Raw genomic sequence first — 57,486 nt, forward strand, 5'->3', positions numbered from 1 at the left:
TTTTCTGGTGGTGAATCCGTGTATTCCGGACTCGTGGCCGGGCTTCGAAGCGACCGTCCATATGCATTCGACCCGCTACGAAATCCACGTGAAATCTGCCTTGGGGCATCCTGCCATGCGCATTGTGCTCGACGGTCAGGCTGTCGATTACAGCGGCGCAGGCGTGTACGTGCCGCTTGATGCCGGCTCACATAGGTTGTCGATTACATTGTGCCAGGATCAGGCCGAGAGAATCGACTCGCCACAGCCAACCGCGTAAAGTGCGCCAGGCCGTGCGCAGGATGGACAATACCGGCCGTTTCTCGCCCGCACAGCAACCGATGGCTGATCGCCGCCGGCCCATGCCTACGTTCACCCTTTGTACTGCATGTCGAGTGTCGCAACGCCCGCTCTTCACTCGTGAAGTAATCAAGCGAATGGAACTCGTAGCGGCCCTTGCGCACCGGCCACGGCCCAGACTGCTTCGGGCCAGCGGAAAGGCCGCAGGATGACGCCGGCAGTGGCGGCGAGCGCAATGCTCCATGAGAGAAAAGTCGGATTCATGTTGCCAGAGGAGCATCGTGAGTGACGTCGCGGCGAAGGCCGCACGCTCTTTTGAGGGCGGTGCCGAAAAGCAGCCAGAGCGCCAGCGACCCGGTCGACACCGCGCCCAGCACGAGAAAGGCGCTCGCGTAACCGAAACGCTGAGCGAGCACGCCGCCCAGCGCAGGACTCAGCGCGGCGCCCGCGCCTTGCACGGTCATGAGGACGCCCTGCCCCACATTTACCCGTCCCGTGCCTTGCAGCAGTCGCACCACCAACGCGGGCACTGCGACGCTCTGCAGCCCCGCGCCGATGCCGTCGAGCGCCTGAACCGGCCATACGCCCCACGCGGTCATGAACATTGCGGCGACCATTCCGCGCAGCGGCAGCGCGAGGAAAGTGATCAGGATCACGCCCCAGTAGCCGATTCGCTGAATCAGGCGATTCGCAAAACATGCCGTGATGACCATCACGAGTTGCGCGACCACGATGGTCTGTGCGGTAAAAGCGCTCGGATCGCCCTGATGCGCCGCGACGATCGCGAGGCCGTAGAGCGGAAGCATCGCCGCATTGCCCAGGTGAAACATCGCGAGCGACGCGGCGAGCAGCAGCAATGGCCGGCAGGTCAGCAAAACGCGAGATCCGCTCGCATGCTCACGCTCGGGGTTCGACTCACCCGACGTCGATCCGTCGAAACCGCGCGCGCTGTTGTGATCGATCGCATCGCGCGGGATCAGCAGGGTCGAGACGACCGTCAGGATGCCGAATACGCCGGCCAGCGCGAACACGGCGCCGAATCCGTATCGCCATCCGAGCCAGCCCGAGAGCGCCGCGCCGACCATGTTGCCCGCGTGACTGGCCACCTGATTACGGCCGAACTGCCGATCGAAGCCCTCTTCGCGCACGATGCCAAGCGTCACGCCAGCCACGGCCGGACCCAGCGCAGCCCCCGTCACGGCAGTAAGAATCTGCGACGCGGCCACCATCCAGTAACGATGCGACACCCACAGCGCGAGCGACGCGAGCGTCGTCATCACCCCGGCGATCACAATGATGCCGCGCTTGTGATGGGTGGCGTCGACCAGAGCGCCCGCAGGAGAAGTCACGAGCATGCCCGCGATACCGCCCAGCGTCATGACCGTGCCGATTGCCTCGGGATGCCAGCCATGCGCCTGGAGAAAGACGCCAAGGAACGGTCCAATGCCCGCCTGCACATCGGCCATGAAGAAGTTCAGTCCTTCGAGCGCGTACTGAGGATTCATGGTTCACCCCCATGCTCCATCGGCGAGATGCCGCTTCGTCAGGCCGCCTGAGGTTCATCGACGAGTCCGGCTATTTCATCGACCTCGATCGTGCGACCGTGCCGGTTCCTGACGCCGCGGCCCCACGCCTGAACGTGCGCGCCCGGACTCAGATAGGCGGCCAGTTCGGCGGCCGCGTGAGGCGGCATACGCAGTGACGTGCCATCGTTCAGCAGCGCCCCGCGCAATTCGCCATGCGGGCCATGAAGCGAAAGCACTACCTCGCCGGATACGTCCATCGGTTTGCGTTCGACATGCGGCTTGTGATGCTTCTCACCGTGGTGATGCGGGCCTTCGTCGAGAATCTGCACACCGCCTTGGACCGTCAGGGAAACGGCGGCGATCATGTCTGCATCGCGAGGCTTGACGCCGCGAACGCGAACGACATCGCCCAGCGCAACGTGACGCGCGAGTTGTTTCGACAGATGCGGCGGAAAGTGAACCTGACGCGAGCCGATGACGAGACCGTCGATCTGACCGTGCGGGTTCAATAGAAAGCGCGTGACCTTGCCGCGCGTTTCCGGAAGGCTTGTGGGGTCGATCCAGTGCATTCTGATGGTCCTGAGTGAGAGGTGTCAGAGGTATGGCCTCAAGGCATCGGCGCATTGCGGTCATAGAGCGGAGTCAGGTTGCCCGGCGAGCCGAACGCAGTCGCCTGCAGCGCGGTGCCGTATTGATTCCGCGTGCCATAGCCTTGTGCCGAGACGGTTGCGCCCGCGCGTACCAGTGTCGCGAACTGTTGCGCGACGGGCGGCGTGAGTTTGATGACCGTGCCGTCAGAGAGAATCACGCCATCGGGTTCGCCGCGTGGCGCAGTCGTGATGTGCGCCACCTGTCCTTGCGCGCTCAGGCGCGCAAGACCTGCTCCGCGCGCGGCACGCGGCAACGGGGATGGGCCGCGCATCGGCGGCTCGTCGATGACCTGGCGGCCGGTCCGCGTGTCGGTGATGCGTTGGGCCGCGAAGTCGCCACCTTCCTCGCGTCTGCCGCTCGCCTGCACCAGGTCGCCGCGACGAACAGTCGAAGTCAGCTGCATGCTCATATGCGGAGGAAAGCGCACGAGGGTGCCGTCGTCGGTCATGAAGCCGTCGACATCGCCATCGGGATTGATCAGGAAGCGCGCGACGGTGCCCTGCATGGTCGCGATCGAGGCCGCATCGGCAAGCGGACCCGGCCCGGCGTCCGGAGGCGGCGGAGCCGGAGGCATCGGCGATCCGGCGACGGGTGGCGGCGCAGCATCCGCCGCGACGGGCGGTGCTGACGGCGTTGCAGCGGGTTGCGCCGCGCAACCGGCGCTTGCCGCGAGCAAGGCCGCGAACAACGCGATTCGCAAGCTGGGGGACCGAGTCGATTGCATGATGGGCTCCTTTCGTGTGGCGAAGAGTCTCGTGCAAAGCCCATGCCATCCGCGGCACGCTGACGGCTCAACGCGTTACGCGACAAAGCCGGGGGGAGGTGTCAAGAAACCCGACAGCGCATGTCCGGTTTCCCGACGGTGGGACGTTCACGCGGAAGCCTCGGACATTCCCAGCGCCGCCATGCGCGTGTAAAGCGACTGCCGGCTGATACCGAGCCGCCGGGCCGCCTCGGCGCGATTGCCGCCCGATGCCGAGAGTGCATGCATGATCAGCGCACGCTCAAGTCGAGCCACCGCTTGCGGCAGGGGAAGTTCGAGCCATGTCAGAGGAATCGCGTCATCCGCGCTGTCTCGCGTCGCGGTCAGAAACGCGAAGTCATCGCGCGTCAGTACCTGTCCGGGCGCAAGCGCGCTCGCCCGTTCGATCGCATTGGCCAGCTCGCGGACATTGCCCGGCCACGTGAACGTGGCAAGCAGGCGCTGCGCATCGGCTGAAAGATGTTTGCGCACGACCTCTGACGATGTGCCCGCAAGGAAGTGCTCGGCAAGCGGCAGGATGTCGGCCACGCGCTCGCGCAGCGGCGGCATATGCAACGGGATCACGTTGAGTCGAAACAGCAGGTCCTGCCGGAACGTGCCCGCCTCGACCATCGAAGCGAGATCGCGATGTGTGGCGGCGACCACCCGCACATCGACCGTCACGACACGGTTTGTTCCGAGGGGCGTGACCTCCCGCTCCTGAAGCACACGCAGGAGTTTGGCCTGCATGGGCAGCGGCATGTCGCCTACCTCATCGAGAAAGAGCGTACCGCCATGCGCTTCTTCGAGCCGTCCTCGCCTGTCGCTGTGCGCCCCTGTGAAGGCGCCCTTGCCGTGCCCGAACAGTTCGCTTTCGAGCAGATCGCCGGGAATGGCCGCGCAGTTCACCGCGACGAACGGACCGCTCGCGCGCGCCGAGGCGCGGTGCAGTACGCGCGCCGCGATTTCCTTTCCGGTTCCCGTTTCGCCCGTAATGAGCACGGTCGAATTCCCGCCCGCCGCGCGTCCAAGGCGCTTCTGCACGTCGCGCATGGCCTCGCTTACGCCAAGTAGTTGCGGCTCGTGAGACATGGCCTCGTCGGCGAAAGCACGTGTGGCGGGCGCGTCGACCTGCGCCGACAGAATGCGCTCGAGCAGCGCGGCGATCTCGTCTCGTCCGACCGGCTTGGTGAGATGCTCGAACGCGCCGAGCCGCATCGCGCCGATGGTGTTGTCGCTCGTCGCGTGCGCGGTGAGCATCACGACCGGCACGGTTTGCAACCCCGGCGTCTTGCGCAGCGTGTCGAGCACGGCAAGGCCGTCCGCGCCCGGCAAGCGGAAGTCGAGAAAAATGCAGTCGGGCGCCGGACGCCGACGCAACTGCTCGAACGCCTCGTCGCCGGAACGTGCTTCAAACGGCGAGTAGCCGAGGTCTTGCACGGTTTCCGCGAGGCCTTCGCGGAACGCGTCGTCGTCGTCGATGATCAGGATGGTCGCCATGGCAAGTCGATCACAAAGCGCGTCATGTTCGAATCTTCCGCAAGGTAAGCGCGGCCGCCATGCGCCGACGCGATTTCGCGCACGACGACGAGACCGAGGCCCGATCCGTCCGGGTGGCCCGTCACGAACGGCTCGAAGATCCGCTCGCGCTCGGCCGGGCTGACGCCAGAGCCATTATCGATGACTTCGAGCCTCAGCCGTTCGCCTTCTTCCGCAACCGCGTGGTACGCGCGAACCGTCACGGTTGAGCCTGAAGGCGTGTGCCTGAGCGCGTTCACCAGCAGGTTGTCAAGCGCGCGCGCCAGTTGAGACGGATCGAAGACGGGCTGCGTCGGGCTCTGCGGGACTTCCACGGCGAGCGCGACGTGCCGGGTTTCGGCGCGCGATTCATGCGTTTGTACGATATCGTTGACCCATGAGCGCAAGTCGACCTCGCGCGCGCGGACCGTCACCGATTGCGTCAGCGCAAGCAGGCTCGTCACCTGCCACTCGATGCGTCCCACTTGCTCGATGATCATCCTCAACGCTGCGTCCCGGCGTGCACCGTCGCCGGCCAGCGCGTTCTCGGCCTTCAGTCTCATCGCGCCCGCCGGATTGCGGATTTCATGCGCGATTTGCGCCGCCATCTTTCCCAACGTGCTGAACCGTTCCGCCTGTGCGAGTTGCCGGTTCAGTGCATTGGCATCGCGCTTGAGCAGCTCAGCCCGCTCGCCATAGCGGTTGAGCGCATCGACGATCTGATCCAGATCGCGCTCGCCGATGCGCTCAAGCCGCTTGCCTTGCTCGAATTCACCGTCGGGCGCGAGCGCATGTTCCAGCAACGCGAGGTTCTGTCTCCATCGCTTGAGCGTCAGCGCCAGAAACAACGCGAGCACGACGATGACGGCGAGCACGCTCGCAAGAATGGCCGTGGCGCGCTCGCCGTACGGTCCGAGCGGAGGCCGTGCGCGCGTGAGCGTCCATGCGAGCAGGTCCGCGTGACGCGGCACGGGGCAGGCCACCGCGAGCACGGCGTCCGTTCCGCTCGAAACGATTTCGGCCTGCAACTGCCTGGTACCGGATGCGGTTTTCAACGCACGCAGAATGAGTGGCGTCTCGGCTTCGGGAATATCGCGCTTGACGCCACTGCCCCCATAGGTCGGAAACGCGTACGCGATAAAACCGTTCGACGCATTCGAAGGTGGCTCGCTGGTCCAGAAGCCGCCTTCGATGCCTTCGGCCTGGATCAGCACGAGATCGAGCACTGCGTGCATCAGGTCGACATTGGCTTCGCCGGCACGCTGCATCGACAGGTCATAGCGCGAGGCAACCGCCGTGCAAGCGGCGGCGGCTTGCTGCTTCGCAGCCACGACGCGCTCATTCAGCGCCGACGACAACATCAGCCACACTGCAATAGTCAGCAGCCCGCAAAGCACGGCGATGAGAATCCAGAGTGCGAGAAGCTGAGTGGAGAACGATGGTCGCGGCATGAGAGGATGATGGGCGAACGGACATGGCGGACTGTGAAGCAAGTCCTCTGCCAACCGCACTCGCCTTGAAGCTTCCGACAGTTTCCAAAGTCGAAACGGTTACTCCGGCTCGAATCCGGGCAGTAGTGGCGCTTTGCGACGGCAGTAAAAAGACCGAGGAAAAAGTCAATGGATTGGAATAGAGCAGGACCCGCTATCGTTATAGACCGTCGCGTGACTGCGCCATGACAGACGCGCCGCCCGTACAGCCCGTACCGCGGGCGCTTGTTTAATCAGGTTCGAAGCGTGTCCCCGGCGCCCGGCGTAAGTTGCTCGCGCCTTGATGCCATGAGTGCCAACAGGAGATTTCAGATGAGAAAGTCCTCAATTTTTTCGGCGGTTCTGATGGGCGTTTCGCTTGCGTTGACAGTGCTGATGACTGGATGCGAGTCGCCCGGAGATATGAGTGATTCGGGTAGCAGCAACGTGGGCAGGAGCTTAGGTAGCCCCATCGGTAGCCCCGTAGGTAGCCCCATCGGTAGCCCCATGGGCGGCAGCGCGGGCGGCTATTGAGCGCGCGAACCAGGCTTTTTTGCATCCCGAGTGAAGTTCGAAACTGAACCAGTCGGCGCGAGGCGGTGTCGGTCGTATGCGTCGAAGTCTGACCCGTCAGCGAACTTCCTATTACTTGAAAAGCCTCGGCAAACATCTTCGTCCGAAGCGCCCTCGCGCGGCCATGCGGATGACTGGCCTAGTACGTTTTGTACGGCAGAAACTTCCCCGACAAGACCACATGGACGCGATCGCCTTTCGGGTCGCTTTCACGCTGGATGTCCATTGAAAAGTCGATCGCGCTCATAATGCCGTCGCCGAACTCCTCGTGAATCAGTTCCTTGATCGCCGTGCCATATACGTGGACCACTTCGTACCAGCGGTAAATCAACGGGTCCGTCGGTATCGCAGTGGGTAGCGAGCCCTTGTAAGGGACGATCTGAAGCCATGCAACGGCTTCATCGGGCAGATCGAAGAGCTTGCCGACGGTCTCTGCCTGCTTCTTGTCGAAAGTCATCTGACCGAGACATGCTGCTGTGGTCCATTCTTTCGATAACCCAACTTCTTTGGCGACGTCGGCCCACTTGAGGCCCTTGCGGACTCTTGCGGCGACGATCATCTCTGTTACCTGTGCGCGGCTCGAAATCATGACTGGCTCCTGAAGGAAAGCGAAAGGCGCGGCATAGGACGACCGGGCAATACATTCTAGAAAGAAAAAATCGGTCGAGCACGACCGATCGCCACACGACTCGCGAATTAATCGGACAGGCGCCAGCGCACTTTAACCAAAGCCACTACAATCCTTTCGCTTGCCGAACGACGTGCTGCCGACGCTTGCCCGCCAGCAAGACCTTGAAACATACCAACAACCAGGTGGATCACCATGCCGGTGTCTGCGTTGCGCAATGCCGCATATCCTTCGCGTCGGGGCAGTCGGTTGCCGATGGCGCAATGCGGTGGTAGCGCCGTCAAGTAAGCGAATTGCGCGCTACGCATGAACCCCCGTGTACTCGCTGATCTTATCGAGGTCCGCCAGATGCTCACGGGGAATTTCATCGCCGATCTGCCCGCGCCGGATGACCAGCACCCGCTGAGACACCGCCGCGATGAAGTCGAGATTCTGCTCGACCAGCACGATCGTCAACCCGCGCTTTTCTCTTAGCGTCACCAGCGTTTCGGCGATTTCCTCGATGATCGAAGGTTGAATGCCTTCGGTCGGCTCGTCGAGTAGCAGCAGCGAAGGCTCGCCCGCCAGCGCACGGGCAAGTGCGAGCAATTGCTGTTCGCCGCCCGACAATGAACCGCCCGGGCGGTCGAGCAGCGGACGCAGCCGTGGGAAGTCATCGAGCAGCGCGGCAATCGCGTCGTCCGGCTTGCGTCCGGTCTTTACGAGGCCGAGCCGCAAATTGTCATAGGCGGACAGCGTCGGGAAAATTTCACGGCCCTGCGGCACGTAGGCCATTCCGCGCCGCGCACGCGCATGCGGCGGCAGCGCGGTGATATCGTCGGCGCCGAAGCGAATCGTGCCTGCGGTAGCGGGCAGCGCGCCGATCAGCGTGCGCAACAATGTCGTCTTGCCCATTCCGTTGTGCCCGAGAATGCCGATCGCCTCGCCGTCGCGAACCGAGAGCGCTACGTCGTACAGCACCGGAATCGCGCCATAGCCCGCGCATAAGCGTTGTGTTTCCAGCATCGGGCCTCCGTTCAATGCGGCTTCTTGCCAAGATAGATTTGCTGGATGAACGGGTCGCGCATGATGCGTTCGGGCGTGTCCTCGCGGATCACCGCGCCCTGATGCAAAACGGTAACGGTCTTCGCGATGCGCCGGATAAAACTCATATCGTGCTCCACCACGACGAGCGCATGCCGCCGGTTGATCTCCAGAATCAGGTCTGCCGTGCGCGCGACTTCCGTATCGCTCATGCCCGCGGCAGGTTCGTCCAGCAGAATCAGCGGTGGATCCGCGGCGATGACCACGGCCAGTTCGACCCACTGCCTCTCGCCGTGTGCGAGCAGGCCTGCAACCGCGTCGCGATGCGACAGCATGCCGACCCGCTCCAACACTTCACGCGTCACGCGCTCGGTCTGCATCGGCGTATTGACGCGCCGCGCCGCTAGCCAGACGTTCTCCCATACCGAGAGCCCGTTGAAGAGGCTCGGCACTTGCGTCTTGATGCCGATGCCCAGGCGCGCGGGCTCATGCGGCTGCATCGCGGTGATGTCCTTACCGCGAAACAGAATTTCCCCTGAAGTCGGCTTGACCTGACCCGTCAGCAATTTGAAGAAAGTGCTCTTGCCCGCACCGTTTGGACCGATCACGCATCGCAGTTCCGCCTCCGCGAGCGTGAAGTCGACGTCACGGGTCGCATGCACGCCGCCGAAGCGGACGTTGAGCTTGCGCGTTTCGAGCAGCGGCGTCGTCATGCGGTTTCCTTGCGCGAGGGGCGATGCGTGCCTTTCCGCGTTGGGTCATGCGATGCGGCGGCCGCGGCGTGCGCCGCCCCCGACACTTTGCGGCCGCGCCGAACCGAGGCGGCGAGCCGCATGCCCAGTTCGCCGAGGCCAGGAACGATGCCCTTGGGCACCATCAGCACGAACACGACGAGAATCGCGCCGAGCACGAGATTCGAATTGATCGCCTGCTGCGTGCCGATCTGCGCGGTCAGCCATTGAATCGCCACGCAACCGACAACGGGGCCGACCAGCGTCCCCAGCCCGCCCACGATGACCCAGATGATGATTTGCGCCGATTGCGCAAGACCGAATACCGTCGGACTCGTAAACGCGCCCCAGTTCGCGAACAGACATCCGGACAGCCCGGCGATCGCCGCACCGAGCATAAACGTGAAGAGCTTGTAGGCGCGCGAGTCGTAGCCGAGCAAAAGCAGACGCTGTTCGTTTTCCTTGCTCGCCACGATGACGCGCCCCATCTTCAACGCAAGCAGCACACGCAGCAACAGATAGACGCCGAGCAGCGCGCCAAGCGACAGCTCGAATAAACCGCGCGGGCTGATTACATCGTCGACATTGCCCGGCATATTGAGCGGCGCGATGTTCGGAATGCCGTTGAAGCCGCCAAGCGGTGCGTGGCCGACGGTCCATTCCGGACCCGCGGTCGAATTGACCGTATTGAACAGAATCAGCGTGACCGTGAGCGTGATGACGCCCATGTACACGTCCGACAGCCGCCCGTAGAAGATCAGATAGCCAAGCACCGCCGCGAAGGCGGCCGGCAGCACGATCGCGAGAATGAATGGTACGGTGCTGTCGCCGAAATTTGTGACGGCGATCGCGTACGTGTACGCACCGAGACCGAAGAACGCCGACTGACCAAAGCACAGGATGCCGCCGAAGCCCCACACAAAGCCGAGACTCACCGCGAGTATCGCCATCACCGCGTACACGGTTGCCTGCACGAGCGCGAAGTCGTCGAGCACGCGAGGCAGCGCGAACAGCATCAGCACGCCGATGGCGAGCGTGAGCGCCGCGCTCTTCCACGAGCGCGAAAACCGTGACAGCGCGTCGGGCACCGGCATCGCGCGGTTCGCATTGACAGGGCTGTTCACAATGCCCCCTTGAAGAAGCGGCCGGTAATGCCACGCGGTAGCAGCCGCAGCATCACGATCGCGCCGGCAAGCAGCGCCACTTCGCCGAATACGGGCGTCGAAGCGAATGTCGCGATCTGGCTGATCGCGCCGAATAGCGTCGACGAGCTGATCAGTCCCGCCACAATGGCCGGCCCGCCGCCGATCACCGTGATAAACGCCTTGGCGACGAATGCGCCGCCCATCGTCGGCACCACGCCCGTCATCGGCGCGAGCAACGCACCTGCAAGTCCCGACAGCGCCGCTCCGATCGCGAAGGTTGCCGAATAGACGCGACCCGGAGCGATGCCTAGCGCGTCGGCCATCTGCGGATTCTGCATCGTGCCGCGCGCGATCAGCCCGAGCGACGTGCGCAGCAATATCCAGCGCATCGCTAGCGCGAGGACCGCGGCGATCGCGATGATCACGAGCGTATAGCTGCTCACCGAATAGCGGCCAATGGCAAAGCTGCCGAGCGGCGCCGAGATGCCCGCAGTCGTATTACCGGCGATCGACGTGACGATGCCGATCAGCAGCAACGAAAGCCCCCACGTGGCGAGCATCGTGTCGATCATGCGGCCGTACAGCCGCCGGATAAACACGCGCTCCAGCACGACGCCGATCAGCGCGACCACGACAGGCGCAACCACCAGAATGGCGACCCACAAGTTCACGCCGAAATGGATCGCCTCGATGCACGCGTAAGCGCCCAGCATCATAAACTCGCCGTGCGCGAGATTAATCACCTTCATCATGCCGAAGATGACCGCAAGCCCCGACGAGATCACGACGAGACTCGCTATCGCATACAGCACCTGAATCAGGACAATCACCGCAAGATCCATCGCTTGGTTCCCTTGTATGACGCCGATCAAACGATGCGACGCGCGCACGTCACAGCTTGATCACATATTGCTGGTTATCGCGCGGATTCCTGATGAGGTTGCACACCGCGCTCGTATCGCTTGGCGGCTGCGCGATAAAGGTCTGCATGATGTCGAGCCGGTGATTCTTCACTTGCGCGATGCTTACATTGAGCACGCAATGATGTGTCGCCGGATCGATCGATACCTTGCCGCTCGGCGCATCGATGCTAATGCCGGATTCGAGCGCGTCGATCACCTTGGTGCGTTCGAGCGTTCCTGCTTTCTTCACGCCCTGCGCCCACAAATTGAAGCCTTGATAAGTGCCCATCGCGAGTTCGGTAATGTTCGGATAGTTCGCACCGAAACGCTTGTGAAAGCGCGCCTTGAACGCCGTATTCACCGGGTTATCCAGATTCTCGAAGTAGTTGTACGAGACGAGGAAGCCGTCGCATTCGTCGGGCGACAGCACGATCTGCTCGTTACCCACCGCGAATGTCGTCGACGCGAGCGGGATCTTCTTGTGCAATCCCGCTGCCGCCCATTGCCGGTAGAACGACATATGCGAGCCGCCGACGAGCGCGGATACCAGCATGTCGGGCTTCGCCGATTCGATCTTCGAAATGGTCGGGCCGAAGTTCGTCACATCGAGCGGGAAAAAGTCGATCGACGCCACGGACCCGCCGTTTTGCTGCACGAACTTCTTGACCCACTGCGACGTGATCTGGCCATAGTTGTAATCGGCCGCGATCACATAGACTTTCTTGCCCCATTGCTTCATCGCGTACGGAATCAGCTTCGCGACAGTCTGTGCCGGCGTTACGCCCGTGCAGAACGTGTTGCGGTCACAAACGCCCCCTTCATACTGCGTGTTGTAGAAGTAGAGCGTGCGATAGCGGTCCAGCACGGGCCGCATCACTTCGCGCGACGCGGACGTAATGCCGCCTTGCACGACCGCGACCTTGTCCTTGAGCGCCGCCTGCTGCGAAAACTGCGTATAGAGCTGCATGCTCGATTGCGGATCGTAGTTCAGCAGTTTTATCTGCTTGCCGAGCAGGCCGCCCTGCGCGTTCCATTCTTCGACCGCAAGGGTCAGGCAATCGGCCATCGGCTTGCCGTAGATGTCGAGTCCGCCAGACAGGTCGGTAATGCCGCCGACAAGAATCTCGTCGGCCGCTTCGGCGACGAGCGGCAAGGTGCCCGCCATGCCTGCCACGGCCGATACCGCAGACGACTTCAAAAACGAACGTCGATCCATAGCGTGGTTCCGGAAAGTGACACGATGAAGGAATGACGGGCTCAGAGCTTGATCCAGTCGACCGACTGCTCGAACGCATAAGCGCCGCGATAGATCGTCGCTTCGTCCCAATGCTTGCCGATCAGCATCATGCCGACCGGCAGGCCGTCGACCGTGCCGCACGGCACATTCATCGCCGGGTGCCCGGTGCAATCGAACGGGCACGTATTCGGCAGCATCTCGAACTCGCGTGTGACGACTTCGTCGACGCTCGCACCGGCTTCCGGCAGCGGCGTTGCTGTGAGCGGAAGCGTCGGCATAAGCAGCAGATCGTAGTCGGCGAATGCGGCGTCATACGCCGCCGTCAGCTGGCGGGACAGATTCTGTGCCTTCGCATAGAAGCGCCCACGATAGTGACGAATAAAGTACTCGCCTAGCACCATTGTGATTTTCAGCGTTTCGGACAACTCGTCGGCGCGCTCGCGCCAGCCAGCATGAAAGTCCACCATGCTGGTCACGTAGAGGCCCTTCCAGTTGAAGCCGTGGCCATTGTCTTTCATCATCTGCTGGGTCGCGCCTTCAGCGGCGATCGGCAACCAGATCGATGGACCGACGCGATGCATCGGTATCGATACGTCGCTCACCTTCGCACCAAGCTCGGCGAAATGATCGGCGGCGGCGCGCACTTTGGCGTCGGACGCCGCAAGCGACTGCGGCCAGCCAAACCCTTCCTTCACCACGCCGATCCTCAAGCCGCGCACCCCCTCTTTCATCAGTTCCGCGTACGGCTTTGCAGTTTGCCCCGCGTACTGGCGCGGATCGAGACCGTCGGGACCAGCCAGCACTTCGAGCATCAACGCGTTATCGGTGACGTTCGCCGTCATCGGGCCGGTATGGTCGATTGTCAATTCGATCGGCATGACGCCGGTATAAGGAACCAGCCCATGTGTGGGCTTCATGCCATAGACGCCGCAATATGACGCGGGCATGCGAATCGAGCCGCCCTGATCGCCGCCGATCGCGAGATCGACTTCGCCCGCGGCCAACAGCGCCGCGCTTCCCGATGAAGAACCGCCTGCCGAATAGCCGATCTTGCGCGGGTTGTGCACCGGCGCCGGCGCGCTCGTGTGCGAGCCGCCCGAGAAGCAGAAGTACTCGCAGGTCGCCTTGCCGACGATGGTCGCGCCCGCGTCGAGCAGGCGCGTCACGATGGTCGCGTCGACATCCGGCACATAGCCCTCGAGCGTGGACGCGCCGTTCATCATCGGCACGCCCGCGAGACAGACGTTGTCCTTCAGCGCGACAGTCTTGCCGGCAAGCTTGCCCGTCGGCGCGCCTTTCACTTCGGTTTTCACGTACCACGCGTTATAGCGGTTTTCATCGCCAGAAGGCCGATAACCCGGCGTGCGCGGATAGGTGACGCGCGGGATGTAATCGGGCATCGCGTCGATCACATCATAGGCGTCGAAGTTCGGTTGCAACAACGTGTGATATGCGGCGAGCTGGGCTTCGGACAGATGCATCCCGAGGCCTTTGGCAACCTCGTCAAGCTGGGCGGGCGTGGGACGTTTCACGGCCATGGCGCTTCCTCACTCAAACGGATTCGTGTCGGATTGCCGCCTGCTGTACGTTCATGCAGGCGTGTCTGGATGAACAGGACGTTTCGGTATCCGAACGCCTGATCTGAGACCCATGGTAGGAACACATATTTTCCTCGTCAACAATTTATTTTCCTTGGAAAGTAACTTGTTGACGCTATTCTGTTGACGCGGCGATGACGGCCGCGCAGCGATCTACGCCGCCGGCCCCTGCGGGATTACCTCGAACCGATGGCCCTCCGCGCGCGCGAGATGAATGGGCATGTGGTTCACGCGGCCGCCCGCATAGGCAGCGTCGCGGGCGCTGCGATAGGAAAGCGGCGCGATGCCGAGCTGCGCAAGCCCCGCGTCCCGCGAAAGACGTCTACGTTGCGCGTCGTCGAACAACGCTGCGAGAAAGTGGATACCTTCATAGGTAGATTGACCGAACGTATCCAGCGTCGGCGCACGCGCGCCGAATCGTCCGAGGTAGCGCTCCTTGAATGCGAGATTTGCATCCGTACGCAATGAAGCGAAGTAGCCCGACGCGACGTAAAGATTTGCGGTGTTACACGCGCCGATTCCGAGCAGCTCGTTCTCGCCAAGCGCGCATGATAGGCGCACTGCTTTCTCCGCGAGCCCTGCTTCGCCAAACGCACGATTGAAATCGATCGTATCCTGGCCGATCAGGGAGAGCAGCACGGCATCCGCACGCCGTTCCCGAATCGCATCGAGCACATCGCTGTAATCCCCGACGCCGAACGGCACGTACATGTCTCCGACCACCTGGGCGCCCGTGTCGATCACGGAACGATGCGCGAGCCGATGCGTCGCGTGTGGCCATACATAGTCGTTGCCGACGAAAAGCCAGCGCTTCGGGCGAAACTGCGCGGTCAGCCAGCGAATGGCCGGCTGCAGTTGCCGCGACGTGGTTTCGCCGATCGCAAATACGCCGGGCGTGCGCTCGCCGCCTTCGTAGAGCGGCGTGTAGATGAACGGTATCTGTCCGCCCACAGCCTTCAGCAGGTCGTGGCGCACCGCGCTTGTATGCATGCCGACGAGCGCATCGATCGCGCCTTCGTCGATCAGACTCGTCAGTGTGGATTCGAGTTCGCTTGCATTGTCACCCGCGTTGATAGTCAGGAGCCGGCAGGGCCGGCCCGCGATGCCAGACGCGGCATTGAGCTCGGCCATCGCGAGCTGCGCCGAAGCGAGCGCGCAAGGTCCCCAGAGTCCCGCTGCGCCTCCGAGCGGCACGCACAACGCGATGGTCATCTCCTGCACATGACGGCAGGAACGGGGACGCTGCTTCATCAAACGGTTGACGACACGCAAAGGTCAAACGATCGGAATGCACCAACAAATGGCGTGCAGGCATCATCGCGCACCGATGCAACGGACGATCTGCACCGATACTTTCCATGGAAAGCTTATTTGCGTAAGATTCAGCTATTCACCATCGACAAAGCATCTACCATGCCGGACATCGAACTCTCTGGATACCTCGCGTGGCTCATCGCGTCCGCGCATCGACAAATGAAGCTCAGTCTCGCGCAACTGACCGCCGAGGAAGGCGTAAGCGAGGAGCATTGGCGTATCTTGCATGCAGTCGCGGACGAAGCGGGGCACTCGATGAGCGAGCTCGCCGAACAGGTGCTGCTTAACCTTCCCGCGTTGACTAAAAACGTCGACAAGCTGGTGAGCCGCGGCCTCGTGCAGCGCTCGGCGGACGACTACGATAGCCGCAAGGTGCTGATCTTTATCACCGACCGTGGCATCAAAGTGCTTGCACGCCTTCAACCCGGCGTGGACGCACATCATGCCGCCATTGAAGATGCGCTCGGCTCCCGTAACGCGAAGCAGTTGAAGCGTCTGCTCGAACGGTTCATCGAAGAGGCGGGGCCGCGCTGAGTTACGCGGCATACGCACGGTGCGATGCAGGTGCTGGCGCGATCGCAGCAATTAAGTTCGCTTGACACGCGAAATTCCGATTCGTAGATTCTCCACGCGCACTTTCAGCGCTGTGCCACAGGAGAATAGATGGGGCGGTCGCACGTGTTGCATGCAGGACCGGATACGGTCCACTGGGGCTACTTCGACGCCGCGCTTGCGCCAGCACTCACGATTGAGCCGGGCGACTCTGTTCGCATCGAATCGGTAAATGGCCAGCCACGCGATCTCGTCGGCGTGCCTTTCGATCTACTGCCCGAGCATCGGCGCATCCACGAAACGTGCACACCGAAGCTCGGTCCGCACATCGTCACAGGCCCGGTCGCCGTCAACGGTGCGGAGCCAGGCGATCTGCTCGAAGTACGCGTACGCGAAATCGAGCTGCGCCAGGACTGGGGCTGGAATGTGATACGCCCGCTGCGCGGCACGCTGCCCGACGAATTTCCACTCACGCGGTTAATGCACGTGCCGATCGATCGCGAACGGCTCACGGCGACATTGCCGTTCGGCGTCACGCTGCCGCTGCGTCCGTTCTTCGGCGTAATGGGCGTTGCGCCACCCGCTGCTTACGGAGCGATCAGTTCGATCGAGCCGCGCGAGCATGGCGGAAACATCGACAACAAGGAGCTGTGTGCCGGTGCCACGCTGTTCCTTCCCGTGCACGCGAGCGGTGCGCTTTTCTCGGCCGGCGACGGACACGCGGTGCAAGGCGACGGCGAGGTCAATCTCACCGCACTCGAAACTTCGCTTGCGGGATCGTTCGAGTTTCATGTGCACAAGGCAGTGCACGCGCCGATGCCAATCGGCCTGTCGGTTATGCACGTCATCACGATGGGTTTCGACGAAGACCTCGACACCGCGGCGCGGCAAGCGCTGCGGGAAATGATCGCGCTGCTGCGCGAAATCACCGGATGGGCGCGCGAGGATGCTTACGTGTTCTGCAGCATGGCGTGTGACCTGCATGTGACACAAATGGTGAACGGCGAAAAAGGTGTGCACGCAATGGTCGATCGGTCTCGCCTGTCTTCGGTGCTCAAAGGATCGCATCCTCTCGCGCTCGCGTTGCGGGGCACAAGCTGATTTCTTCGTCAGCCGGACGGTACCAGAATCATTTTTGAAATTTCTGGAAACCACTCCAGAATGATTCCCGCAGCCCGCTAGTCGATTCTCAAACAGACGCGACTACCGCGGCAGCACGTGCGCATAAACCATGTGCAAATAGATGACCAGCGACATCCGGATTCCAGCCGCCTTGTCGCGTCTCGCTCCAAGCGAAACGTAAATTCAATCCCCGAAAAACGTAAGCCTCTCTTCATACCGTCAGGAGCTCCAGGTGTCTCGCGCATCAAACAAGTCGATTCCGTCACGCGACGGAAAATACAGCCGCCGTCATATGCTGAAGCTCGGCGGAGCGCTGGCAAGCACCCTGGCGATGCCGGGCCTCGCGCACGCCGCTGGCCCGAAGATACGGGTCGGTTATTTACCGCTGTCCGCAGGTCTGCCGTTCTATGCGGCCGTGGAGAAAGGCTATTTCAAGGAAGCGGGTCTCGACGTGGAGCCGGTTCGTTTCAGTTCCGCGCAGCAGATCATGGAAGCGATGCTGGCCGGCCGTCTGGAAGGCTGCGCGAACGGCACCGGCACGGCCACGCTGGGCATTGGCGCGATCGCGGAACACGGTGTATTTCGCGTGTTTTGTACCAACCCTAGCAACAAGGACCACATACTGGAAGAAATCCTGGTCGGTAAAGCCAGTCCGTACAGGACCATTGCGGACTTGAAAGGGAAAAGAATCGCCTGCGGCCCGGGTATCCAGAACACGACGCTGTGCAAAGCGATTCTCGAAGGGGGCGGCGTGCCCGGCGTCAAACCGGTCGAACTGCCGTACGAACAGCACGTGGCCGCCATTGCAGCGGGTCAGGTCGATGCGGCGTACGCGCTGGAGCCGATGGGGACGCTTGGCCGCCTGAACGGTTCGACCCGTGTGCTGGAACCCGCTGTCGTGTCCCATTACGTACTCGGTAGTCCAGCGGCCCCATGGCACGGCGGCGCAGCCGTTCTGACCGCGGCGTTCGTCGAGGCCAACCCGCAAGTATCGAAGCAGTACATCGCCGCGTATCTGCGCGGCGTCGACCTGGTGCGTCATTCACTCGACTCGACGCTCGTGTACCTGAGCGGCTATACACCGATTACTGCAGACCTCGCCAGGCAAGTCCCGATGGCAGGCTACGCGTCCTACACCGAATTGAGCGCCGACGATTTGCGCTACTACCAGAAGTTCTACGACTTTTTCTCGCAGAAAGGCGTGTTCTCCGAAAAGGTCGACGTGACAAGCTTGCTATACAAAGGGTAAGCGATGAACAAGCCCGCTGCTTCCGATTCGTCGGCCGCCGGCTGGACGCCGCCGGCATCGCGCGACACTGCCGCGCCGCGCACGCCGCTGCACGATCGCATGCTGCCTTTCGTCGGCCCGGTGATTCTGTTCATCGTTTGGGAGGCGGTAGTACGCATGGGGTTGATCAAGCCGATCCTGCTGCCGGGTCCGATCGACACGCTGGGTGCACTGGTGCACGGCCTCGCGGGCGGCCCGCTGCTGACCGACTTCCTCGTGACGGTTGGGCGCACGCTTGAGGCGTTCGTGATCGCGGCGGTCATCGGCATGCCGCTGGGCATCGCGCTCGGCAGCAGTCAGCGTGCGTATCGCAGCGTCGAGTTTCTTGTCGATTTTTTTCGCTCCACGCCTGCGTCCGCGCTTATTCCGCTGTTCCTGCTGATCTTCGGGGTTTCCGATATCAACAAGGTCGCGATTGCGGCGTTCGGCTCGCTGCTTATCGTCGTGTTCAACAGCGCTTACGGGGTCATCAATGCGCGGAAACAACGGGTGATGGCGGCCAGAGTGATGGGCGCGTCGCGCTGGCGCATCTTCAAGGACGTGCTGATCTGGGAGAGCTTGCAACCCAGCTTCGTGGGACTGCGCTCGGCGGTGTCGATGTCGCTGGTCATCGTGATCGTGGCCGAGATGTTTATCGGCTCGCAAGACGGTTTGGGTCATGCGATTCTCGACGCACAACAGGTGCTCAATGTGAAGACGATGTATGCGGCGATTCTCGCGGCCGGCGGTCTGGGTTACGCGCTTAACATTCTTTTTTTGCTGCTGGAGCGGCGCGTGGTGCACTGGAGTGGAAGATAGATGAATACGGTACTGAACGCTCCGTCTTTCGCCGAAGTTCCGCCGGTTCGCTTCAGGCCGGGACCGGCAGGCACTCACATCACGATTCGCGGCCTGACGAAGTACTTCGCGGGGTGGCCGCTGTATGAGGACTTCGACCTCGATATCCCGAAGGCTCGCATCGTGTCGGTTTTCGGCCCCAACGGCTGCGGCAAGAGCACGCTGATCAACATGATTGCGGGCCTCGTGCCGATCGATCGGGGAGAAATCCTGTTCGACGGTAAATCACTGAAAGACACGCGCATCGGCTACGTGTTCCAGAACTACCGCGAGGCGCTGTTCCCGTGGATGCGCACGATCGACAACATCGCGTACCCGCTGTTGCTCGAGCGCAAAAGCAAGGCTGAAGTCGATCGCCGTATGGAAGAGCTGGTGGCTTCTTTCGACGTCAGGTTCGACCTGAAACGCTATCCGTACGAGCTGTCGGGCGGACAGCAGCAGACGGCATCGATCATGCGTGCACTGGCGCCGCGCCCGGAGGTGCTGTTTCTCGACGAGCCGTTCTCAGCGCTGGACTACGAGATGACGCTCTTTATCCGGGAAAAGCTGCAGGAAGTCTTTATGCAGACCGGCACCACGATGCTCGTCGTTTCGCACGACCTTGAAGAAGCGGTGTATCTCGCCGATCAGGTGCTGCTGCTGACCAAGCGGCCCACCCGTATTGCTGAAATAATCGACTATGACGAAGCACGGCCGCGCACGGTCGAGACGCTGTCTCAGGCTGGCTTCATCAAAACCAGGAAGCGTAGTCTGGACGTTTTTCAACGCGAGGTGCGCAGATGAACGAACAGGGCGCTATAACGGCCACGTGAACGCGAGCGTTGCGGTGCTGAACCGCTAACCGGGTTCGACGGCTGCCTCCACCCGAAGGCGCCACTCAGTTGAGTCAGGCGCTTGACCGGACGATTGTCGTTGTAACGCTGTCGTCACAGGAGCGCATCGAGAATTCGAACGCACTGGATGACCGATGTCCGTAGTCAGTCGATGCGACACGAAGCTGCTGGATCGTTCATGCGGCTTCGGTCAGGGCTTCGCGTCCTTTCGCCCCGGGTCCTTCGCTGCAGCAAGACGGCTTTGCGCCGCAACAAGTGGGTCATCCGTGGTTGCCACCAGCCATAAACGTGCGTGCTCGACCATCTGGCGGTTGTGGTCCTTCAACGGGCCCATCGCGGTAGTAGCCTTCCAAACCACCGGACCGATTCGACTTTTTCTGCCCGACGAAGCGCCTACCAGCAGGCAATAAGGTCCCAGCGGAAGCGATACAAACGGAAGTCCCGGACTGACGCGCACGCGCCAGTCGATAAATGGCGTTTCGCTGATCAGCAGCGGCGTGGACAAGCCATAAAGCACACTGAAATCGTACAGCGCCAGTTGTTCCCGCAAGCCAACGTAACGACGCCGGATGTCGTCGACCACCGCCGCCCGGATCTCGTCCTCGAACATAGGCTCCTGCGCATAGCGGGCATATGCCTCGCGAGCCTCCCATTGATATGTGCTGAACATGCCGAGTTCCAGACAGTCCTGCACTGCGCGCTGAACCTCGGCTACAGAACCGGCGTCCTCCGGCGTGCCCAACTGCGCAGCTCGCAAGAACCGCGCAAGTCCCGCCTCCTGGATTGCTGGTGCATCCGCAGACGCCCCATCGTCTTGATGGTCCTTATCAAGGGGTACATAGATATATTGCTCGGCTGCGAAACGCGATTTCTTGCCTTCATCAAACTTGATTTCGCCATCGACGCAGTCCAGATATCGAGTCCCAATACGACCATGCTCCCAAATCCAGTTTTTCAGGAGCGGACGTAGTGGATGCAGTCTGTCTTGATCGGTCATAGAAACCTCCATGCACCCCAGTGTAGCTCCAGCTTGTCGATTGCCCTGCTGGGAGCACGAGGGCATGCATCTCATCCACCGATCGAAGAAGTCACTGCTTGCGTTTCCACGAATGCTGCTAACTCAGGCGTCTCGCGCATCCGCGGTGGCACAGCACTGAGGTCAAACGCGCGCGGCAGATCGCGGATGCCTTCACAGGCAGAAAGCGAGGGCTTCGTGAGCTGGTGCGGCTGTCAGGTAGCAACCAGACCAGCCAGCGACTCCCGAAACGGCTGAACCTGCTCCAGCATGACCTCGCAAGCCGGCGACCCGCACGCCATGGCTGACACAAACCATCGCGCCTCCGGACGGAGCGCTCGACGGCGAGGCTCCTTCACATGTACCTCGACAGGCCATCAAGAGGACGCCGCACCGCGAGAATAAAGCGTTGGTTAGCGTAGGCGGCCGTCGCGGTTCGACCCTGAGCCGCCTTTTGAACGGTTGTCTGCCAAAGACCGCTTCCGGAGCACATCCGACATCGCACCCATCGTCGAAGCCGCGGGCCGCCTAGTCCAAGCGTTGCGGCGAACCAGCATTCAGGGCGGGGACCGTGGAAAACGTCTCGGCGATAAAGTCCATGAACGCGATTGCTCGTTTCGGCAGAAGACGGTTCGCCACATAAAGGATCTGGATCGGCACCGGCGGCGCGGCATGTTCGCTCAGCAGAAGGACCAGAGTATCATTCTCCAGCCCCTCTTCGAACAGCCATCGCGGACCATGCGCGATGCCGACGCCTAAACCGGCAGCCTCTCGCACTGCCTGAGGCGAGTTGACACGGAGCCGTCCGGAAACCTGTATTTCGCGATCCATGAAACGCCACGTGCTGCCTGACGACAGCAACGAATAAACGATGCAGTCGTGTTCACGCAGATCGTCCGGCGACTGGGGTACGCCATGCCTGGCGAGATAACGGCGACTCGCGACACAAACGCGCTCGAACAGGCCGATGCGTCGTGCACGCAGCGCACTGTCTTCCAGATGCCCGATGCGGATAGCGAGTTCGGCCCCTTCGTCGATCAGGTTCACATACCGGTCGCTGATCTGCAGATCGAGTTGCAACTCGGGATAGCGCGCGAGGAAGTCGGGAATCTTCTGCATCACAAATGTGTGCGCCAGTGCGCTTGGACAGGCGACCCGCAGCAGACCGGACGGCGCAACGTTATCGCGAAACGATGTCTCGGCCTCGCCGACCGCATCGAGAATTCTCCGGACCTCCGCGTAGTAGCGTTCGCCCTCCGGCGTAAGCGCGAGCCGGCGCGTGGAACGATGCAGCAACCGGGCCTGCAGGTGCGCTTCGAGCGCGGCCACGTACCGGCTTACGTTCGGCTGCCCTAGCCCCAGGTCACGTCCCGCAGCCGAGAAGCTCCCTGTCTCTACCGCACGGGCAAAGCAGGTCATCAGTAAAAAACGGTCCATGCTCGCCTCATTCATGCAACTGAAGCATGAAATATATACGATGAGACCGTCTTATCGGCATTGCTGCATGGGTCCATCCTTCGGGCGTGGTGGACAGACGGCGCTCCCGTCGGTTCGCCCGTCAACCCACCAGGAGAATATCCATGTCCCGTTTGCAAGGAAAACGTGCGCTCATCACCGGCGGCACCAGCGGTATCGGCCTCGAAACAGCCCGGCAGTTTCTTGCCGAAGGCGCGCGCGTCGTCGTGACCGGCAACAACCCCGACCGCATCGCCTCGGCGCAGGCCGAACTCGGCAAGGACGCACTCGTCCTGCGTGCCGATTCGGCAAGCGTCAGCGAACAACAGGGTCTCGCGCGCGCCGTCGCCGATCACTACGGGCAACTCGATATCGCGTTTATCAACGCGGGCATCTCCGTCTGGGTGCCAATCGAGCAATGGACGGAAGAGATGTTCGACCGCTCATTCGACATCAACGTCAAGGGGCCGTACTTCCTGATCCAGGCGTTGCTGCCGGCATTCGCGAATCCGGCTTCGGTCGTGCTCAATACGTCGATCAACGCACACGTAGGTGCGGCGCGCTCATCGGTCTACGCCGCGACCAAGGCCGCACTCCTGAATCTGTCGAAGACGCTGTCAGGCGAACTGCTCGAACGCGGCATCCGTGTCAACGCAGTCAGCCCCGGCCCGATCGACACGCCGCTTTACGACAAGCTCGGCATTCCCGACGCGTATCGCGAACAGGTCAACCGGGACATTGTCGCGGCCATCCCGTCGGGCCGCTTCGGCATGCCGGAAGAGGTCGCCAAAGCTGTGCTGTATCTCGCGTCCGACGAATCGCATTGGACCGTCGGCTCCGAAATTGTCGTCGACGGCGGCCGCATGCTGAACGGCTGACCCCGCGGAAGTCTCAATGGGCGGGCCTTGGCGGGGAGACCTTCGGGTCTGCCGGTTTTGGTTTCGACGCCGGTCTGCTAACCCTGTCATGTGCCCGCTCACCCTCCCTTTGCATCGGTCGCGGGCCTTCTCTGATAGTGGAGGACGCAACATGGCCAGCAACGCAAAACCATTCTCGAACGAACAACGGACGCTTCGCAACGAGGCATTGCAGGACCCCCGACGGATCGCACTCGACACCGCCCAAGGCGACCCGCGGAACACTCGCCAATCCATTTCGCCCAAACAGCGCAAGAAGCGGTACGCGCACCTGGAGCGCTTTAGCGTGGCGGCTGTCCATCATGCGATCCGGGCGAGCCGGCAACTCGACCAGATCAGCGCAATCACCCGCATGATTGCGCGAGACAACGGGCTTTCCAAAGAACGAAAAGCGCTACTCGAAGGACTTCAAAGCCTTGCGCAAAACTACGCATCGGAGGCGCGTATGGATATGGAGCATATGGCTATCGCGCAGTTGAGGCACACAGCTCGGTGGAAGCGGTTCAAGCAGCAGATAGGGTAGTAAGTTCCGCCGATCGAGCCAATTCTGGCTCGATCGTGTTCTGTCGTGTTATCGCCGTGCTATGTCGCAACGAGCCTTTAAATCCAAGCGAGCCGAGCAACTTGCGCTTCAGCATCAGATCGCATAAACATCCCTCACCGCCCGCACCCCCGCACCGATATCAACATTCACGCCCCGCCGCTCGAGCACCGCCCCAAAGGCAGTCAGATTCGCCAGTACCGCATCGAACGACGCACGCAACCCCGTGTGATCGAGCCGCACGATCCGTCCTTCGATCTCGCCGAAGCCCGGCAGCAATTCCACGCCGAGCTTCGCCGCATCCGCGATCAACGCGTTCGCATGAACGCCTTCCGGCACCGGCGCCGACGTCACGAGCGCGGACGCCGCATCGTCCGCGGCGATCCACGGCGCCACGCCAAGCGCACGCAACCCCGCTCGACTCGCACGCGACGCTTGCCGATGCCGCGCAATCACCTGCTCGATACCCTCAGCTTCAACACGCTCGAGCGCCGCATCGAGCGCCCAGAATTCGAGCGCCGGCGGCGTGCCCGGCAACGCCAGCCGGCCACGATCGAGCCAGTTGTGCTTGAGTTCCGCCAGCGACAGGCTCGACGGCGCAAAGTCCGGCAACGCATGGATATGCGCCCACGCACGCGCGCTGACCGCAACCGCCGACACCCCCGCCGGCCCCGCGAGCGCCTTTTGCGCGCCGATCACCGCGATATCGATGTCATGCATGTCGAAGTCGATCGGGTGGCCGCCGACCGACGCAACCGCATCGACCACGAACAGCGCCCCGCGCGCTCGCGCGAGCGCCGCCAGTGCGCCCAGCGGATTGAGCGCGCCATTCGACGATTCCGCATGCACGGCCGCGACGATATCGACATGCGGCAATCCGTCGAGACACGCGGACACCGCGGCCGCCTCGATCGGCTGCCCCGCTGCTGCGCTCACCTGATGAACCGTCACGCCGCCGCGCGCGAGCCACGTGCCGAACCACGCGCCATACGGGCTCGTCACCACATTGACAGCGACGAGACCGGGCCGCGCGATGCTCGTCGCCGCGGCCTCGAGCGCGAGAATCGCCTCCGCCTGCAGGAACACCACGTCCGCTTGCGTGGTCGCGAACAGCCGCTTGATGCGATCGGCGAGCGGCGCGTAACGATCGGCGGCATAACGCGGCGGATCGAGCAACAAGCGAAGATCGAAGCGGGACATCGAATAGCCTTTTTCCTTGAGCGTTGGTTTCGCTCGCTAGCGGTGATATAGCGGTTATGCGGAAGCTGTTTCTGAAGCGTGCTGTTGCGAATAACCGTGCGACGACGCACGCCGCATCGCCCGATACAACAGCGCCGCCACCGCGAGCATCGCCACCGTAAACACGAACACCGCCGACGCAGCCGCATACACGGCCGGCGACGGACCATACTGCAAACTGCCATACAGATACACGGGCAGCGTGCCCGTTTGCGGCGTCGTGAGAAAGGCGGAGATCACGAGATTGTCGAACGAGAACGTGTACGCCATCACGCCACCCGCCGCGACGGCTGGCGCGAGTTGCGGCAGCACGATATAGCGCAGCGTCGCGGCGCGCGTGCCGCCCAGATCGGCGGCGGCGTCTTCAAGGTCGCGATCGAGCGTGAGCATGCGCGCGCGCACCACCAGCGCGACCACGGCGATTCCGCTTGGCGTAATGCCCGCCACGAGCGTCGCCGTGTCGAGCGGCACCCCCGTCACCGCATAGAACAGCAATAGCGAAATGCCGATCACCGACTCGGGTACGATCAGCAACAGATATGTCATCAACGTGAGCAGGCGGCGCACGCGCCGCGCCGGATGCCGCACGACGACGAACCCGAGTACCGTGCCGAGCAGCACCGATAACAGCGCGCACCACGCCGCAACGATCACGCTTTCCGCCACGGCATGGCGCAGCGACAGGTCGCTCCATGCAGCCGCATACCATTGCAGGGTCCAGCCGGTCAGCGTCGAGGTCTGCTTGTTGTCGACGCCGAGGTTGAACGAATACACGATGCCCGTCGCAATCGGCACGAACAGAAACACGACGACAAGCGCGTACCAGACCCTGAGGCCCGTTTCCGCAAGACGCAAGCGCGAACGCGCAGGCGCAGGCGATCCCAAGCGCGGCGCCCAATGTTGCGCACGCAACCTGTCGGACGACGAAGCACGCGGCCCGCTCATCGCCCCGTCTCCGCAAAGCCCGCCGTCACGCGCGCAAGCAAGGCAACCAGCACCGCCACGGCGATCAACACGGCCATCGCCATCGCCGAACCCAATGCATAGTTCTGCGCATCGAGATACTGCTCGGCGATCGCCTGCCCCATCAACACGCCGCGGCCGCCGCCGAGCAGCGTCGGAATCACCATTTCGCCGAGCATCGGCACCGCCGTGAGCAACACCGCGGTCGCGATGCCGGGGCGGCTCAACGGCAGTATCACCGAGCAGAAGGTACGCCAGCGCGTCGCGCCGAGATCTTCGCTCGCGTCGATCAGTTCGCGCGGAATGCGTTCGAGCACGACCGCAAGCGGCACGATCGCAATCGGCAAATAGACATAGACCATGCCGATAAACACCGCGACCGGCGTATCGAGCACATCGAGCGCGCCCGCATGCAGGCCGATCGCATCGAGTATCGCCTCGGCGAAGCCATGTCGCGCGAGCACCATGCGCAGCGACATCACGCGAATCAGGAAGCTCGAGAAATACGGCACGAGAATCAGCGTCAAGGCGAACAGCTTGCGGCGCGCATGAAACGCGATGAAGTAAGCGGCCGGATACGCGACACCCACGCACAACAGCGATGCGATCGCGGCAAAGCGCAGCGTTCTCGCCAGCGTTGCGCCGTAAAAACCGGTCAGCGCCGACGCATAGTTATCGAGCGTAAAGCCCGCTTCGACGCCACCGAACGTCGCGTGTCCGAACGAAAACACGGCCGTCAGCCCAAGCGGCACGAGAAAGAACACCGTGAGCCATGAAGCGGGCAGCGCCGCGAGCAGATGATCGGGCGCCGCGCGCGAGGCGAGCGGCATCGCGCGCGAATGCGCTTTCATCGATGCGGATGAAGAATCGCCATGCCAGCCGTGCATTGCCATGCCTCGCGCTCAACCCGCGGCCGCGCGGATTTCCGTCTGCATCTGCAGATAGACGCCGATCGTTTCCGGGTTGACGACGAACGACGTCAGCTTGCTGAAGTCGAGGCCCTTGCCGCCGAAGATCAGATCGGCATCATGCACATCGGGGCCGATCCTGTCGCGCAAGCCCGCGATGGCGGCCGGAAAGCCGAGGTAGCGCGTTTCGGCCACCTGCACCTCCGGCCGTAGCTGATACGCGAGAAAACCGTACGCGTCGTCGATATGCGGCGCGTGCTTCGCGATCGCGTAGTTGTCCACCCACAGTTCGCTCAACGGACCCGGCACGGCCCACTTGAGCCGCGGATTCAGCATGATCGCCGCACGCGCGCCGGCCTGATGCGTCTGCGCAAGCACGATCGAGCCGTTGGCGGCCGCATCGGGCTGCAAGGTCGCGAAGGTCTTCACGTGCTTCGCAAAGCGTTTGACGGGCTCGGCTGCCGCGCGAATCTGCTCCGCGCTCGCCTTGTTCCAGTCCTGTCCGCGCATCCAGAGCTCGGGCCCGATGGTCTCCCAGCCCGACACCGACAGGCGCACCTTGCCGGAGACGCCCGGCTTTTCGCCGGCCTTGAAGAAGTCTTCCCACGTGACGATCTCGCCCGTGACCTGCGGATCGTAAAGCACGCCGAGCAGCCCCCAATCCTTCGGTATCGAATAGCGGTTGCCCGGATCGTATTCGCGATTGAGCAGCTTTGGGTCGAGCGCCGCCAGATCGAGCCGGCTGTGATCGAGTTCCTGCAACAGCCCGCGTTTGGCGAACTGCGCGATCCAGCTCGATGACGGAATCACGATATCGAAGCCCGCGCCCGCCGGGCTATTGAGCTTCGCAAACAGCACCTCGTTCGAATTGAACGTCGACACCGCGGGCGTCACGCCGGACTGCTGCGCATAGGCGCGCAGATCGTTCGTCGAAAAATAATCGGGCCAGCTGTAGATGTTCAGTTGACGCGCCGTCGCCGCGCGGACGATCGGCGAGCCGGCGAACGGCGCCATCGCGGCGGCGCCGAGCATCCGCAGGACCGAGCGACGGCGCTCGATGCGGCCAACCTTGCCGGTTTGAGGATTCATGTACGGACTCATGGGCGGATTCAGGCGTTCGGGCCGGTGTTCTTTCACGTTGGTTTCGAGCCTCATGGGCAGTGAGCATCGTTGAAAACAACACGTGTGATGCCTGATTATTTCATCGGATTTGATATCGTTCAGTGTCGCGCCGCCTGACGCGCGGCTCGCGCTACCCTTTACCGATCCGCACCGCCACCGGGAACCCTCGATGCCGCTTCGCCTTCCGCCTCTGTCGTCACTGCGCTTTTTCGAAGCGGCCGCGCGGCATCAAAGCTTCAAGCTCGCCGCGGCGGAACTCAACGTGACGCCGAGCGCGGTCAGTCACGGCATCGTCGGGCTCGAAGAGGCGCTCGGCGTCGAGCTGTTCGTGCGCGAGCCGCGCGGACTGTCGCTGACGCGCGAGGGCAAGCTGTATCTGCCGTATATCGCCGAGGCCTTCGCGTTGATCGCGATCGGCACGCAGCGTCTGCCCGACCGGCGCGCGAACCGGACCATCGCCGTCAGCTGCGCGCCGACGCTCGCGATGCGCTGGTTCGTGCCGCGCCTCGCGCGCTTTCGCGAAAGCTGGCCCAACGTCAATGTGACGGTCGATACGTCGCGCCGGCTGGTCGGCTTTCCAGCCGACGGCTTCGATTTCGCCCTGCGTCTGTCGCGCGGCCCGATCGCGGGCGCGACGTGCGACCGGCTGTTCGGCGAGCGGCTCGTGCCGGTCTGCAGCCCGGCGTATCTCGAGACCTTGATCGACCGTAACGATAGATCGATTGACCTGCGCCGCGCGACGCTGATCCACGTCGATACGGCCAGCGCCGACTGGCAAACCTGGCTCGACAGTGCGGGCGCGCAGGCGCGCGGCGAGCACATCGATGCATCGGGCGGTTTGCGCTTCGACACCGTTCAGCTTGCGCTCGAGGCCGCCGCTGGCGGCCTCGGTGTCGCGATCGGCCGGCTGCCGCTCGCCGACGCCGACCTTGCCGCCCACACGCTGGTCGCCGCGAGCACGCTGATCGTCGCGGCCGAACCGGCCTACTGGCTCGTCAGCGCGCACACCGACGAACGCCCCGAGATGCTTGCGTTCAGGCGCTGGCTGCTCGCCGAAGCGGCGCTCGTGGAACCCGTTGCGGACACAACCGGTTCCGATCGACCGAACCAACCGGACGGGGCGTGAAAATTTCTCACCTGTCGTCAAAATCTTTTCCTTTGTCGGCGTTCCGCACCGCTGCCACTATGGCCGCGAGGAGGAACCCACCATGTCGACGGCCCTGCGCAGTCCCGCGCAACCCTTCAAAACCCACCTGACGCTCGTGATTATCGCGGCGGCGCTCGTCATGAGCGCGGCGATGGGCGTGCGGCAAACCTTCGGCCTCTTTATCGGGCCATTTTCGTTCGACCGCGGCGTGCCCGTCACGCTGATCGCGTTTGCCATTGCGCTGCACAACCTCGTCTGGGGGTTCGCGCAGCCGTTTGCAGGCGCGGCTGCCGACCGTCACGGCGCCGCGCCGGTGGTCGCCTTCGGCGCGGCGGTATTCGCCGCCGGTCTCGCGCTCGCGGCCGCTTCGTGGTCGGGCTGGATGCTTGTGCTGGGCCTGGGGGTACTGGTCGGTATCGGCATCAGCTGCACGAGTTTCGGTGTCGTGCTGAGCGCGGTGGGACGCGTGGCATCGGCGGAACAACGCAGTCTCGCAATGGGCATCGCAAGCGCGGGCGGCTCGCTCGGCCAGGTGCTGATGGTGCCGCTCGCGCAGACCGTGCGGCTCAATTCGGGCGTGAGTACATCGCTCTTCGTGCTCGCGTTCGTGATGCTGCTCGCGGCGCCGCTTGGCATCGTGCTCGATCGCCGGGAGCGCTCGCAACGCGCCGCTGCGCCGCGCGCCGCGGCGGCCACCGCGATCACGGCATCGCCCGACACACAGCCGGCCTCGCTGCGCACAACGCTCGCCTATGCATCGCGCCACCGCGGCTACCGGCTGCTCACGCTGGGCTTTTTCACCTGCGGCTTCCAGCTCGCGTTTATTGCCACGCACCTGCCCGGCTATCTGTTCCTGTGCCATATGCCGATCGGGCTCGGCGCCACGGCGCTATCGCTGATCGGGCTGTTCAACATGGCCGGCAGCTGGGCGTGCGGCTGGCTCGGCGGACGCTACCGGCAGCAGCGTGTGCTCGGCTGGCTCTATCTGATCCGCGGCGCGGCCATTGCCGCATTCTTCCTGTTGCCGAAGTCGACGTTGTCGGTGGTGCTGTTCGCCGCGGTGATGGGACTCACATGGCTCGGCACGGTGCCGCTCACCAGTGGACTCGTGGCGAAGGTGTTCGGCACGCGGCATCTCGGCACGCTGTTCGGCGTCGTGTTTCTGAGCCATCAGCTCGGCTCGTTTCTCGGCGCGTGGCTCGGCGGCTTCGTATTCGACGTGACGGGCTCGTATTCGCTGGTCTGGGGCGCAACGGCGCTGGCCAGCCTGTTCGCGGCGCTGCTGCACTTTCCGATCGACGACACCGTGGTCGAAGAGGCGAAGCTAACGGCCGCGGCGGCGCGCGCGTAAATATCGCGCCGCGCCGCGCCTCGATCTAACCGCAATGCACGAGCGTCTGCGCAAGAAACGCGTGCTCGCGTTCGTCTTCGTACCGCGCGGCGGTATCGAAGAACTGCGCGGGCGGCCGGTCATCGAGAATGCGCCCGCCCGCCATAAACAGCATGCGGTCCGCCACCTCCCGCGCGAAGCCGTATTCGTGCGTGACGATCAGCATCGTCATCCCTTCCTGCGCGAGGTCCGCGATGATGCCGAGCACGCTGCCCGCGCGCTCCACTTCGATTCCCGCCGTCGGATCGTCGATCAGCAACACGTCGGGGTCCATCACGAGCGTGCGGGCAATCCCCGCGCATTGCTGCTGCGAGCGCGACAGTTCATGCGGATATTTGCCCTCGCACGCGCGCAACCCGACGCGCCCGAGCAGCGCGCGGCTGCGCAAGCTCGCTTCGTCACGCGAGCGGCGCAACACCTGGGTCTGCCCGAGATCGAGGTTGTCGAGGATGGTCAGATGCGAAAACAGATGCACGCCCTGCAGCACGACGCCGACCCGCATCCGATGCTCGGATGCCACGCGGCGCCCCGGCTTCAGGGTCCGCGCGCCGACCGTGATTTCGCCGCGCTGGAACGCTTCGATGCCGTTGATGGTTTTGATCAGGGTCGACTTGCCGGCCCCGGCCGGCCCGCACAGCACCGCGACCTCGCCCCGCTTCAGCGACAGGCTGCAGTCGTCGAGCGCCTGCACATCGCCATACCACTTCGACAGATGACTGATCTGAATCATGCGTGAACTCCCGCCCGGCGCGCAGCCCCCAACCGCGCGCGAGGCAAAACTGCGACGAATCGCAGGGCAAGACGGATCGCAGCCGGATCGGCTAGCGGCCAGGTTTGATGTTCTGATTGAGACTGAACAGGTTCGTCGGATCGTATTTCTTCTTCAGCTCGGCAAGTCGTGCATAGTTATCGCCATAGGCGACCCGGCTTTGCTCGGGCACTTCGTCGCTGAAGAAATTCGGCAGATAGGCGCCGTTCGAATACGGCCGCAGCGCATCGAACAGACCCCGCGCCCACGCAACATGCTGATCGTTGTCGGCCGGGTCGAGCCACTGCGGCATGATGTTGATGTAATACAGATGGTCGCGATGCGGAAACGCGGTCTCGGCGGCCGGCACGCGCGTCGGCGCGCCCGCGTAGTACTCGATCACGACTGCCGTCAGCGGCGACTTCGGACGCTCCATATGATCGATCAGCAGATCGATCACATCGTCGCCGAACGATTTGACGAACGTCGATTTCCAGTAGTTGTACGACTTGTCCGGGAACGATTGCTCGAGAAACGACTGCATGACCGGGAACGGCATCGGCTCGATCGCATCGAGCATCGGCGTGCCGAACTGGCGCAGCGGCGCGAGCACGCGCTCGCCCTCGGTCAGATCGCCGCCGCAATAGCAAACGATCATGCCGACCGCGGGCACACCGTCCGGCGTCGATAGCAAGCCCGCATAGGCGGTCAGCTCTTCGGGCGCGGTGGCCATGAACTCGCGAAAATGGCGCAGCACCCCGTGCGCATCGGCGCGCGGATACAGCAGCAAGCCGCCGAGCACCGTCTTCACCGGATGCGCGCGGAACACAAACGACGTGACGACGCCGAAATTGCCGCCGCCGCCGCGCAACCCCCAGAACAGATCGGGGTTCGAATCGGCGCTGGCGGTGACGAGCTCGCCGTTCGCGGTCACCACTTCGCACGACAGCAGATTGTCGATCGTGAGCCCATACTTGCGCACGAGAAAGCCGACGCCGCCGCCGAGCGTCAGTCCCGCAACACCCGTTTTCGACACCACGCCGGCCGGTACCGCGAGGCCATGCAGATGTGTCTCGCGGTCGAGGTCGGCGAGCAGCGCGCCGGCCTGCACATGAACCGTGCGCGTGCCGGCGTCGACCGATACGCGCTTCATCGTCGACAGATCGATGACGAGGCCGTCGTCGCACAGCGAGCGGCCCGCGACATTGTGCCCGCCGCTCTTCACCGCGACGAGCAGATCGTTCGCACGCGCGAACTTGACTGCGCGAATCACATCGGACGCGCTCGCGCAGCGTGCTATCAGGCCCGGATGCTTGTCGATGCTCGCATTCCAGATCGTGCGCGCCGCTTCATAACCGTCGTCGCCGGGCGACAACGCCTCGCCCTTGAATTCGCTGCGGAAGGTGGCGATGGCGGTGGGGTCGACGTGGGTGCCGTCGCGCTGCTTCAGCGTGGCTGCGTGCATTATTTCTTCCTCTGAAAGAGTCGAAGGGGTGACTTCACGGTCCGGATGTCACCGGAGGGCTGAGTCGGGCCGCGCCGTCGGAACCAGAAAGCAGCGAAGCGAACGGCGGCAATGCAACCAGAACAGCCAGCCTCCATGCGTTATTCCATGGACGACGCGATGTGCCCTGACGTCTCGCGTGCGTCGCATGCAGGCAGGCGTTCGATCGTACTGTGATTGCTGCGTTTACTGCGGTGCAGCACAGCTGCAGGGTCACGTTCGAATGTGACACGCGCGTTAAAGCAAAGCGATCCTAACTTCCCGAGCAAACAAAGCATGCGGCGCGCGCTCGTCATGCGCGGACGGATCGCCTATCATCGTGACGGCCGGTGGCAGCGCGCGAATGTACGCTTCCGCACACACGCTTTGCACCGCACTTCCACGCCGACGCATCACAAACGGAGGACGACGGATCATGCAGAACACCGCAGAAGTGCTTATCGCCGGTGCGGGCCCCGTCGGCCTGCTGCTCGCCACCGAATTGCGCCGCGACGGCATCGACGTATGCGTAATCGATCGGCAGACGACCCGCACGTTCTTCTGCAAGGCGCTGGGCGTGACCGCGCGCACGCTCGAAGTGTTCGACGATATCGGTATCGCCGATGCCGCAATCGACGCGGGCGTGTGGCTAACCGGCATCGAAACCTGGCAGGACGGCGCGCCCGCGGGCGGCATGCCGCTGTCGCTACTGCCGGGGCTGCCCTATGGTGCGCTCTCGCTTGCGCAATTCGACACCGAACGGCTGCTCGAAACCGCGTTGCGGCGGCACGGCGGCCACGTCGACTATGGCTGGACGCTCGAGGCTTTTAGCGAAGCCGACGACGACGTAGAGGCACTTTTGCGTGGACCGCAAGGCGAAACCCACACGCTGCGTTGCCGGTGGCTGGTCGGCTGCGATGGGGCGCGCAGCGCGGTGCGCGCGCAACTGAATCTGCCGTACGAAGGCGCACGCTATCCGCAAACGTTCGCGCTCGCCGATCTCGATGTCGACTGGGCACTGCCGCGCGGCCCGATGTACCGCTTCAACTGGTCCGATGCCACGCGCGAGGTGTCGTCGCTCGCCGCCGTGCCGGTGCACGGTTCGGCGCAGCGCTATCGGCTGTCGGTGATCGTTTCGTCGGAAGAACGCGCTACGCAGCTTGCGGCTCGATTCGACGCGAACGAAGCGCCCGATCTCGACCATATCCGCGCGCTGATGCTGCCCGCGCTGCCGGACGGCACGCGCCTGTCGAATCAGCGCTGGTCGTCGGTGTATCGCGTGAGCCACCGCATCGTGCCCTCGTACGGCCACGGGCGCGTGTTTATCGCGGGCGATGCGGCGCATATTCATCCGCCGGTGGGCGGCCAGGGCATGAACACCGGCTTGCAGGACGCGCACAACCTTGCGTGGAAGCTGTCGCTCGTCGCACGCGGGCTCGCGCGGCCCGCGCTGCTCGACAGCTATTCCGGCGAGCGGCGGCCGGTCGGCCTCGATGTCGTCGAAGCGACGACGCGCGCGATGAACAACGTGCTCGCGCAGCAGGCGGCATTGCCGGGCATGCGCGAAACGCAGTTGCTGGTCGGCTATCGCGATAGCGCGATCGTCGCCGACGAATGCCCGCAACTGCCGCCCGCAGCACCGGTGCCCGGCGACCGCGCGCCCGACGCAGGCGGCCTCACGCAGGCATTCGTCGGCCATCCGCTGCGGCTTCACGACCGCATCGGGCGCGGCCGGCATACGCTGATCGGCTATCTCGACGGGCAAGACGCGCCACTCGCCGCACAGGTTGCCGCATTCGCCGACGCTTACCGCGCGTTGCATGCGGCGCTCGGCTCCGCGTCCTCGGCTTTGCTGATCGCAGCGCCCGGCTGCATGCCGCCACGCGACGAAGCATTCACACTGCTGACCGATACGGCCAGCGCCTTTGCGGCCGCCTTCGGCGCGCATGACGGAACCGGCGGCACGGTCTGGATCATCCGGCCCGATGGTTATATCGGCTGGCGCAGCACGCAGGTTTCGGCCGCTGCCATCCATGCGTGGTTAAAACAGGCACAGATCGTCTGACCGTCGCAGCGCGGTATGAATTGACTGGCCGTATCGAAAAATCGCTAAACGTTGATCCATCATGCGTTCGCCCCGTTTGGCGGAATAAACGGGGGCGCTTCGTTGTTGTCGTGAACAGGAAAACGCCTCGTCGCGGACCTGCCCATAACGCCCCGAAGGGAATCGCTCGATGACTCCGCATTCCGCCCGCTCTCGCCTCACGCATTCACACTGGCTGCCCGACACATCGAACCCGGTCATCGAACGAACCGTCGGCGACGTGCTGCGCAGCGCGGCCCGCGTATTCGCGGGCGAAATCGCGCTGGTCGAAGGCAAGGCCGATCGTCACGCGCGCCGCGCGTGGACCTACGGCGAATTGCTGAACGCGTCCGAACGGATCGCGCTTGGACTCTCGCGGCGCTTCCAACCCGGCGAACATATCGCCGTCTGGAGCGATAGCTGCCCCGAATGGCTGCTGCTCGAATTCGGCGCGGCGCTGGCGGGGCTCGTGCTCGTCACGGTCAATCCGGCATTCAAGGAAGCGGAGCTCGCGTACGTGCTCAAACAGTCGCGCGCGGCCGGCTGCTTCGCCATCCCGCACTACCGCGACCGCGACATGCTCGCCACGCTCGCCGGCGTGCGCGCGCAATTGCCCGCGTTGCGCGAGATCGCCTCGCTCCACGACCTGCCGTACGCAAGCGCCGACGAGCTGGCCGGCGCGCGGCTGCCCGCCGTGAAACCCGACGATATCGCGCAGATTCAATACACGTCCGGTACGACCGGGTTTCCGAAGGGCGCGATGCTTCATCATCGCGGGCTGGTCAATAACGCGCGCTTTTCCGCCCAGGCGAGCGGCGCGCGCGAGCGCGACGTCTGGATCAACCCGCTGCCGATGTTTCACACCGCCGGCTGCGGCCTCGTTACGCTCGGTGCGCTGCAGACGGGCGGCACGCATGTGATGCTGCCGGGCTTCGACGCGGGCCTGATGCTCGAACTCATCGAATCGGAGCGCGGCTCGGTCACGCTGTCGGTGCCGACCATGGCGATTGCGCTGCTCGAGCATCCGACGCTTGCGCGGCGCGACGTGTCGTCATGGCGGCTTGCCGGGATCGGCGGCGCACCGGTGAGCGCGGAACTCGTCGAGCGCATCGAGCGCACGGTGCCCGCGCGCGTCACGATCGGCTTCGGTCTCACCGAGCATTCACCGTATATCACGCACACGCGTCCCGACGAACCGTTCGAACGGCGCGCCCTGACGGTGGGCCGGCCGATGCCGAACGCGGAAGTGAAAATCGTCGACCCGCACACCGATGCGGTCGTGCCCCTCGGCGAGGTCGGCGAGATCTACGTGCGCAGCTACGCGGTGATGCGCGGCTACTTCGACAACCCGGAAGCAACGGCCCACGCCATCGATGCGCAAGGCTGGCTGCGCACGGGCGACCTCGGCAGCATCGATCCCGACGGCTATTGCAGCATTCACGGACGGCTGAAGGACGTGATCATTCGCGGTGGCGAAAACATCTACCCGCGCGAGGTCGAGGACGTGCTCGTGACCTATCCAGGCGTTGCCGATGCCGCCGTCGTGGGCGCGCCGGACGCGACCTGGGGCGAAGTGGTGGTCGCGTTCATTCGCACCGCGGCAGGCACGCAACTGGAAGAGACCGAACTGTTCGACCACTGCCGCCGGCATCTCGCGGCATTCAAGACGCCGCGGCACTGGCGCTTTGTCGACAGCTTTCCGCAAACGCCTTCGGGCAAGGTCCAGAAATACGTGCTGCGGGAACGGTTCGCCGCGGAATCGTGAAACGTGCGTGAACGTGCCGGGTAACGCGCGTACTTTCTCACGCTCCAACGAGCTTGTTTAAGTCCCTCATCCGCAGGCCGTGCATCCCGCGTTCTAATTTTTGTCATATCTGTCAAGTTAACCACGCTCGCACACTCGGAAACTTATTCACATCTGTTTTTCCAGCGCGGAAACGTCGCGCTCGCGATTTCCCCTTCACGAATATTGCGATTGAACGACGAATCAGAAACGGTCTGTTTACCGATCCCTGCTTCCTTAAGCCGCACGAGCCTTCAATACTGGCCAGCCTGAACAACAGACTCATGCGAGAGGAATCAGGATGGTCAAAAAGATGGTTGCTGCCGCGGCGATTGTTTCCGCCGCGTCCACTGCTCATGCCCAAAGTTCGGTGACGTTGTACGGCATCATCGATGCGGGCCTGATCTACACGAACAACGTCACCAAGGGGAATGCACACGGTCCTCTGTTTCAGGCAACGAGCGGCGAAATCAATGGCAGCCGCTTCGGACTGCGCGGCGCGGAAGATTTGGGCGGCGGTCTCAAGGCCATCTTCCTGCTTGAAAACGGCTTTAACGTGCAGAACGGCAAGCTCGGGCAGGACAGCAAGCTGTTCGGCCGGCAAGCGTTTGTCGGCTTGAGCAGTGACCGGCTGGGCGCGATCACGCTGGGCCGCCAGTACGATTCGAACACCGACTTCGTGTTGCCGCTGTCGGCCGTTTCAGGCTCGTTCGGCGACACGGGCTTCGCGCACCCGTTCGACAATGACAACCTGAACCACGGCTTTCGCATCAACAATGCGGTCAAATATGCGAGCCCCGACTTCGCGGGCTTCAAGTTCGGCGGCCTGTACGCATTCTCGAACAATGACGATTTCGCGCTCAATCGCGCCTACAGCTTCGGCGCCAGTTACCACTACGGGACGCTCAATGTCGGCGCGGGCTACCTGCAGATCGACGGCTCGAACAGCACGAATACGGCGGGCGTGATCGATACCAACGAATCGCCGTCGAACGGCACCGGCGGCTTCGTGCTCGGCTCCGACGTGCAGCGCACCGCGACGGCCGGTATCAACTATGGGTACGGCCCCGCGCTGGTGGGCTTCGTCTATTCGCATAGCCAGTTCCAGGGCACGAAGGCATTCGGCTCGAACAACGGCACGCTGCGCTTCGATAACTACGAGCTGAACGGCAAGTACGCCTTGACGCCCGCGATCACGCTCGGCGCCGCGTATACGTACACCGACGGACACGTCACGCAGACGAGCACGTTCGGCGCCGATCCGAAGTGGAATCAGATCAACGTGCAGGCGCTCTACGCGTTCTCAAAGCGCACCGACGTCTATGCCGAGGCGATGTACCAGCACGCGACGGGTCACGGCTACGTCGCGTTTATCAACAACTCGGGCGGCGCATCGTCGACCGCGAATCAGGTTGTCGGGACCGTCGGCTTGAGAACGCGCTTCTGATTCCTTCTAATTCCGGGAATCGCACCGGCCTGAAAATGGCCGCGCGCCGTTACACGTTGATCGCGATGCGCGGCGCCGGTCCCACCGACGCGCGCATCGTCACCGTCACCGGAAACTCGCGCTCGATATCCCACGAGGTGCGATAACAGCGGTTGATCAGCCACCGGACCGCGTTCTGCGTAAGCTCGGCCGTCGGAATATGCACGGACGTCAGCGCCGGCGCAGCATACGCGGCGGCGTAGTCGTCGTCGTAGCCGATTACCGAGACGTCGCGCGGCACGACAATGCCCGCCTGCTGGAATTTCGCGAGCGCGCTGATCGCCATCGTGTCGTTCGCGACGAACAGCGCGGTGAACGGCCGCTTCGAGTCGAGCAGCGTTTGTGCGGCCGCATAGCCGCCTTCGGGCGAGAAGTCCGATTCGACGAGCGGCACCGTTTCGCGCGCAATGCCGTGGCGCGCGAGTTCGTCGAAGAAGCCGGAAAGACGCTCGATATTGTCCGATGCGGTGAACGGGCCGGAAATGACCGCGATCTGCCGGTGGCCGTGCGCGAGCAGCGTCGACGCCGCGAGTTCGCCGCCGCGCCGATGGTCGGCGCAGAACGACGCGTCGGGCATCGCATCGAAGGCGCGATTCAGAAACACGACACGCGGATGCATGCGGTGCAGCGCGTGCAGATCTTCGTCGTGCAGATCGTGGCTGATTACCACCACGCCGTCGCAATCGCGTCCGATCAGAAAGCGCACCGCTTCCATCGCCTGATCGCGCGGCGACGCCTCGCCGCAGCCCGTCGCAACCACCACGTGACGGTGCACGGCGCGCAACTGCGTGTCGGTCTCTTTCAGGATCGTGCCGTAGTACGAGCCGAAGAAGGTCGGCACGAACAGGCCGATGATGCCAAGCGAGCGTGTCGCCATCGCCCGCCCGATCGACGACGGCCGGAAGTTCAGCTCCGCGATGGCCGCGTGCACGCGCGCGGCCGCATCGGCCGATACCGGCCCCTTTCCGGAAATCGCGCGCGAAGCCGTCGAAAGCCCGACTCCGGCGCGCCGCGCCACGTCTTTCAGGGTTGCCACACAGTGCCTCCGTCTGCCGGTGCTGGTCAGAGGCGCATGCTGCTGGCCTCGTCGAACAGCGAGATATGCGCGCCGTCGACCGTCAACGCGGTGGTGTCGCCCACCGCGACCGGCGTTTTTTGTTGATCGATCGACGCGATCTGCGCGCCATGATAATCGAGCCAAATAACGCGGTGGTTGCCCATCGGTTCGACAAGCGACACTTTCGCACGCTCGCCGGCGCTGCCGGCCGCTTCGGGCATGCCGGCGCTTTCGGCGCCGCTGCCGCCGATCCGCACGCGCACGTCCTCGGGCCGCACGCCGAGCACGCAGGGCCGGCCCGCGGCGGGCGCCGCGCGAAACGGATAGCGCGATACGTCGAGCGTCAAATGTGCACCGACAAATTGCACGCCGTCGTTTTGCACCGCAAGCGTGCCGTTGAGCAGATTCATCGCCGGCGAGCCGAGAAAGGTCGCGACGAACAGGTTCTCGGGCCGTGCGTATACCTCGGCCGGCGTGCCGAACTGCTGGATCACGCCGCTCTTCATCACGGCCATGCGCGTGGCGAGCGTCATCGCTTCGACCTGATCGTGCGTCACGTAGATCATCGTCGCGTTCAGACGCTGGTGCAGTTGCTTGAGCTCGCGGCGCAGTTCGGTGCGCAGCTTGGCGTCGAGATTCGACAACGGCTCGTCGAACAGGAACACGTCGGCCTCGCGCACGATCGCGCGGCCGATCGCGACGCGCTGCCGCTGGCCGCCCGATAGCTGCGCGGGCTTGCGCTTGAGCAGCGGCCCCAGTTGCAGCATGTCGGACGCACGCGCGACGCGCCGCTCGATCTCGGCCTTCGGCGTGCCGTTGATGCGCAGCGCGAATGAAAGATTACGCTCGACGCTCATCGTCGGGTACAGCGCGTACGACTGGAACACGAGCGCGACGCGGCGATCCTTCGGGTCCGCCCACGTCATGTCTTCGCCGCCGATCTCGATGCTGCCGTCGCTCACGTCGATCAGCCCCGCGATGCTGTGCAGCAGCGTCGACTTGCCGCAACCGGACGGGCCGAGCAGCACGACGAACTCGCCGCCGCGCACGTCGAGATCGAGCGCGTCGATGACGGTGTTCGCGCCCAGCTGCACCTTGAGGTCGCGCACCGCCACATTCGCGAGGCCCGCGGAATTCGCTACTGTCGCCATCTCCACCCCTTACCTTGCGTTTCCGTTACGTCCACGTGACGGCGAATTCAACCTTTCACCGCACCGGATGCGATGCCGCGCACGAACCAGCGCCCCGAAATGAAGTACACCGCGAGCGGCACGAGCGACGTGAGAATGGTCGCGGCCATGTTCACGTTGTACAGACGCTCGCCGGTCGTCGTATTGATGATGTTGTTGAGCTGCACGGTCATCGGCAGGTTTTTCGTGCCTGCGAATACGAGGCCGAGCAGGTAGTCGTTCCAGATGTTGGTCACCTGCAGGATCATCGCGACCACGATGATCGGCAGCGACATCGGCAGCATCAGCTGGAAGAAGATGCGCCAGAAGCCGCCGCCGTCGATGCGCGCGGCCTTGAACAGCTCGAGCGGAATGCCCGCGTAGTAGTTGCGGAACAGCAGCGTCATGACCGGCATGCCGAAAATCGTATGAATCACGACGATGCCGGGCAGCGAGCTGAACAGGTGCACGCTGGCCAGCACGCGCACCATCGGGTAGATCATCACCTGATACGGAATGAACGCGCCGACCAGCAGCACGCCGAACAGCCACCCCGCGCCGCGCGGCCGCCAGAACGACAGCGCATAGCCGTTCACGGCGCCGACCGCAATCGACAGCACGGTGCTCGGCACGACGATGCGCACCGAGTTCCAGAAGCCGACCTGAATGCCGTTGCAGTCGAGCCCGGTGCATGCGGCCTGCCATGCGTCGACCCACGGCCGCAGCGTCGCATGCGCGGGCCACGCGAGCAGATTGCCGAGGCGGATTTCGTCCATCGGTTTGACCGACGTCACGAGCATGACGTAGAGCGGCAGCAGGAAAAACAGCGCGCAGACAATCAGGAACGCGTAGATGCCGAGGCGCGCCGGCGCAAAGCGCGGGCGGCGCGGACGGGGACGGCGCGCGCGTGCCGCCGTTGCGGTGGCTGCCGTGCTTTCCGCGGCGGCTTCGGCAAGACGGCGGCCTTGCGGCAAGGAGGCGGCGCCTTCAGCAGGATCGAGCGTGCTCATGGGTCACACGTCCTTTCGCGCAGCGGCGCGGCTTCTTGCATAGAAAAACGGCGCAAGGATCGCGAGCACGGTCAGCAGCATCACCAGCGACGCTGCCGACGCGAGCCCGATATTCGCGCGGCCGAACAGATAATCCATGATGAACTTCGCGGGCACTTCGCTCGCGGTGCCGGGGCCGCCCTGCGTCATCGCAACGACCGCGTCGTAGAGCTTCACGACCATCACGAACAGCAGCACGAACGCGGTGGACAGCGACGGCCCGAGCATCGGAATCACGATGCTCATATAGACGCGCCAGCGCGGAATGCCGTCGAGGCGCGCGGCCTTCCACAACTCGTCGTCCACGCCGCGCAGTCCGGCGAGCATCAGCGCCATCACGAGCCCCGACGCCTGCCAGACCGTCGCGATCACGAGCGTATAGACGACCCGGTCCTGATCGACGATCCAGTCGAAATGCGCATGCGCGAAGCCGATCTTTCTGAGCACGGCCTGCGCGCCCAGCGACGGATTCAAGATCCACTGCCAGACTAGCCCGGTCGCCACGAACGACATCGCATACGGATAGAGAAAGATCGTGCGCAACACGCCTTCGGCGGAGACGCGCTGATCGATAAAGATCGCGAGCAGCATGCCGATCACGATGCACGCGACGATAAAACACGCGCCGTATAGCACGATATGCTGCAGCGACACGAGCCAGCGGTCGTTATCAAAGAGCCGCACGTATTGTGTCAGGCCGACGAAGTCGTTCGACGGAAACGTGCGCGAGTTGCTGAGCGACACGCGCGCGGTCCAGACCATCGTGCCGAGATACGCGAACACGACCGTCAACAGCATCGGCAGCAGCGCGATCCATGCGGCGAGCGGCCAGCGCATACGTCGCGGCCGCAAGGGCCGGCGACGGCGCGCGGCGGCGGCACCTTCACCGCCCGCGCCTGCATGAGCACCTGCATGAGCGCCACCATGCCGCGGCTTGCCTGCCACGTCCGCGAGTGCCTGCGACTTCAGCGCGCCCATCGTCCGTTCAACCTTTTAGCGCGCCGGCGAAGGCCTTTTGCGCGTCGTCGACCGACTGGTTCTTGTTCCAGAAGTTCGTGATGACGTCGGTCAGCGCGCCCTGCACATCGGGCGAGATCAGCATCTCCGGATTCGGCAACTGCCGCGACTTGTCTTTCATGATCGCAATGCCCTCCTTCGCGCACATGTCGAGCTGACCCGTATCGACGTCGGGGCGGATCGGAATCGAACCCTTGCGCGCGCTGAACGCGACTTGCGCGGTCGGCGACGTCATGATCGTCGCAAGCAGGTTCTGCGCCTTGATCGCATTCGGATTGTCGGTCTTCGGAAAGACAAACACATCGCCGGCCACCAGATAAGGCGAATGCGGACCGAAGCCCGGGAAGCAGCCGAAGTCCTTGCCCGCCGACTGCTTCGCCGCCGAGAACTCGCCCTTCGCCCAGTCGCCCATGATCTGCACGCCGGCCTTGCCGGAAATGACGAGCGCGGTGGCATCGTTCCAGTTGCGGCCCGGCGACCCGGGGTCGACGTAATCGTGCAGCTTCTTGAACGACGCGAGCACCTTTTTGAAGGCATCGGACTTTACCGCGTTGACGTCGCGATCGCGGTAGACCTTAAGATACAGGTCCTGCCCGCCGACGTCCGCGAAAATCGCGTCGAACGTGATTTTTTCCTGCCATGGCTGCCCGCCGAAGGCGAGCGGAATCGCGCCGGTCTTCTTGAGCTTGTCGAGGTCGGCGACGAACTCGTCGAAGTTTTGCGGCTCGTTCGCAATGCCGGCTTTCTGGAACAGCGGCTTCGAATAGAAGAACCAGCCCTGCATGTGAATGTCGACCGGCGTCGCGTAGTAATGCCCGTTCACGCGAATGCTGTCGAGAATCGACTGCGGGAAAATGGCCGCCCAGTTTTCTTTCGCGGCGACCGTATCGACGTTATTGAGCAGCCCCTGGTCGATCAGGTCGTGAAACTGCTTCGACGTATTGAATTGCGCGGCGGTCGGCGGATCGCCGCCGACGATGCGGTTGATCGCGGTCGCGCGCGCCTGGTCGGCGCCGGCCACCGCGTTGTCGACCCACTGCCCGCCGGCCTTGTCGTACGCCTGCGCAAACTGGCGGATCGCCGCCGATTCGCCGCCCGACGTCCACCAGTGAATCACGTTCGCCTTGAGCGGCTCGGCCGCCTGCGCGGACACCGGCGCGACGAACTGGGCGAACGCGCCGCATAGCGCGAGCGCACCGGCGCTCGCCGCGGCGATACGGGTCCGCGCGCTGAGTCTTCTGCTTTTCATTCTTCCATCTCCTCCAGGCGTTGCGCCTGCTTTTTTTGCAAGTCGGCTGCATGCTTGCCGGCGCGCCGCCGGCAAGCCCGATGAAAACGAGGACGAAAGATGCAGGATCAGGCGCGCGCGGCGCGCTCCTGCAGGAACTTCGAGATCAGTTGCGCACTGCGTTTGACGGTGCGCTGCTGCGTCCGGTAGTCGACATGGACCACGCCGAAGCGGCGTTCATAACCATATGCCCATTCGAAGTTGTCGAGCAGCGACCAGACGAAATAGCCGCGGATGTCGACGCCTTGCGCGATCGCCTGATCGACGGCCGCGAGGTGACGCTTGAGGAACGCAATGCGCTGCGCGTCGTCGACGCGGCCGTTGTCGACCTGGTCGTCGGACGCCATGCCGTTTTCGGTGATGTAGATCGGCGGCAGAGTCCCGTAGGTGCGGTGAAAACCCGTCAGCAGATCGCGCAGGCCGTCCGGATAGACTTCCCATCCCATCTGCGTGCGCTCGACGCCGGCCAGCGGCACTTCGGTATAGCCGTTCGCGCCGTCGCTCTGCACGTTGGTGCGGAAGTAATAGTTGATGCCGAGAAAATCGAGCGGCGCGCTGATTGTCTGCATATCGCCGTCGAGCACGAGCGGTTCCGCGCCGGGCCACAGCGTCCATAGATCGGCGGGATACGCGCCCTTCAATAACGGATCGAGAATCCACGCGTTGTGCTGCACTTCGAACAGATGCGCGGCGTGCGTATCGGCCGCGCTCTGCGTGTTGCCGGTGCCGCGGCCGACATTCGCGACGATGCCCTTCTTCGAGGCGGGATCGTTCTCGCGCAGCACGGCAAGCGCCTCGCCATGCGCGAGCAGCAGATGATGCATCGCCTGCGTTGCGTAGCGCAGGTTCGCGTGGCCCGGCGCATGATGGCCGTTGCCGTAGCCGAGAAACGCCGAGCACCACGGCTCGTTGAGCGTCATCCACGCGTCGACGTGGCCGGCGAGTTCGCGGCTCATCAGGTCCGCGTAGTCGGCGAAGCGGTAGGCGGTATCGCGATTGAGCCAGCCGCCGCGCTCTTCCAGATGCTGCGGCAAGTCCCAGTGATAGAGCGTCGCGAAGGTCTGCAGGCCCTTGTCCTTCAGCTTGCCGAGCAGCCGCTTGTAGAAATCGAGCCCTTTGCGGTTCGGCCGCCCCGCTTCGTCCATCACGCGCGGCCAGGCGATCGACAGCCGGTACGCTTCGAAATTGAGCGACGTGAGCAGCTCGACGTCGCTTTCCCAGCGATGGTAGTGGTCGCACGCATGCTCGCCGGTATCGCCGTGCAATACCTTGCCGAGCGTGGCCGAAAACGTGTCCCAGATCGACGGCAGGCGGCCGTCTTCGTTGACCGCGCCTTCGATCTGGTACGAGGCGGTCGCCGCGCCGATCAGGAAGTGCTTGCGCCAGAGCGCCGACCCGGCAGCCGGCGTAAAGGGATCGCCGCCGACGTTGCTGCCGCCGCCGATATCGAGGGATTCAACTGCGTCTTGAGCCACGGAAACTCCTCAGACCAGGTTAAACCGCAGGGTCGTTGATCCAGCAGGAATGGAAGCGCTTCCATCCGTCCGTTGCGGACAATATCAGCGACGCTTTTAACGCAGCAATCCGGGTTTGTCTGGAGGGGAAGGCAACGCGCTGCGGCGCGCATAAGAAGGGCGAGATCCCTCCATGCGCCTCGCATCGGCGCGTTCGTCGCAGTGGGTTCGCCGCACGCGAAAATACACGCGAATTGACTGCTCACCGCACCGAATTTGACTGTGCGATGCGTATTTCAGCATTCGTCAATTTGCGCGGCGCGGGCGGAATATTTCCGGGTGGCCGCTGTTCTCCGTATCGAGAAAGGGCGCCGCGTGCCGTCTCCGGTTACACCGCCTCGCCGCCCCTCGGAGCGAGGCGCGAATGTTCGCGGGACGACGCGCCGCAATGCCGCACGAATATTAATCAAGGCTTTGCGCCCAACAGGAAAGGAGGTGTACGGCCGTGGATACCGGTTATTTCGAAAGCAGCTGGGACGGCGCGCCATCAGGCCGTAGCGCATGGATCGACGCGATCTCGATGCACGGCATGCAGTGCCGGCTCGATGAGGTCCGTTCCGCGCCGTCGCTCGTCAATCTCAGGCACGCCGGCCAGACCGACATCATCAACGTCGAGACCGCATGGCAGTGCATCTCGCCGATCATGCAGCGCCCTCACTTCTGGAACGGCGAGCACCTGCTGTTGAAGGTCGTCCGCAGCGGGACGATGTCGGTCGAGCAGCGCGGCCAGACCGTCACGTTCGGGCCCGGCGACATCGCCGTGATCGATCCGCAGCATATGTTCAACGAGTCGTTTCGCGAGCCGACGCGCCTCGCGGTCCTGCGCTTTCCCAAAGCGGCGCTGCGCGAGCGCGGCTTGCGCCACCGCTTTCCGACGGTGTGCCGTCCCGATGCGGCATCGGCCGATGTCGGCGCGGTGCGCGAATTCGTGATCAATCTGACCACGCAGGCCGGCAAGGCCAGCGAGCCGCTGCTCGAGCGGCTCAGCGATCAGTGCCTCGATCTGATGGATGTGCTAGTCAGCGAGCGCGATTCGTGCGCGTCGCGCCGCGCGAGCGTCGCGACGACGCTGCGCGCCAAGCAGGTAATCGCGCGCCGGATCGGCGACCCGGACCTGACCGTCGTGCGCATCGCCGAAGAACTCAATATCTCGACGAGTTGCCTCACGCGCGCGCTGAAGGCGAACGGGCTGTCGCCGATGCGCTACGCGTGGTCGCTGCGGCTCGAACACGCGACACGGATGCTGGCCGGCGCGCCGCAGGGCGCGATCCAGGAAATTGCGTATCGGTGCGGGTTCGCAAGCGCCGCGCACTTCAGCCGCGCCTTCAAGGAACGCTATGGGATGACGCCGCGTGCTTATGCGGCGAGCCGGAAACCGGGCGGTGCGAACGGTGACGGCGATGTTCATGGCGATGTCGACGGCGACGCGTCGCCGTCGCAACGGGCGCAGGCAGGGCATCAGGACGCCGTGACGGCATCGGCATCGGCATCGACGTAGGCGTAGGCGTAGGCGCGAACAAATCGGGCGTACGCAAACCCGGGTACGCGACAAGCCCGGGCTGGGCGCGCCGCTTCAGGCGCGCGCCGCCCGCTTCCTTTGCCGCTTTATGCTCCGAGCACCGGCTCGCTCTTCCGCTACTTCAAGCGCGCCACGAGCCACGCGCGCAGCGCGACGATCTCTTCCGCGCAGACCGAATGCGGCATCGGATACGCATGCCATTCGACCTCGTTGCCGCGTGCACGCGCATAGTCGCGCGCGGTTTCGCCGAGCACGACCGGCAGCACGTCGTCTTGCGTCCCGTGCGCGGCAAACACCGGCGCATGGCGGTTCGCTTCGCTGGCACGGCTTTCGATATACGGCTGCGACGGCACATAGCCCGACAGCACGATCAGGCCGGCGAGCGCGTCCGGATGCGTGAGTCCGGCCGAATACGTCATCGCGCCGCCCTGCGAGAAGCCCGCGAGAAAGATCTTCGATGTCGCGATGCCGCGCGCGTTCTGCTCGGCGATCAGCTGGCGCACGGCCGCGCATGACGACTCGATGCCCGCTTCGTCGACCTGCCGGTTGATGCCCTGAAACGACAGGATGTCGTACCACGCGCGCATCACATAGCCGTTGTTCGCGGTCACCGCAATCTCGGGCGCATTCGGGAACACGAAACGCACGCCGGGCGCGCCGGCGAGGCGCAGCTCGGGAATCAGCGGCACGAAATCGTTCGCATCGGCGCCGAGGCCGTGCATCAGGATCACGGCGAACGCGGGATTCGGCGCGGTTTCGATTTCGATCGTCGACATCGGGTCGTTCATGTTGTTCAAGACTCCAATCGTGGGAAGGCCGGCGTCAGATCAGCCGGCCGAGAATCAGCAGGATACCCGCTAGCGACACCACCCATACGAGCGACCGGACATAGGGCACGCCGGCCGCGTAGAGCGGCACATACACCACCCGCGCGATCAGATAGAGCCACGCGCCCAGCGCCGTCTGCGCATTGTCGCGGCCGGCCACGTGGGCGATCAGCACGGCGGCGGCGAACACGGGCAGCGTCTCGAACAGATTGCTCTGCGCGCGCATGAGCCGCCCGCACAGCTTGCCGACCGGCGCACCCGGTGCGTCGCGCGCACTCGTGTTGTACGCAATGCCGGTCTCGCGGTTGCGCAACAGCGCGGGCAGCAGCACCTGAACCAGCGCGAGGACGAGCGTCCACGCGAGCAGCGTCAGTTCGATGGTCATCTTTTCGTTTTCCCTGGCTTCTGGTGATAAGGCTGGTTATGGCGGTCAGGTTGTGCGCCGAGTTGTGCGCTCAGGTGGCTCGCTCAGTGGCTCGCTCAGTTGGGCACTCAGGTGGCTCGCTCAGGTGGCCCGCTGGGGTAGCTCACTCAGGCGGCACCCTCCGGACGATTATTCCGGTGTACAGATACTCAAACTTACCCCGCTTTCTGACACGCCCCCGCGCATCTTAAAATAGCGGCTTCGACGATTTCAACGCTGCCATGCCGACCTCCCCGCCTGTCCCCGCCTCCGCCGCTCCGCTGACGCACGACGACGCCACGCCGAGCGACGACGCCGATATGTTCGAGCTGGCGCCTGTCTCGCTGTGGCTCGAAGACTTCAGCGGCGTACGCGCGCTGTTCGACGACTGGCGCGCGCAAGGCGTGACCGACTTGCGCACCTTCCTGAAAGCAAATCCGGCGCGCGTCGCCGAATGCGCGGGCCACATCCGCGTGATCAAGGTCAACCGAAAGACACTCGCGCTGTTCGACGCCACCGACTTCGGCGAGCTGACCGGCAACCTCGCGGCCGTATTCCGCGACGACATGCTGAAGACGCACCTCGAAGAACTGTGCCAGCTATGGGCCGGCCAGGCGCACTTCACGAGCCAGACCGTCAACTACACGCTGGGCGGCCGGCGCCTCGACGTGCTGCTCAAGGGCCAGGTGCTGCCGGGCCACGCGCTGCTGTGGGACCGCGTGCTCGTGTCGGTCGAGGACATCACCGAACTCGAACGCACGCGCCTGCGCATCTCGCATGCCGAGCAATACGCGCGCGGGCTGTTCGAACATTCGCCGGTGTCGCTGTGGGTCGAGGACTTCAGCGCGGTGAAACGCCAGCTCGACGATGCGCGCGCGCAAGGCATCGTCGATTTCCGCACGTTTACCGATGTCCATCCGGAATTCGTCGAGCGCTGCATGCAGGAAATTCATGTGCTGGACGTGAACCAGCACACGCTAGAGATGTTCGCCGCGCCTGACAAGCACACGCTGCTGGCGCGTCTCGCCGACGTGTTCCGCGACGATATGCGGCCGCATTTTCGCGAGCAGCTGATCGACCTGTGGGACGGCAAGCTGTTCCAGCAGCGCGAAGTGCTCAACTACTCGCTCGACGCGAACGAAGTGCACGTGCACCTGCAGTTCTCGGTGCTGCCGGGCCACGAACAGAACTGGGACCTCGTGCTGGTCGCGCTCACCGACATCACCGCGCGCAAGAAGGCCGAAGCGTACCTCGAGTACCTCGGCAAGCACGACGTGCTGACGAAGCTGCGCAACCGCTCGTTCTATGTCGACGAGTTGAACCGGCTCGAGCGTAAGGGCCCGTATCCGGTGACGCTCATCATGGCCGACCTCAATGGCTTGAAGCGCGTGAACGACCAGCTCGGTCACGCGGCCGGCGACGCGCTGCTGCGTCGCGCGGGCGAAGTGCTGGCGAAGGCGATGGAGATACCGTTTGTCGCCGCCCGCATCGGCGGCGACGAGTTCGCCGTGCTGCTGCCCGGCACCGACGAACGCGGCGGCGCGGCGATGATCGACACGATCCGGCAACTGGTGGAACTCAACAACCAGTTCTATCCGGGCACGCCGCTGAGCTTCTCGATGGGCGCTGCGACGGTGCAGCGCGGCGAGCGGCTCGAAGCGGGCGTGCAGCGCGCGGACCTGCTGATGTACGAGGACAAGCGCGCGCTTTATGCAAGCGATGAAGCGCGGGCGCGCGACGCAAGCAAGCCGTAGACGCTTTCAGTGCGGCAGTTTCGCCGCCAGCACGTCGATCTTTTCGATCTTCGGCGGCTCGGCGAGCAGGTCGCCCGCTCGTTCCATCAACGCCGCGGCGACCTTGCCGGACAGGTGCGCATTCCGGCCGGCCTCATCGTTGAATGCATCGAAAATCGCGAACGTCGACGGACCGAGCCGCACGCCGAACCAGGCGATCGTGCCCGGTTCCGCTTCGACGAGCGGCAAGCCGCCGCGCAAAAATTGCTCGACCTCGTTTTCCTTGCCGGGCTTGGCTTCAAGACGAACGTATAGCGCGAGTTTGACCATGTGCACCTCCTGTGCGAAAACGCTGCGTGGGATCAAGGCAGTATAGTCGCGCATTGCGCGCAGCCATGGCGAGACGGGCAATGAGCGCGCTTTTCGACGCGGCTTTCGAAGCGTTTTTCGCGCGCTCGTTCCTTACGCGCCGCCTTCGGATCGCACCGGCACGCCATACATCTCGACGATACGGCGATCCTGCTCGCGCGCGGAAAACTGCTCCCATTCAATACCATTCACGTCGACGGTGCTTGTAAAGGCCGCCGCATCGTCGTCTTCGAAGCCGAGATGACGCAGCTGCCCCGCTCGCTGCGGGTTCTCGTTGATCGAAAAATTGAGCAGACCCGTGCGCCACATGGCATAGCGGCCTGGCACGACCGCTGCAGGCGTTTGCCCGAGCCGGCGGTTGTAGTCTTCGATCGAGGCGTCAAGGTTGGCAACGGCCAATGCGATATGAAAGCGTTTCATCGGTCTCTCCCTCTTCGTGGATGGGGACGGCGCAGACCATCGTACGAAAGCCACGCGGCTTTAACCAGTCAAGCGGACAGATGGTATAGCGATTACCCGCTTGACGCGGGGCGCGCGTTGCGCGCCCCGACGCGCAAGGCGATCAGCGCACCTCGACCAGATGCCGCGGCGGCGGCGCAATGCTCGCCGGCGGTGCTTCGAGGGCGCCACGCATGCGCCGCACTTCATCGGTGGGTGTGAGGCCGAAAAACCGCTTGAATTCGCGGCTGAACTGCGACGCGCTTTCATAACCGACGCGCGCGGCCGCCACGCTCGCATTGACGCCGTCCTGCACCATCAGCAGGCGCGCCTGATGCAGGCGCGTGGTCTTCACGTACTGCATCGGCGAGGTCGACGTGACGATCTTGAACTGCGCGTGAAACACCGCGAGACTCATGCCCGCCTCGCGCGCGAGCGTATCGACGTCGAGCGCGCGGTCGTAATCGCTATGGATGCGCCGCAGCGCCTTGGCAATGCGCCCGAAGTGCTGCTGGTGCGTGAGCGCCGCGCGAATCGCGTGGCCCTGCACGCCCGTCAGCACGCGGTAGCAGATTTCGCGGACGATGGACGGCGCCAGCACGCGCGCATCGAGCGGCGCCGCAAGCGCTTCGAGCAGGCGTTCGACCGCATCGCACAGTGTTGGGTCGAGCGGCGTCGAATAGATGCTGCGCGGCGCTTCGTGCGTGTCGGTACGGCTCTCTTCGAGCAGCATCAGCAGTTCGGCGACCATCGCGAGATCGACATCGATCGCAATGCCGAGGAACGGCTCCTCGACGCTGGCCTCGGTCTCGCATTCGAACGGCAGCGGCACCGACAGCACGAGATACTGCTGCGCATCGTACACATACGACTGGCCGCCGAGAAACCCGCGCTTGCGCCCCTGGCAGACGATCACGATGCTCGGCTCGTACATCACGGGGTGGCGCGGCATCGGCCGGCTTGCGCGCATCAGCTTCACACCGTTGACGCACGAATAGGTGAAGCCATCCGTCGGCGCGAGGCGGTCGAACAGCTCGACCATATGCCGCTGCGCGCGGCTCACCGGACGCGGCTCCGCACGAGCGGCGGGCGTGGCGCGCGAAGCGGGAACAGTGGAGAGAACCGTGGCGGAAACAACGGGGAAATCGGAAACGGAGGTCATCGCGATACCTGAGGTGAAACGGCGTTGCGTCGAAATAGTGCGGACGGGTGCGGACAGCGGCCGAGCGCGACTCTCGCACGCAACAGAATAAGGCTTGAAATCTAGCACCAAATGGGCTGTTGAGTGCAACGGCGCGAGAAATAGGCAAATTTTCAAGACATTCAGGTATTCCCTGAGATGCCCGCGCTCCTTAGTATAGGAACCCTGACGAGAGACCTTTGATTCACGCTTCGATTCACGTCATGCAGCGTTCACCGTGCCGATTGCGTACCTCAGCTACGCCTGCTCCGATGCCGATGCCGGAAACGCGCCAACCCGAACGAAGCACGTCCGCTGCCTGTTGAAGGCCGCGGCTGCAGGGCCTCTCTCGCAGGGATTCACATGACCACGACGGGCGGTAGCACCCGGTTTCGCCACCACGCCCCTTAACCGCAATGAGCCGCCGCGCGCAGTTCAGCGGCATAACCCTGGTTTCCCCGCAGTGCCGGCGTGCCTTTTCGACAGGCGCGCCGGCCGCTCGTCGTTGCTGCATGTTTTATCAGGTTGCTCTCTCAGTGCCGAAGGAGAAGTCACGTGATTGACCGTATTCAGGCTATGCGCACTTTTATCAGGATCGTCGATACGAATAGCTTTACGCGCGCCGCGGAGTCGTTGAACATGCCGCGCGCGACCGCGACGACGATCATGCAGAACCTCGAAGCCTTGCTTGGCACCGCGTTGCTGGTCCGCACGACGCGGCGTCTGAGCCTGACGCCGGAAGGCGCCGCGTACTACGAGCGCTGCGCGCAGATTCTCGCCGACATCGACGAAATGGAGGCGAGCCTGCGGCAGACCGACGCGAACCCGAGCGGACGGCTGCGCGTCGAGATGCCGGGCGCGGTCGCAACCGCGCTCGTGCTGCCGGCGCTCGACGATTTCCACACGCGCTACCCGAACATCGAGTTGTCGATCGGCGTAAGCCACCGCACCGTCGATCTGGTCGGCGAGGCCGTCGATTGCAGCATCCAGCTCGGCGACCTGCCCGACTCGGGGCTGGCCGCGCGGCGCCTCGGCACGCTCGAGCATGTGACCTGCGCGAGCCCGGCGTATCTCGAACGCTTCGGTGTACCGGAGACGCTCGACGATCTCGCGCGGCACGTCGCGGTAAACTGCACGGCGCGTCAAAGCGAGCGCTCGGCCAGCTTCGATTTCGAAGTGGACGGCAGTCCGCTCGCGGTGAAGGTCGACGGTTTCGTCAACGTCAACGACGAGCAGGCGTGCTTGACCTGCGGCCTGCAGGGCCTCGGGCTGATCCAGCCGGCGCGCATCGCCGCGCAGCCGTGGCTCGACGCGGGCGTGCTGCGCGAGGTGCTGCCGGCGTGGAAGCCGGTGCCGACCAGCGTCTCGATCGCTTATGTGAAGGGACGCCGCGTGTCGCCGCGCGTGCGGGCGTTCGTCGACTGGCTCGCGGAGCTGTTCGAGCACGCGGGACATGTCGAAGCGGATATGTCCCGCGTGCGGGAGTTGATGCGTGGGGGGTTGCATACGGCGTGAAAAGCATCGGTCGATTAACCATCGCATCGACTTGAAGGTCTTGTGGGGTAGCCTGGCTGGTCGAACGGAGCTACCCCCGCGCGCTAAACATCACCGAGCGTCACTGAGCCGCTTCACGCTGTGCACGAGCGCGCGAAATCATCTGCTGCACGGCCGCGCTCGTATTAATCGCCAGCAACTCCATCTGCGGGTGCTCATTCGCAAATACGCGAAAGATCTGATCCGCAAACGCTTGTCCAATCATGTCCACGTTTCGGAAATCCAGCACCGCTCTTTTAAACAAATCGAGTCGGGCGAGTAACCGTTTTGCCTGAGACCGCGAAATCAACTCGTCCGCACCGTATCTGGCGAGATCAACCGGCACGACGGTCCGGTCGAAAGTGTAGTCGTCGCTTTCGGTGTAGTCGTCGAAAATTTCTCTGGTTGTATGCGTCGCCCTATTGCTCAATGTCATAAAAACGGACGTACCGGGTGCAGCAGCCTCGCGTTCCATCACCGCGTCTTCTGACGAATCCTTATGGTGGTCGAAATAAAGTGCGCCAGAGAGAATGCCGAACTGATCGAACATGCGCGACGTGAAAAAAATCCCCTCGCCCGAGTGATTCTGTGGATCGGTGGTCAGCTTGCCTTTTGCCAACTCGAAAATTGCATGCCGTTCGTCGAGCAGACTCAATTCGGCCTGAATCTTTCTGAAGATGCCGACGCCGTCATCCGAAACCATGATTTCCGTGGATACAGCGGTTCGGGTGGTTTTCACCAGAACTGCGGTTCCGCTGGAATGGTCGATCGCGTTGTTGAAGATTTCTGTAAAGCCGTGGTGCCATATATTGAGCACATTGGCTGGAAGGGGTTCGATGATGGGCTTTACGACTTCGCTCCAGATCAGGTCCTCCTCGAGTTCCGGTGTCAACAGAAACCGAAAGCTCTCTGACCACAGCGTGACGAGCCTGTAGCGCGCATCTCTCGTATTGCCTTCTTTGACAATCGCGCCTTGCTCGCGCAGGACAAGCAGGTGCTTGTTCACGGCCTGGCGACTGATCGAGAAGTGATCCGCCGTGAGCGCAACGACATCGCCCTGATGCGATTCAATGTGTTCGAGCAGGAAACTGCGGACCTGCTCGCCTTGTGGTCGGACTCTCGTACTCACTGCGCGGCCCTTTGACAACCTTAATCAATTTTATTGTCAACCTTAGGGATTTTATTGTCAACCTTAGGGACGCGTCATCAAGCGTCGTTCACGCTGGCCCAGCCCACAAGGGCTCGGCCTTTACTCCCTCGTTTTCCGCTTCAAACAGTCAAGTCTCTTCCGACCAGACCATATTTTCCCGCGTCACCAGCGCAGTCGAGGCGCCCGGCCCGAACGTGCCGGCCGTGTACGGCCGCGGCCGGTCGCCGGCGCGCTTCCAGCCTTCGATGATCGGATCGGCCCAGGCCCATGCGGCCTCCAGTTCGTCGCGGCGCATGAAGTGCGTGAGGCGCCCGCGCACGACGTCGATCAGCAAGCGCTCGTACGCTTCCGCGCGCCGGCCCGTGAACGCCTGCTCGAGATCGAGATTCAGGTTCACCGGCAACGTGCGCATGCCGCTGCCCGGTTCCTTCGCGAGCATCTGCAGCTGGATCGACTCGGCCGGCTGCAGCTGGATGACGAGCCGGTTGCCGCAACTGCGCGGACCGCACGGGCTGTTCGGCATGATCGAGAACGGCAGATCCGCGAACTCGATGACGATCTCCGACACCTTCTTCGCCATGCGCTTGCCCGTGCGCAGGAAGAACGGCACATGCGCCCAGCGCCAGTTGTTGATATGCGCGCGCAATGCGACGAAGGTTTCGGCGTGGCTGCCTTGCGGCACGTTATCTTCTTCGAGATACCCCTTCACCGGCTCGCCGCCGACGGCGCCCGCCGTGTACTGGCCGCGCACGGTGTCGCGCGAAATGTCTTCAGCGGTCATCGGGCGCAGCGAGCGCAGCACCTTCAGCTTCTCGTCGCGCACGGCGTCGGGATCGAGCGACACCGGCGGTTCCATCGCGACGATGCACAGCAACTGCAGCAAGTGGTTCTGCACCATGTCGCGCATCGCGCCGGTCTGGTCATAGAAGCCCGCGCGACTGCCCACGCCGACCGTCTCCGCCACCGTGATCTGCACGCTGCGGATATACGGCGCCTGCCACAGCGGGCCGAAGATCGCATTGCCGAAGCGCAGCACCATCAGGTTCTGCACAGTCTCCTTGCCGAGGTAGTGATCGATCCGGTAGATCTGCGGCTCGGCGAAATGCTTGCCGACCGCGTTGTTGATCGCCTGCGCCGATGCGAGATCGTGACCGAGCGGCTTTTCGAGCACGACGCGCGAGTGCTCGTCCACCAGTGAGTGCGCCGAGAGGTTGTCGCAGATCGTCGTAAACAAATCCGGCGAGGTCGCGAGGTAGAAGATGCGCTGCGCACCCTCGCGCGACGCCTGGGCGAGGCGCGCATAGTCTTCGGCCTGGTCGACATTGACGAGCACGTAATCGAACAGCGCCAGGAATTTGTCCCACGCGGCCGCGTCGAGCGCCTTGCGTTCGATAAACGGCTTCGAATGTTCTTCCATCCAGCCCACGTATTGTTCGCGCGTCCAGTCGCGGCGGCCGATCGCGAGAATGCGCGTGTCGGCGGGCAGATTGCCGTGCGAATGCGCCATAAACAGCGCGGGCAGCAGCTTGCGGGCGGACAGGTCGCCGGCGCCGCCGAAGATGATCATGTCGAGCGGAAGGTCCGGCGTAGCGGGAGCGTTGGATGTCGTCATAGCGCGGTCGCACCAAATAAGAAGCAGCGGTCGAAGAACTGGATCAGCGAGAAACGCGGCGGGTGTGCCCGGCGTGACGGCTTGAGGGTCCGGCGGACCTGCGGACCCGGTGGTTAGCCGCCGGGTTGGGTCTCCGGCGTCCGGTGTCCGGCCGCGGCGTTTTTCGTGAGACGCCTATGGTGCAACGTTTTCGCGTTGTTTGCACGTTGGGCGCGGCCGGGCCTGGATAGTGAACGGTCGTGCGCGAAGGCTCGGGATGGATGGAAGGCGCGTGCGGACGGGGTGCGCCGCAGGCTTGTGCAGCCCGTACGGCGGTCCGGTTAGCCCGCGTTCAGCAGGCCGCGAGCGACACGACCCGCCGCAAGATCCCACGCCGCGCAGCCGACGGTCTTGAAGACGCGCGGTGCGCTGTCGTCGACAGCGGCGCCGGTCGCGTGCGATGCCGGATGCGCCGCCGCTCCCAATGCAACCACGATCCCCGCCACGGTTGCCCAGTCCACGCCCGCCTGAATCAGATCCCCCGCCTCATGCTTCGCACCGGCCGGGTCGTCAACGAACAACGCGCTGCCGTGCAGCGTCCGCGCGCCGAGCTCCGCCATATCGGGCTTGAACGCGCCGACGCCGACCACGAGCCGCCCCGCGCGCGGCGCTTCGTCGTAGACGGCCGCGCGGCTCGTCGTCAGCGCGATGACCAGATCGACCGAATCGGGCACGGTCGTGTCGTCGAGCGGCTGCAGCCGGGACGCCGGCGCCCCCGCCTTCGTCCGCAGCCTCGCCGCATGTTCGTCGCAGAACGCGCGCGAGCGCGCCGGGGAGCTGCCGCGCACACGCACGAGCGCGTCCGGATACAGCGCGCGCAATGCCTCGAGATGGTTCGCCGCCTGCGTGCCGGTGCCGATCAGCAGCACATCGCGCGGCGCCGCGCGGCTTAGCGTGCGCACCCCGAGCATCGTCATCGCGGCAGTGCGGCGGCCCGTCACCGTGGGGCCATCGAGGATGAACAGCGTCTCGCCGGTGTCGGGCTCGATGGCCATCACCTGGCCATGAATGGTCGGCAGGCCGCGCTCGCGATTGCGCGGGCACACGTTGACGAGCTTGTGGATCGCAAGATCCGGCGCGGTCGCCGGCATCGACAGCAGCACGCCGCCGTCGTTGAGCGGCACGACGAGCCGCTCCGGGCTCGCAATGCGCTTCTCCGTGTAGTCGACGACGGCAGTGGCCAGGGCATCGACCAGCGCCGGCCAGGGCGTAAGCCGCGCGGTCTCGGCGGCGTCGAAGAGCGGCGTGGACAGGCTGTTCGGCATATCGATAAAGCCTCCGTCGGGACGGGTCGATGGTTCGCGTTGTGATGCGGGACATGACTCGCGATGCGATTCAAGA

51 protein-coding genes are annotated in these 57,486 nt (G+C 63.7%); 16 read left to right on the forward strand and 35 right to left on the reverse strand.

Annotated features, from left to right (window positions below):
- Positions 1-259, forward strand: a 259-nt coding sequence (locus ACYPXD_RS17185) for a hypothetical protein (protein WP_459713665.1), incomplete at its 5' end; no start/stop codon positions are given.
- 280 nt (positions 260-539) lie between these two features.
- Here the strand turns inward: ACYPXD_RS17185 and ACYPXD_RS17190 are convergent.
- From ACYPXD_RS17190 to ACYPXD_RS17250, 13 genes are all read right to left on the reverse strand, one after another.
- Positions 540-1,784 carry an MFS transporter gene (locus ACYPXD_RS17190; RefSeq protein WP_459713667.1) on the reverse strand — a complete coding sequence of 415 codons (1,245 nt, stop codon included), beginning with the start codon at positions 1,782-1,784 and terminating at the stop codon, positions 540-542.
- 38 nt (positions 1,785-1,822) lie between these two features.
- Positions 1,823-2,374, reverse strand: coding sequence for a hypothetical protein (locus ACYPXD_RS17195; RefSeq protein ID WP_459713669.1), 552 nt, complete (start codon positions 2,372-2,374; stop codon positions 1,823-1,825).
- A gap of 38 nt (positions 2,375-2,412) precedes the next feature.
- Complete coding sequence (locus tag ACYPXD_RS17200) at positions 2,413-3,180, reverse strand: hypothetical protein (RefSeq protein WP_459713671.1); 768 nt, start codon at positions 3,178-3,180, stop codon at positions 2,413-2,415.
- 147 nt (positions 3,181-3,327) lie between these two features.
- A complete protein-coding gene (locus ACYPXD_RS17205) occupies positions 3,328-4,698 on the reverse strand; it encodes a sigma-54-dependent transcriptional regulator (protein WP_459713673.1) in 1,371 nt (456 codons plus the stop codon).
- Positions 4,683-6,167: a sensor histidine kinase gene (locus ACYPXD_RS17210; RefSeq protein ID WP_459713676.1), complete on the reverse strand. Its 1,485-nt coding sequence runs from the start codon at positions 6,165-6,167 to the stop codon at positions 4,683-4,685. Before ACYPXD_RS17210 ends, ACYPXD_RS17205 begins: the two co-directional genes overlap by 16 nt.
- A 730-nt stretch (positions 6,168-6,897) precedes the next feature.
- The gene (gene cynS, locus ACYPXD_RS17215) at positions 6,898-7,347 is read right to left on the reverse strand and encodes a cyanase (RefSeq protein WP_459713678.1); all 450 of its coding nucleotides are present in this window, start codon (positions 7,345-7,347) and stop codon (positions 6,898-6,900) included.
- Positions 7,348-7,686: 339 nt separating this feature from the next.
- Entirely contained in the window at positions 7,687-8,391 is a 705-nt protein-coding gene (locus ACYPXD_RS17220; protein ID WP_459713680.1) for an ATP-binding cassette domain-containing protein, read from the reverse strand.
- 11 nt (positions 8,392-8,402) lie between these two features.
- Positions 8,403-9,122 (reverse strand): ATP-binding cassette domain-containing protein, encoded by a 720-nt coding sequence (locus tag ACYPXD_RS17225; protein ID WP_459713682.1) that lies wholly within the window; start codon positions 9,120-9,122, stop codon positions 8,403-8,405.
- On the reverse strand, positions 9,119-10,264 hold the full coding sequence (locus ACYPXD_RS17230) for a branched-chain amino acid ABC transporter permease (protein WP_459713684.1): 1,146 nt from the start codon (positions 10,262-10,264) through the stop codon (positions 9,119-9,121). The genes ACYPXD_RS17225 and ACYPXD_RS17230 overlap by 4 nt, the downstream gene beginning before the upstream one ends.
- Entirely contained in the window at positions 10,261-11,127 is an 867-nt protein-coding gene (locus tag ACYPXD_RS17235; RefSeq protein ID WP_459713687.1) for an ABC transporter permease subunit, read from the reverse strand. The genes ACYPXD_RS17230 and ACYPXD_RS17235 overlap by 4 nt, the downstream gene beginning before the upstream one ends.
- Before the next feature lie 49 nt (positions 11,128-11,176).
- Positions 11,177-12,403: an urea ABC transporter substrate-binding protein gene (locus ACYPXD_RS17240; RefSeq protein ID WP_459713689.1), complete on the reverse strand. Its 1,227-nt coding sequence runs from the start codon at positions 12,401-12,403 to the stop codon at positions 11,177-11,179.
- Positions 12,404-12,444: 41 nt separating this feature from the next.
- Positions 12,445-13,962 (reverse strand): amidase, encoded by a 1,518-nt coding sequence (locus ACYPXD_RS17245; protein ID WP_459713691.1) that lies wholly within the window; start codon positions 13,960-13,962, stop codon positions 12,445-12,447.
- Between the two features lie 213 nt (positions 13,963-14,175).
- Complete coding sequence (locus ACYPXD_RS17250) at positions 14,176-15,234, reverse strand: substrate-binding domain-containing protein (protein WP_459713694.1); 1,059 nt, start codon at positions 15,232-15,234, stop codon at positions 14,176-14,178.
- Positions 15,235-15,435: 201 nt separating this feature from the next.
- Here ACYPXD_RS17250 and ACYPXD_RS17255 point away from each other — a divergent pair, with 201 nt between their 5' ends.
- The 5 genes from ACYPXD_RS17255 to ACYPXD_RS17275 all read left to right on the forward strand — a co-directional run bounded on the left by ACYPXD_RS17255 (position 15,436) and on the right by ACYPXD_RS17275 (position 19,918).
- The gene (locus ACYPXD_RS17255) at positions 15,436-15,870 is read left to right on the forward strand and encodes a MarR family winged helix-turn-helix transcriptional regulator (RefSeq protein ID WP_459713697.1); all 435 of its coding nucleotides are present in this window, start codon (positions 15,436-15,438) and stop codon (positions 15,868-15,870) included.
- A 129-nt stretch (positions 15,871-15,999) separates the two neighbouring features.
- Complete coding sequence (locus tag ACYPXD_RS17260) at positions 16,000-16,989, forward strand: acetamidase/formamidase family protein (RefSeq protein ID WP_459713699.1); 990 nt, start codon at positions 16,000-16,002, stop codon at positions 16,987-16,989.
- A gap of 313 nt (positions 16,990-17,302) precedes the next feature.
- Positions 17,303-18,259 (forward strand): ABC transporter substrate-binding protein, encoded by a 957-nt coding sequence (locus ACYPXD_RS17265; RefSeq protein WP_459713701.1) that lies wholly within the window; start codon positions 17,303-17,305, stop codon positions 18,257-18,259.
- A gap of 3 nt (positions 18,260-18,262) precedes the next feature.
- Positions 18,263-19,096 (forward strand): ABC transporter permease, encoded by an 834-nt coding sequence (locus ACYPXD_RS17270; protein WP_459713703.1) that lies wholly within the window; start codon positions 18,263-18,265, stop codon positions 19,094-19,096.
- A complete protein-coding gene (locus ACYPXD_RS17275; protein ID WP_459713705.1) occupies positions 19,097-19,918 on the forward strand; it encodes an ABC transporter ATP-binding protein in 822 nt (273 codons plus the stop codon).
- A gap of 240 nt (positions 19,919-20,158) precedes the next feature.
- Here ACYPXD_RS17275 and ACYPXD_RS17280 read toward each other — a convergent pair whose 3' ends face one another.
- Both ACYPXD_RS17280 and ACYPXD_RS17285 read right to left on the reverse strand, forming a co-directional pair.
- Complete coding sequence (locus tag ACYPXD_RS17280) at positions 20,159-20,965, reverse strand: hypothetical protein (RefSeq protein ID WP_459713707.1); 807 nt, start codon at positions 20,963-20,965, stop codon at positions 20,159-20,161.
- A gap of 546 nt (positions 20,966-21,511) precedes the next feature.
- Positions 21,512-22,420 (reverse strand): LysR family transcriptional regulator, encoded by a 909-nt coding sequence (locus ACYPXD_RS17285; RefSeq protein ID WP_459713710.1) that lies wholly within the window; start codon positions 22,418-22,420, stop codon positions 21,512-21,514.
- A 143-nt stretch (positions 22,421-22,563) separates the two neighbouring features.
- On the opposite strand from ACYPXD_RS17285, the gene ACYPXD_RS17290 reads away from it, so the two are divergent.
- Entirely contained in the window at positions 22,564-23,316 is a 753-nt protein-coding gene (locus tag ACYPXD_RS17290; RefSeq protein WP_459713713.1) for an SDR family oxidoreductase, read from the forward strand.
- A 151-nt stretch (positions 23,317-23,467) separates the two neighbouring features.
- A complete protein-coding gene (locus tag ACYPXD_RS17295; protein ID WP_459713715.1) occupies positions 23,468-23,878 on the forward strand; it encodes a hypothetical protein in 411 nt (136 codons plus the stop codon).
- Between the two features lie 114 nt (positions 23,879-23,992).
- Here ACYPXD_RS17295 and ACYPXD_RS17300 read toward each other — a convergent pair whose 3' ends face one another.
- The 4 genes from ACYPXD_RS17300 to ACYPXD_RS17315 are packed head-to-tail and all read right to left on the reverse strand — an operon-like array spanning position 23,993 to position 28,095.
- Entirely contained in the window at positions 23,993-25,096 is a 1,104-nt protein-coding gene (locus ACYPXD_RS17300) for a pyridoxal-phosphate-dependent aminotransferase family protein (protein ID WP_459713718.1), read from the reverse strand.
- A gap of 54 nt (positions 25,097-25,150) precedes the next feature.
- Positions 25,151-26,080, reverse strand: a complete 930-nt coding sequence (locus ACYPXD_RS17305; RefSeq protein ID WP_459713720.1) for an ABC transporter permease — start codon at positions 26,078-26,080, stop codon at positions 25,151-25,153.
- Positions 26,077-26,991: an ABC transporter permease gene (locus ACYPXD_RS17310; protein ID WP_459713723.1), complete on the reverse strand. Its 915-nt coding sequence runs from the start codon at positions 26,989-26,991 to the stop codon at positions 26,077-26,079. Before ACYPXD_RS17310 ends, ACYPXD_RS17305 begins: the two co-directional genes overlap by 4 nt.
- Before the next feature lie 9 nt (positions 26,992-27,000).
- On the reverse strand, positions 27,001-28,095 hold the full coding sequence (locus ACYPXD_RS17315) for an ABC transporter substrate-binding protein (protein ID WP_459713725.1): 1,095 nt from the start codon (positions 28,093-28,095) through the stop codon (positions 27,001-27,003).
- A 202-nt stretch (positions 28,096-28,297) separates the two neighbouring features.
- Here ACYPXD_RS17315 and ACYPXD_RS17320 point away from each other — a divergent pair, with 202 nt between their 5' ends.
- Both ACYPXD_RS17320 and ACYPXD_RS17325 read left to right on the forward strand, forming a co-directional pair.
- Positions 28,298-29,254, forward strand: coding sequence for a LysR substrate-binding domain-containing protein (locus tag ACYPXD_RS17320; RefSeq protein ID WP_459713728.1), 957 nt, complete (start codon positions 28,298-28,300; stop codon positions 29,252-29,254).
- Positions 29,255-29,336: 82 nt separating this feature from the next.
- Positions 29,337-30,626: an MFS transporter gene (locus tag ACYPXD_RS17325; RefSeq protein WP_459713730.1), complete on the forward strand. Its 1,290-nt coding sequence runs from the start codon at positions 29,337-29,339 to the stop codon at positions 30,624-30,626.
- A gap of 25 nt (positions 30,627-30,651) precedes the next feature.
- On the opposite strand, the gene ACYPXD_RS17330 is transcribed toward ACYPXD_RS17325, so the two are convergent.
- Positions 30,652-31,395, reverse strand: a complete 744-nt coding sequence (locus ACYPXD_RS17330) for an amino acid ABC transporter ATP-binding protein (RefSeq protein WP_459713732.1) — start codon at positions 31,393-31,395, stop codon at positions 30,652-30,654.
- A 91-nt stretch (positions 31,396-31,486) separates the two neighbouring features.
- Positions 31,487-32,878, reverse strand: coding sequence for an FAD-binding oxidoreductase (locus tag ACYPXD_RS17335; protein ID WP_459713734.1), 1,392 nt, complete (start codon positions 32,876-32,878; stop codon positions 31,487-31,489).
- 454 nt (positions 32,879-33,332) lie between these two features.
- Between ACYPXD_RS17335 and ACYPXD_RS17340 the strand changes: the two genes are divergently transcribed.
- From ACYPXD_RS17340 to ACYPXD_RS17350, 3 genes are all read left to right on the forward strand, one after another.
- A complete protein-coding gene (locus ACYPXD_RS17340) occupies positions 33,333-34,961 on the forward strand; it encodes an FAD-dependent monooxygenase (protein ID WP_459713736.1) in 1,629 nt (542 codons plus the stop codon).
- Between the two features lie 169 nt (positions 34,962-35,130).
- Positions 35,131-36,744, forward strand: coding sequence for an AMP-binding protein (locus ACYPXD_RS17345; protein ID WP_459713738.1), 1,614 nt, complete (start codon positions 35,131-35,133; stop codon positions 36,742-36,744).
- A gap of 319 nt (positions 36,745-37,063) precedes the next feature.
- Positions 37,064-38,209 (forward strand): porin, encoded by a 1,146-nt coding sequence (locus ACYPXD_RS17350; protein WP_459713740.1) that lies wholly within the window; start codon positions 37,064-37,066, stop codon positions 38,207-38,209.
- Positions 38,210-38,258: 49 nt separating this feature from the next.
- Here the strand turns inward: ACYPXD_RS17350 and ACYPXD_RS17355 are convergent, their stop codons facing one another.
- From ACYPXD_RS17355 to ACYPXD_RS17380, 6 genes are all read right to left on the reverse strand, one after another.
- Complete coding sequence (locus tag ACYPXD_RS17355; protein ID WP_459713742.1) at positions 38,259-39,284, reverse strand: LacI family DNA-binding transcriptional regulator; 1,026 nt, start codon at positions 39,282-39,284, stop codon at positions 38,259-38,261.
- A gap of 26 nt (positions 39,285-39,310) precedes the next feature.
- Positions 39,311-40,456, reverse strand: coding sequence for an ABC transporter ATP-binding protein (locus ACYPXD_RS17360; protein WP_459713744.1), 1,146 nt, complete (start codon positions 40,454-40,456; stop codon positions 39,311-39,313).
- A gap of 47 nt (positions 40,457-40,503) precedes the next feature.
- Positions 40,504-41,484, reverse strand: coding sequence for a carbohydrate ABC transporter permease (locus ACYPXD_RS17365; RefSeq protein ID WP_459713747.1), 981 nt, complete (start codon positions 41,482-41,484; stop codon positions 40,504-40,506).
- A gap of 3 nt (positions 41,485-41,487) precedes the next feature.
- On the reverse strand, positions 41,488-42,360 hold the full coding sequence (locus ACYPXD_RS17370; RefSeq protein ID WP_459713886.1) for a carbohydrate ABC transporter permease: 873 nt from the start codon (positions 42,358-42,360) through the stop codon (positions 41,488-41,490).
- Positions 42,361-42,508: 148 nt separating this feature from the next.
- Complete coding sequence (locus tag ACYPXD_RS17375) at positions 42,509-43,789, reverse strand: ABC transporter substrate-binding protein (protein WP_459713749.1); 1,281 nt, start codon at positions 43,787-43,789, stop codon at positions 42,509-42,511.
- A 107-nt stretch (positions 43,790-43,896) separates the two neighbouring features.
- Positions 43,897-45,303 carry a GH1 family beta-glucosidase gene (locus ACYPXD_RS17380; RefSeq protein WP_459713751.1) on the reverse strand — a complete coding sequence of 469 codons (1,407 nt, stop codon included), beginning with the start codon at positions 45,301-45,303 and terminating at the stop codon, positions 43,897-43,899.
- A gap of 484 nt (positions 45,304-45,787) precedes the next feature.
- Here ACYPXD_RS17380 and ACYPXD_RS17385 point away from each other — a divergent pair, with 484 nt between their 5' ends.
- Entirely contained in the window at positions 45,788-46,840 is a 1,053-nt protein-coding gene (locus tag ACYPXD_RS17385; protein ID WP_459713753.1) for a helix-turn-helix domain-containing protein, read from the forward strand.
- A 137-nt stretch (positions 46,841-46,977) separates the two neighbouring features.
- On the opposite strand, the gene ACYPXD_RS17390 is transcribed toward ACYPXD_RS17385, so the two are convergent.
- Together ACYPXD_RS17390 and ACYPXD_RS17395 are read right to left on the reverse strand one after the other, a co-directional pair.
- Positions 46,978-47,649, reverse strand: a complete 672-nt coding sequence (locus tag ACYPXD_RS17390; protein WP_459713889.1) for an alpha/beta hydrolase — start codon at positions 47,647-47,649, stop codon at positions 46,978-46,980.
- Positions 47,650-47,683: 34 nt separating this feature from the next.
- Positions 47,684-48,073, reverse strand: a complete 390-nt coding sequence (locus ACYPXD_RS17395; protein WP_459713756.1) for an MAPEG family protein — start codon at positions 48,071-48,073, stop codon at positions 47,684-47,686.
- A gap of 338 nt (positions 48,074-48,411) precedes the next feature.
- Between ACYPXD_RS17395 and ACYPXD_RS17400 the strand changes: the two genes are divergently transcribed.
- Positions 48,412-49,845, forward strand: coding sequence for a sensor domain-containing diguanylate cyclase (locus tag ACYPXD_RS17400; protein ID WP_459713891.1), 1,434 nt, complete (start codon positions 48,412-48,414; stop codon positions 49,843-49,845).
- 6 nt (positions 49,846-49,851) lie between these two features.
- Here the strand turns inward: ACYPXD_RS17400 and ACYPXD_RS17405 are convergent, their stop codons facing one another.
- The 3 genes from ACYPXD_RS17405 to ACYPXD_RS17415 all read right to left on the reverse strand — a co-directional run bounded on the left by ACYPXD_RS17405 (position 49,852) and on the right by ACYPXD_RS17415 (position 51,673).
- Positions 49,852-50,154, reverse strand: a complete 303-nt coding sequence (locus tag ACYPXD_RS17405) for a putative quinol monooxygenase (protein WP_459713758.1) — start codon at positions 50,152-50,154, stop codon at positions 49,852-49,854.
- A gap of 132 nt (positions 50,155-50,286) precedes the next feature.
- Positions 50,287-50,613, reverse strand: coding sequence for a VOC family protein (locus ACYPXD_RS17410; protein ID WP_459713761.1), 327 nt, complete (start codon positions 50,611-50,613; stop codon positions 50,287-50,289).
- 142 nt (positions 50,614-50,755) lie between these two features.
- On the reverse strand, positions 50,756-51,673 hold the full coding sequence (locus ACYPXD_RS17415; RefSeq protein WP_459713894.1) for an AraC family transcriptional regulator: 918 nt from the start codon (positions 51,671-51,673) through the stop codon (positions 50,756-50,758).
- A gap of 693 nt (positions 51,674-52,366) precedes the next feature.
- Here ACYPXD_RS17415 and ACYPXD_RS17420 point away from each other — a divergent pair.
- On the forward strand, positions 52,367-53,326 hold the full coding sequence (locus tag ACYPXD_RS17420) for a LysR family transcriptional regulator (RefSeq protein ID WP_459713764.1): 960 nt from the start codon (positions 52,367-52,369) through the stop codon (positions 53,324-53,326).
- 100 nt (positions 53,327-53,426) lie between these two features.
- On the opposite strand, the gene ACYPXD_RS17425 is transcribed toward ACYPXD_RS17420, so the two are convergent.
- The 3 genes from ACYPXD_RS17425 to lhpI all read right to left on the reverse strand — a co-directional run bounded on the left by ACYPXD_RS17425 (position 53,427) and on the right by lhpI (position 57,410).
- A complete protein-coding gene (locus ACYPXD_RS17425; protein ID WP_459713766.1) occupies positions 53,427-54,473 on the reverse strand; it encodes an STAS-like domain-containing protein in 1,047 nt (348 codons plus the stop codon).
- A gap of 148 nt (positions 54,474-54,621) precedes the next feature.
- Complete coding sequence (gene zwf, locus ACYPXD_RS17430) at positions 54,622-56,106, reverse strand: glucose-6-phosphate dehydrogenase (protein WP_459713770.1); 1,485 nt, start codon at positions 56,104-56,106, stop codon at positions 54,622-54,624.
- A gap of 320 nt (positions 56,107-56,426) precedes the next feature.
- The gene (lhpI, locus tag ACYPXD_RS17435; protein WP_459713772.1) at positions 56,427-57,410 is read right to left on the reverse strand and encodes a bifunctional Delta(1)-pyrroline-2-carboxylate/Delta(1)-piperideine-2-carboxylate reductase; all 984 of its coding nucleotides are present in this window, start codon (positions 57,408-57,410) and stop codon (positions 56,427-56,429) included.
- Between the last annotated feature and the right edge of the window lie 76 nt (positions 57,411-57,486).

This window comes from Paraburkholderia sp. 2C (assembly GCF_054589215.1).

Bases quoted from the DNA above. Each gene is read 5' to 3' on its own strand.
- ACYPXD_RS17190 (WP_459713667.1), bottom strand. From the start codon at position 1,784: ATGAATCCTCAGTACGCGCTCGAAGGACTGAACTTCTTCATGGCCGAT.
- ACYPXD_RS17195 (WP_459713669.1), bottom strand. From the start codon at position 2,374: ATGCACTGGATCGACCCCACAAGCCTTCCGGAAACGCGCGGCAAGGTC.
- ACYPXD_RS17200 (WP_459713671.1), bottom strand. From the start codon at position 3,180: ATGCAATCGACTCGGTCCCCCAGCTTGCGAATCGCGTTGTTCGCGGCC.
- ACYPXD_RS17205 (WP_459713673.1), bottom strand. From the start codon at position 4,698: ATGGCGACCATCCTGATCATCGACGACGACGACGCGTTCCGCGAAGGC.
- ACYPXD_RS17210 (WP_459713676.1), bottom strand. From the start codon at position 6,167: ATGCCGCGACCATCGTTCTCCACTCAGCTTCTCGCACTCTGGATTCTC.
- cynS (WP_459713678.1), bottom strand. From the start codon at position 7,347: ATGATTTCGAGCCGCGCACAGGTAACAGAGATGATCGTCGCCGCAAGA.
- ACYPXD_RS17220 (WP_459713680.1), bottom strand. From the start codon at position 8,391: ATGCTGGAAACACAACGCTTATGCGCGGGCTATGGCGCGATTCCGGTG.
- ACYPXD_RS17225 (WP_459713682.1), bottom strand. From the start codon at position 9,122: ATGACGACGCCGCTGCTCGAAACGCGCAAGCTCAACGTCCGCTTCGGC.
- ACYPXD_RS17235 (WP_459713687.1), bottom strand. From the start codon at position 11,127: ATGGATCTTGCGGTGATTGTCCTGATTCAGGTGCTGTATGCGATAGCG.
- ACYPXD_RS17240 (WP_459713689.1), bottom strand. From the start codon at position 12,403: ATGGATCGACGTTCGTTTTTGAAGTCGTCTGCGGTATCGGCCGTGGCA.
- ACYPXD_RS17245 (WP_459713691.1), bottom strand. From the start codon at position 13,962: ATGGCCGTGAAACGTCCCACGCCCGCCCAGCTTGACGAGGTTGCCAAA.
- ACYPXD_RS17250 (WP_459713694.1), bottom strand. From the start codon at position 15,234: ATGACCATCGCGTTGTGCGTGCCGCTCGGAGGCGCAGCGGGACTCTGG.
- ACYPXD_RS17255 (WP_459713697.1), top strand. From the start codon at position 15,436: ATGCCGGACATCGAACTCTCTGGATACCTCGCGTGGCTCATCGCGTCC.
- ACYPXD_RS17260 (WP_459713699.1), top strand. From the start codon at position 16,000: ATGGGGCGGTCGCACGTGTTGCATGCAGGACCGGATACGGTCCACTGG.
- ACYPXD_RS17265 (WP_459713701.1), top strand. From the start codon at position 17,303: ATGCTGAAGCTCGGCGGAGCGCTGGCAAGCACCCTGGCGATGCCGGGC.
- ACYPXD_RS17270 (WP_459713703.1), top strand. From the start codon at position 18,263: ATGAACAAGCCCGCTGCTTCCGATTCGTCGGCCGCCGGCTGGACGCCG.
- ACYPXD_RS17275 (WP_459713705.1), top strand. From the start codon at position 19,097: ATGAATACGGTACTGAACGCTCCGTCTTTCGCCGAAGTTCCGCCGGTT.
- ACYPXD_RS17280 (WP_459713707.1), bottom strand. From the start codon at position 20,965: ATGACCGATCAAGACAGACTGCATCCACTACGTCCGCTCCTGAAAAAC.
- ACYPXD_RS17285 (WP_459713710.1), bottom strand. From the start codon at position 22,420: ATGGACCGTTTTTTACTGATGACCTGCTTTGCCCGTGCGGTAGAGACA.
- ACYPXD_RS17290 (WP_459713713.1), top strand. From the start codon at position 22,564: ATGTCCCGTTTGCAAGGAAAACGTGCGCTCATCACCGGCGGCACCAGC.
- ACYPXD_RS17295 (WP_459713715.1), top strand. From the start codon at position 23,468: ATGGCCAGCAACGCAAAACCATTCTCGAACGAACAACGGACGCTTCGC.
- ACYPXD_RS17300 (WP_459713718.1), bottom strand. From the start codon at position 25,096: ATGTCCCGCTTCGATCTTCGCTTGTTGCTCGATCCGCCGCGTTATGCC.
- ACYPXD_RS17305 (WP_459713720.1), bottom strand. From the start codon at position 26,080: ATGAGCGGGCCGCGTGCTTCGTCGTCCGACAGGTTGCGTGCGCAACAT.
- ACYPXD_RS17310 (WP_459713723.1), bottom strand. From the start codon at position 26,991: ATGGCAATGCACGGCTGGCATGGCGATTCTTCATCCGCATCGATGAAA.
- ACYPXD_RS17315 (WP_459713725.1), bottom strand. From the start codon at position 28,095: ATGAATCCTCAAACCGGCAAGGTTGGCCGCATCGAGCGCCGTCGCTCG.
- ACYPXD_RS17320 (WP_459713728.1), top strand. From the start codon at position 28,298: ATGCCGCTTCGCCTTCCGCCTCTGTCGTCACTGCGCTTTTTCGAAGCG.
- ACYPXD_RS17325 (WP_459713730.1), top strand. From the start codon at position 29,337: ATGTCGACGGCCCTGCGCAGTCCCGCGCAACCCTTCAAAACCCACCTG.
- ACYPXD_RS17330 (WP_459713732.1), bottom strand. From the start codon at position 31,395: ATGATTCAGATCAGTCATCTGTCGAAGTGGTATGGCGATGTGCAGGCG.
- ACYPXD_RS17335 (WP_459713734.1), bottom strand. From the start codon at position 32,878: ATGCACGCAGCCACGCTGAAGCAGCGCGACGGCACCCACGTCGACCCC.
- ACYPXD_RS17340 (WP_459713736.1), top strand. From the start codon at position 33,333: ATGCAGAACACCGCAGAAGTGCTTATCGCCGGTGCGGGCCCCGTCGGC.
- ACYPXD_RS17345 (WP_459713738.1), top strand. From the start codon at position 35,131: ATGACTCCGCATTCCGCCCGCTCTCGCCTCACGCATTCACACTGGCTG.
- ACYPXD_RS17350 (WP_459713740.1), top strand. From the start codon at position 37,064: ATGGTCAAAAAGATGGTTGCTGCCGCGGCGATTGTTTCCGCCGCGTCC.
- ACYPXD_RS17360 (WP_459713744.1), bottom strand. From the start codon at position 40,456: ATGGCGACAGTAGCGAATTCCGCGGGCCTCGCGAATGTGGCGGTGCGC.
- ACYPXD_RS17365 (WP_459713747.1), bottom strand. From the start codon at position 41,484: ATGAGCACGCTCGATCCTGCTGAAGGCGCCGCCTCCTTGCCGCAAGGC.
- ACYPXD_RS17370 (WP_459713886.1), bottom strand. From the start codon at position 42,360: ATGCGCTGGCCGCTCGCCGCATGGATCGCGCTGCTGCCGATGCTGTTG.
- ACYPXD_RS17375 (WP_459713749.1), bottom strand. From the start codon at position 43,789: ATGAAAAGCAGAAGACTCAGCGCGCGGACCCGTATCGCCGCGGCGAGC.
- ACYPXD_RS17390 (WP_459713889.1), bottom strand. From the start codon at position 47,649: ATGAACGACCCGATGTCGACGATCGAAATCGAAACCGCGCCGAATCCC.
- ACYPXD_RS17395 (WP_459713756.1), bottom strand. From the start codon at position 48,073: ATGACCATCGAACTGACGCTGCTCGCGTGGACGCTCGTCCTCGCGCTG.
- ACYPXD_RS17400 (WP_459713891.1), top strand. From the start codon at position 48,412: ATGTTCGAGCTGGCGCCTGTCTCGCTGTGGCTCGAAGACTTCAGCGGC.
- ACYPXD_RS17405 (WP_459713758.1), bottom strand. From the start codon at position 50,154: ATGGTCAAACTCGCGCTATACGTTCGTCTTGAAGCCAAGCCCGGCAAG.
- ACYPXD_RS17410 (WP_459713761.1), bottom strand. From the start codon at position 50,613: ATGAAACGCTTTCATATCGCATTGGCCGTTGCCAACCTTGACGCCTCG.
- ACYPXD_RS17415 (WP_459713894.1), bottom strand. From the start codon at position 51,673: ATGGTCGAGCTGTTCGACCGCCTCGCGCCGACGGATGGCTTCACCTAT.
- zwf (WP_459713770.1), bottom strand. From the start codon at position 56,106: ATGACGACATCCAACGCTCCCGCTACGCCGGACCTTCCGCTCGACATG.
- lhpI (WP_459713772.1), bottom strand. From the start codon at position 57,410: ATGCCGAACAGCCTGTCCACGCCGCTCTTCGACGCCGCCGAGACCGCG.